The following is a 45,382-nucleotide window of genomic DNA, read 5'->3' on the forward strand; positions in this document are numbered from 1 at the left end:
GCGAGGAGGATGTGCTGGCAAGCTTCGAGGAGGCTCTGCGCTATGGCGGCCTTGGCGCCGTCGTCGCCGAACTGGTGCGCCTGCCGATGGTCGCTTCGCGCCGGCTGCAGCTCGCCGCCGAAAGCTCCGGCACGATCGGACTGGCGATCCGGCGATGGCGCCGGCAGGCGGAAGCATCGGATTTCGGGATGCCGACGGCGGCGGTGACGCGGTGGCGTGTCTCAGTCCTGCCGTCCGAGCCGCTTCCGGTTCCGGGCGTCGGCCGCGGACGCTGGCGCGCGGAGCTGATGCGGGTGAGAGCAGGGGAGCGCGCGGAATTTGTCATAGGTGCATGTGATGGCCAGGGTCGTATCTGTCTTTCTTCCGACACTGCCGACGGATCGGGTGAGGCGCGCCGATCCTTCGCTACCGGCTGACAAGCCGCTGGTGATCGTCGCCAAAAGCGGCTCCAAGCGGTGGATTTCTGCCGCCGACACCGCGGCTCTGAAACTTGGTCTGCATGTCGGCATGCCGGCAGCCAAGGCGCAGGCGCTGGTCCAGGGTCTGATGATCTTCGATGCAGATCCGCATGCCGATGGTGAGACTTTGGAACGCCTGTCGCTCTGGGCGCTGACGCAATATTCGCCGGTCGTCGCCATGGACCCGCCGGACGGGATCGTCATGGACACGGAGGGCGCCGATCATCTGCAGGGCGGCGAGGAACGGATGCTGTTCGGTCTCGTCAATCGCTTCCGTGCCAAGGGACTGGCCGCCCGCGCAGCGATTGCAGATACTTGGGGCGCCGCGCATGCGCTGGCGCGGGCGACCCGTCGCGAGACAATCATCGTGCCTCCCGGAAAGATCGCCGAGGCTGTGGAGCGCTTGCCGGTTTCATCCCTGCGCCTGCCCGCGGAAATCGTCGCCAGCCTGCGCACCCTGGGCTTCGCCACTGTCGGCGAGCTGGCCGCCACGCCGCGCGCGCCGCTGGTGCTGCGCTTTGGCCCGGAAATCACCCGCCGCCTCGATCAGATGTATGGCCGTCTGGCTGAGCCGATCGATCCGATCCGGCCTGCCGAACTCGTCGAAGTCCATCGCTCCTTCGCCGAGCCGATCGGCGCCGCTGAAACCATCGAAAAATACATCACCCGTCTGGTCCGGCTGCTTTGCCTGGAGCTTCAGAAGCGCGGGCTCGGCGTCCGGCGTGTCGATCTCATCGTCCATCGCGTCGACAATACCATTCAGGCCCTGAGGGCAGGGACGGCAAAGCCGGTCCGTGACGCGGCTTGGCTGACGAAGCTGTTCAACGACCGCATCGAAAACATCGAACCCGGTTTCGGTATCGAGAAGCTGACGCTCGCCGCCATCATGGTCGAGCCGCTGGCGGAAAAGCAGAATGCCTCCTCGCTCATCGAGGAGGAAGTCAAGGATGTCACGCCGCTGATCGATATCCTCGGCAATCGCGGCGGCCAGCGGATCTACCGAGCCGCGCCGGTGGCAAGCGATGTGCCGGAACGCAGCGTCCGGCGGGTTGATCCTACAGCCGAAGAGAAGGGAGAGACCTGGCCGTCGCAATGGCAGCGGCCGCCGCGACTGCTCGCCCGGCCGCAGCTGATCGAGGTGATCGCATTGCTGCCGGACCATCCGCCGGTCTCGATCACCTGGCGGGGCAGGCGTCACCGGGTGGCGCGCGCTGACGGGCCGGAGCGGATCTTTGGAGAATGGTGGCTGAGACGATCGGAGTTTCGGGCGGTCAGGGACTATTTCATCGTTGAAAGCGAGAGCGGTGAGCGCTTCTGGATCTTTCGTTTGGGCGACGGCGTCGATGCCGGAACCGGGTCGCACAAGTGGTACCTACATGGGCTTTTCGCATGAGATACGCGGAGTTGCAGGTCACGACGCATTTTTCGTTTCTCCGGGGCGCCTCGTCGGCCGAGGAACTGTTCGCCACCGCCAAGCTCATGGGCATCGAAGCGCTCGGCATCGTCGATCGCAACAGCCTGGCCGGGATCGTCCGGGCGCTGGAAGCGTCACGGGCGACAGGCCTGAGGCTGGTCGTCGGCTGCCGGCTCGATCTGGCGGACGGCATGTCGATCCTGGTCTACCCGACCGACCGCGCCGCCTATTCGCGTTTGACGCGGTTGCTGACTTTGGGAAAGGGCAGGGGCGGCAAAGCGAACTGCATCCTGCATCTCGACGATGTCGCCCATTATGCCGAGGGCCTGATCGGCATCCTCGTGCCGGACATGCCGGACGAGACCTGCGCCATGCAGCTCAGGAAGATGGCAGAGATTTTTGGGGATCGCGCCTATCTGTCGCTGAGCCTGCGCCGGCGGCCGAACGACCAACTGCGGCTTCACACGCTTTCCAACATGGCGGCGCGCTACCGGGTCAGGACAGTCGTTACGAATGACGTGCTGTTCCATGAGCCGCCGCGCCGGCAGCTTCAGGATATCGTCACCTGTGTTCGCGAGAAGACGACCATCGATTCCGTCGGCTTCGATCGCGAACGTTTCGCCGATCGCCATCTGAAGCCGCCGGAGGAGATGGCCCGCCTCTTCCCCCGCTATCCCGAGGCATTGGCGCGCACGATGGAGATCGTAAGGCGCTGTACGTTTTCGCTCGAGGAACTGGTCTACCAGTATCCCGAGGAAGCCCTGATCCCCGGCATGACGGCGCAGCAGTCACTGGAGCATTATACCTGGGAGGGTGTGAAGACCCGCTATCCGGAAGGCCTGCCGGCCCATGTCGAACAGACCATCCGCCATGAGCTCTGCCTGATCGAGACGATGAAATACGCCCCCTATTTCCTGACCGTCTTCTCGATCGTCCGATACGCCCGCTCCCAGAACATTCTCTGCCAGGGCCGCGGTTCTGCCGCCAATTCCGCCGTTTGCTACGTCCTCGGCATCACCTCCATCGATCCGGAAACCAACGACCTGCTGTTCGAACGGTTCGTCAGTCAGGAGCGCGACGAGCCGCCGGATATCGATGTGGATTTTGAACACGAACGGCGCGAGGAGGTCATCCAGTGGATCTACAAGACCTACGGCCATGACAAGGCGGCTCTCTGCTCGACCGTCACCCGCTATCGCACCAAGGGTGCGATCCGCGACGTCGGCAAGGCCTTCGGCTTGTCGGAGGACCTGATCAAGGCGCTGTCCTCCGGCGTCTGGTCCTGGTCGGAAGAGGTCGGCGAAAAGCAGGTCCGCGACCTCGGGCTCAACCCGGAGGATTATCGGCTGGCGCTGACGTTGCAGCTGGCGCAACAACTGATGGGCACGCCTCGGCACCTCGGCCAGCATCCTGGCGGCTTTGTCCTGACCCACGATCGATTGGACCACCTGGCGCCGATCGAGCCTGCAAGCATGCCCGACCGATACGTCATCGAATGGGACAAGGATGACGTCGAAGCCTTGAAGATGATGAAGGTCGACGTGCTGGCGCTCGGCATGCTGACCTGCATGGCGAAGGCCTTCGCGCTGCTGAAGCAGGAGAAGAATATCCCGCTCGACCTGGCGTCCATCCCTCAGGAGGATCCTGCGACCTACGCGATGATCCGCAAGGCCGATACCCTCGGTACCTTCCAGATCGAGAGCCGGGCGCAGATGGCGATGTTGCCGCGCATGAAGCCCGAGACATTTTACGATCTCGTCATCCAGGTGGCGATCGTCCGGCCAGGGCCGATCCAGGGCGACATGGTCCACCCGTATCTGCGCCGACGCGAGGGCAGGGAGCCTGTCGACTATCCGACGCCGGAGCTGGAGGCGGTTTTGAGCAAGACGCTCGGTGTGCCCTTGTTCCAGGAGAGCGCCATGAAGGTGGCGATGGTCTGCGCCGGATTTTCGGCCGGAGAGGCCGATCAGCTGCGCCGGGCGATGGCGACGTTCAAGTTTACGGGCGGAGTGAGCCGGTTCAAGGACAAGCTCGTGTCCGGCATGATCCGCAATGGTTATTCGCCGGAATTCGCCGAGCGGACGTTTGGCCAACTGGAGGGTTTCGGGTCCTATGGTTTTCCCGAAAGCCACGCCGCCTCTTTCGCGCTGATTGCCTATGCTTCGAACTATGTGAAGTGCCATTATCCGGACGTGTTCTGCGCCGCACTTTTGAATGCGCAGCCGATGGGGTTCTACATGCCGGCGCAGATCGTCGCCGATGCCAAAAAGCATGGTGTCGAGGTCCGGCCGGTCTGCACCAACCGGTCCCGGTGGGACTGCACGCTGGAGCCGATCGGCCGTACCGGCAAGCATGCAGTCCGGCTCGGAATGCGGCTTGTGAAAGGTCTTCCGGTCGCCGATGCTGCCCGTATTGTTGCCGCACGGACCGATGAGCCGTTCGTTTCCATCGACGACATGTGGCGCCGCTGCGGTGTGCCGACCGCCTCGCTCGTCAAGATGGCAGAGGCGGATACCTTCCGCTCTTCCCTCGGCCTTGAACGGCGCGATGCGCTCTGGGCGATCGAAGCGCTGCGCGACGAGCCGCTTCCCCTGTTTGCCGCGGCCGCAGAGCGGGAAGCGCGCGCGATCGCCGAGCAGCAGGAGCCGGATGTAATACTCCGGCAGATGACCGAAGGGCACAATGTCGTGGAGGACTACAGCCACACCGGGCTGACCCTGCGTCATCACCCATTGAGTTTCCTGCGCCAGGATCTGGCCTGCAAGAGGATCGTGACCTGCTCGGAAGCGATGACGGCACGAGACGGCCAATGGCTGATGGCGGCCGGCCTGGTGCTGGTGCGGCAGATGCCGGGGTCAGCCAAGGGCGTCGTGTTCGTGACGATCGAGGACGAAACCGGCGTGGCGAATGTCGTGGTCTGGCCGAAACTCTTCGAGCGCTCACGCCGGATTCTGCTCGGATCCAGCATGCTGGCGATCAACAGCAGGATCCAGCGGGAAGGGGAGGTCGTCCACCTGGTCGCCCAGCAGCTGTTCGATCTCTCTGCGGATCTCTCCAGTCTGACGGAACGCGACGGCAACTTTCGGCCGCCGACGGGGCGCGGGGACGAATTTGTTCACGGCGCCCCGGGGATGCCCGATCCGCGTGGAAAACCTCCGGCATCCGTTCGCGCGAAGGACATTTTCGAGCCCGACCGGCACATCGACACATTGAAGATCAAGAGCCGGAATTTTCAATGACGGAAACGGCACTGGAGCCGGATCAAAGCACGCTGACGTTCTCAGCCTTCGATTTTCCGGTCTTCCGGTCCTGGCCCAGATCGTAGCTTACCTTCTGACCTTCCCGCAGAAGATCGCCATACTGCACGGCTGAGACATGCACGAAAACATCCGCTCCGCCGTTCTCAGGGGTGATGAACCCAAAGCCTTTGTCTGTATTGAAAAATTTCACGGTTCCGGTCGGCATGAAAGCTCCTGATCAATGCGCGGCGACTTTCCGCGATTGGAACCTATAGCTGATTTGGCGTCCCATCAATGGCTTGTATATTTGCCGCTAAACATCAATACGCACCTGATCCAGGCGCTGCTCGGCAACTGAGCAAGCTTCAGGCACTTGTCGTCCCTGACGATACCGGTGAGGTTTTTGCCGGTTTGCTGGACAGGCTTGAGCAAGCCGAATGCCGCCTCGCGACAGAACGTTCTATCTCCCGCGGCCACTCACCCAACACGGTTTCCGCCTGAGTTGCCGCTCAAACGATGCGTCGGCTTTGAAGGCAATAAAAAAGGCCGGGGCGAAATCGCACCGACCTTCCTCATCATCGCTTACTCACCAGTGCCAGTACATCCGTGGTCAAAAGTCTCGAAGCGACGGCGGCGATTGCGAGCGGCGAATTCATTTCAGCGCTCATCAGCAATGCCGATGTGCTGGATATAGACAGCCAATGTGTTGAAAAGAAGTTCACAGATACCAGCACGGCTGAATGACACCGGCGGCTTCGCCGTCCGCTCTTTACGACGTGGTCCGGTTCCTGGGTCTGTTGACGTTTCCGTAAGCACTGGCCACGCCTTTGCTTGCTGTCGTTGGCCCTTTTCCCATAGGTTTCCTGCGCCATGTAGTCCCGAGGTAACCAGGCGGGGTTCGATATGGACGAGATCGTCAAACAGCTTCTCCACCTTTCTGCGCGCACCGAAACCCTCATTGCGATCTATGATGGCGATGACCGGCTGCGGTATGCCAACAACGCATTCCGTTCCGCCTATTTCATCGAGCCCGATGAAACTCCTCTATGGCCGGATCTCATGCGACGGAATTTCGAGCTGGGGCGGGGGACGGCCATCCGAGCGAATTTCGAAGACTGGTTGCGATCGACGCAGTCGCGGCGCGGCAAGATCGGCTATCGGGCTTTCGAGACGGATCTGATCGACGGTCGCTGGTTCTGGATGACGGAGACGATCGAGAAGAACGGCTGGATGCTGTGCATCGCGAGCGACATTACCACCTTACGCGCCAAAGGCAGGAGCGTCCGGCAAGATCGCGATCAGGCGATCAAGGCCTCTCAGACGGACGAACTGACCGGCGTCGCCAACCGCCGCTTCGTGATGGCACGTATCGAGGACATGCTGGTAGCCGCGCAACATGGGAACGAAGGATGCCTGGCCGTGTTCGATATCGACAATTTCAAGTACATCAACGATCGGCTCGGCCACCACGCCGGAGATCTCGTCCTGCGCGACTTCGCTCACCGCATTCATCAAAACGTTCGCCGCACCGACTGTTTTGGGCGCGTTGGCGGAGAAGAGTTCATTCTGGTGATGCCGGAAACAGGATCCGAGGAATCTATCGCCATTGTGGAGCGCATGTTGAGCGTGATCCGGTTCTCCCGCCCGCTGCCTGAATCTCCCGACTTCAGCTACACGTGCTCGGCGGGCATCGCCGTCTGCCAGCCGGAAGACAACGTTTCGGATCTTTATCGGCGCGCCGATCAGGCGCTCTATTCAGCCAAAATGAGCGGTCGGGACAGGGTACGTGCGGCCTAAGGATGATCGCCGGTAGGGAAGGCCGCAATGCAGGCGAGAACAAGGACCGTCAACCGGATCAGGCGACCTGCTCGACGTGCAGCGTACCCAATGCCAGTGGCTTGATCAGGGTTTTTGCCGAAATCGACGGATTGAGCCAGTCCGCCCAGGCGCTGCGGTCCAGAATGACGATCTGCCGGTCGTGATAGGGCGAAATGTCGGGACCAGGAGGCATAGTCAGCATGGTGAAGGCCTCTCCGACTTCCGGCGTCTGCCGCCAGATGCCGGCGATGCAGAAGATCGGTTCATCCTTCTTGGTGAACAGCCATTTGTCCTTGCGCTTCTTCGACTTGTCTTCGGGATCCGTAAACTCATAAAAGCCGTCGGCGACAATCAGGCATCGGTTCGACCCGAACTCACGTCCCTCCGAGCGAAAATTATAGACCGGCCGCTTGTTGGGTCCGGGCCAGCTCCAGCGCCGCTGCACCATATCAGCCTCACCAGCGGCGCCGTCAATTGTCCGGATGATCGGCGCGGTATCGGTGATCTTGATGTCCTCCCGCGCCTGGACGTTGGGCACGCCTTCCGAGAACCGGATCTTGATCTTCAGGTCGGCGAAATCCTCGGCGATCGCGGCGGCATCCACCATCAATCTATAATCATTGCACATGTTTCCTCCGTCGCGCCGCGGGTTGCTTCAGTCACGTCACGCCGCTCCAGGTGCGGCAGATGCTCGCCTTGATCTCGCTCGAACCGAACGAGCAGTTCCTCGGCCTCGTTCTTTGGCAATCGCCACCCGGCCGAGCTTGTGACGTTCGGTCTCATCGGAGCGCATCCTGCCACGCTAACAGGTCCTGGCTTACTCCTCAAACCGTGACCATGTTTGCATCTCAATCATGTTCCTGATATGTTCTTCTCGTTATGGACGTGAAGCTATTCGATCCCGAAGCGTCACTTGAAGAACGCCGTCTTGTGATCAGACGTTCCGGTGACGAGATTGAGATGGTGGAATTGCCATGGGGCCTTCAGCCGTCCGAGACGAGCGGCAGCCCCTTCACGGTGGTTCGTGCCGAGGGCAGACGTTTTCCGACGCACCGATGTCTCATTCCCGCTTCCGAATTCCGGCACAGGAGCCGCGGCAAAGGCTATCGCTTCTCTCTCGCCAGCAGCGACTGGTTCTACTTCGCCGGCATCTGGCGGCCCAAGACGCGGGATTGGCCGGAAGCCTATGCGATCCTGACGATCGAATCGAACGCCGATATCGCGCCATTCCATGATCGCCAGATGGCGGTTCTGCCAAGAAAGGACCGCATGGACTGGATTGATCTGATGCGCCGGGAAGAGGAGCTGCTGCGTCCCTTGCCTCCCGGAGCCTTCAAGATCTCGGAGGATCGCGCCGAGCCCGAGGAGGCGAGATTCGCCTTCTGAAGTGGCCGGCACGAGGGATTGCAGACTCAGTCGATGAGGTCCTTGAAGGCGTTCCGCGCCCTTACAATATCTATTTCAGGACCATTGGTGGCACGAAAGGAGGAAGAAATGCCGCTGAACGATGTTCCATGGACTCGACCAGTGACGATCCGGCTGCAATGCGGCCTGGAGCGCACCTTCATCGGCGTCTATGACGCCCTCGACTTTCTCGAGAACGAGTGGCCGTTGCGGCACGGGGAACGCCATGACAGGGCGGTGAAGGCCTGCCAGCGCGCTCTTAACGGCATCGTCCCTGCCGTCATCGCCCGCGAAGCTTTCATGGCGGCTTGCCTGGAGGCCGGGATGCCGGCTGTCATGGCTGCCTGGAAGACGAAGCCAGAAACTCAAGCGGTTCGGACCGCTCGTATGGCGGCCGTGTGATCAGGTACCGGCGACCCCGCCCAAGGCGGGGTCCCTCCCGGGAAACCCGTCCTGATTGCTGTGGTTGCCCATGTCAGGAACGGTCGAAATCTCACCAGCTCGTTCCTCGTCGATCGCCGTTGCTAGATGGTCTGTCGTCCGAGAGCGCTCCTGCAGCAAAGCGATATAGCGCCGGCGCATCTCCTGGATGCTGATTTCTCCCATGACCCAGAGCTCGACGATCGCCATATATTCGGGATCACCGTCGATCGGCGTTGCACGAGCGCGCGCTCGCGCGATGACGCGATCTGCGATCGACCTGCGCGTTTGTTCTGTCGTCACCATTCCCTCCGCCTCTGGCGTTCATGAGTCCCGGCTGATTTAGCAATCCCTTGACACCCGCACCACTTGAAATCGCAAGCTTCGACCACATCTAAGGCTCACTTCCCGTATCGATGGCCTGCTGCTCGACGACCTTCGTCGGCGTTCGAGGCTGTCCGGGTTTGAAGAAAGGGCGCTCCCCAATTGGGTTGAGCGCCCTTTCTGTTTCAGACCGGCGATGTCGGGCATGGAACCGGAAGCTCCCGCGCCGCATTCCGCTTTCTGGACTTCTTTTCGAGAACAGCGATGGCCAGCGACAAGCTTTCGACCTACCGATCCAAACGCGATTTTAAGAAGACGGCCGAGCCGAGCGGCGAGAAACAGATCACCCGCAGCAACCGCCGGCGTTTCGTCATCCAGAAACATGACGCCACCCGGCTGCACTACGACCTGCGGCTCGAGCTTGACGGGGTCTTCAAGAGCTGGGCGGTCACCAAGGGACCGTCGCTCGACCCGCACGACAAGCGACTTGCCGTCGAGGTCGAGGATCATCCGCTCGACTACGGCGATTTCGAAGGCACGATTCCGAAAGGCCAATATGGTGGCGGAACGGTGATGCTCTGGGACCGGGGCTATTGGGAGCCTGAAGGCAAAAAGAGTCCGGAACAGGCTCTCGCGAAAGGCGATTTGAAGTTCACGCTGGACGGCGAGCTGCTCCATGGCAGTTTCGTGCTTGTGCGGATGCGCAATGATCGTGAGCGCGGCAAACGGACCAACTGGCTGCTGATCAAGCATCATGATGATTATTCCGTTGAGGACAACGGCGCGGCGATCCTGGAGGAGAATGCGAAGTCAGTCGCCTCCGGCCGCACGATGGAAATGATCGCTGCCGGCAAGGGGCGAAAGCCCAAGCCGTTCATGGTCGAAGGCGGTAATGTCCAGGCCGATGCGGTCTGGGACAGTAACCAGGGTCTTGCCGCTGCTGAGCGAAAGGCCGCGGCTCGCGATGACGATGAACGGGATACCGTCACGTCTGTCGACCTGCCCGATTTCATCCCGCCGCAGCTCTGCGAGACGCTGGAACGCCCGCCGGCCGGCGCCGGCTGGATCCATGAGATCAAATTCGACGGATACCGTATCCAGATGCGCGTTCTCGACGGCGAAGTCACGTTGAAAACCCGTAAGGGCCTCGACTGGACCGCCAAATATCCCGAGATCGCCGATGCTGCTTCGGGCCTTTCGGATTGCATCATCGATGGTGAGATCTGCGCGCTTGACGAAAACGGTGCGCCGGACTTCGCGGCCCTGCAGGCCGCGCTGTCGGAAGGCAAGACGGGCGATCTCGTCTACTTCGCCTTCGATCTCCTCTATGACGGTGGGGAAGACCTGCGCTCCCAGCCGCTCGTGGAGCGGAAAGCCCGGTTGCAGACGCTGCTTTCGGATGCCGGGAACGATCCCCGCATCCGCTATGTCGAGCACTTCGAGACCGGCGGCGACGCCGTGCTACGCTCGGCCTGTAAACTATCGCTGGAAGGCATCGTCTCGAAACAGGCGGATGCGCCCTATCAGTCGGGACGTACCGAAACCTGGGCGAAATCGAAATGCCGCGCCGGCCATGAAGTGGTGATCGGCGCCTATGCCACGACCAACGGCAAATTCCGCTCGCTGCTCGTGGGCGTCTTCCGCGGCGATCATTTCGTCTATGTCGGCCGCGTCGGCACTGGATATGGGGCGCAGAAGATAGCGAGCCTGCTGCCGAAGCTGAAGGCGTTGGAGACGACGAAGTCGCCATTCACCGGGATCGGCGCCCCGAAAAAGACTGCGGACGTCACCTGGCTGAAGCCGGAGCTGGTCGCGGAAATCGAGTTCGCCGGCTGGACGGCGGACGGCCTTGTTCGTCAGGCCGCCTTCAAGGGCCTGCGCGAGGACAAACCCGCCAAGGAAGTGGAAGCCGAACAGCCTGCGAGCGTCACGAAGGCCGAGGTCCCTGAGCCGGCGGCGCCTGAACCTCCCGAAAAACCCATCCGACGCAAAGGCTCAAAAGTGGATGTCATGGGTGTCTTGATATCGAGCCCGGACAAGCCGCTCTGGCCCGACGCTGATGATGGTCAGCCTGTCACCAAGGAGGAGCTTGCCCATTATTACGAGGCGGTCGGTCCCTGGATGATCGACCATATCAAGGGGCGCCCCTGCTCGATCATCCGGGCGCCGGATGGGATTGCCGGCGAACAGTTCTTCCAGCGGCATGCCATGCCGGGACAGTCGAACCTGCTCGAACTTGTGAAAGTGTTCGGTGACAAGAAAGCGTATCTGCAGATCGACCGCATCGAAGGGCTGGTGGCCGTTGCTCAGACCGCCGCCCTTGAGCTGCATCCCTGGAATTGCGAACCGGGACAGCCCGAGGTTCCCGGCCGCCTCGTCTTCGATCTCGATCCCGGTCCCGACGTGCCGTTCTCGACGGTCGTCGCCGCTGCGCGCGAGATGCGCGACCGTCTGGACGAACTCGGCCTTATCAGTTTCTGCAAGACGACCGGCGGCAAGGGGCTGCATGTGGTGACGCCGCTCGCCGTCAACAGGCGCAAGCCGCTCGCCTGGCCCGAGGCGAAGGGTTTCGCCCACGATGTCTGCCAGCAGATGGCGCGCGAGAACCCGGACCTTTATCTCATCAAGATGACGAAGAGCCTCAGGAACGGGCGCATCTTCCTCGACTACTTGCGCAATGACCGCATGGCAACGGCAGTGGCGCCGCTGTCGCCGCGCGCCAGACCAGGCGCGACCGTGTCCATGCCGCTGACCTGGGCGCAGGTGAAGTCCGATCTCGACCCAAAGCGTTTCACCATCCGCACCGTGCCGGTACTACTGGCGAAGACAAGCGCATGGCAGGACTATCACGATGGTCAACGGTCGCTAGAACAGGCGATCAAGCGGCTGGCGAAGGAGATGAAACACGCGGCCTGATCAGTGCACAGCCATGCTCACCAGCGGGTAAGGATGAACTGTCTTGAACTGCGCGATCATCGCTGTGGCTTGCTGCAGCACACGCTCTGCATTTTGCGCATCGTCGCGCGCCAACTCGTCAGCATTGATGCGAAGCGCCTGCGCCATATTGGCGGAAAGCGCGGCAAAATGCTTGTTACCTTCGACAAAAGCTTCACGCGCTGTGCGCTCGAGGACCCGGGCAACGTCTACAAATACCTCTTCCCGTTCCTCAATGCTGAGGTCATTGCCAATGTTGATTTTCTCTTCCATTCCCGATCTCACTCCGAATAGACGTGCGATAGCGACCGAGCTCATCAAGCCTCGGCCGCGAAAGAGCTAGGGAAGGAAAAATCCGGATTCAAGACCTCAATGGAGCTTGAACTCGCCTTCGACACGGCGCCATTCGTTTGGCCCGATCAGACGCTGATGGGTGTAACGGACGGAATGCAAAGGGCCATCGAGACTCTCCTGCCAAAAGTCCAGGAACTTGTGCATTTCGGGAAAATCGGGAGCCAGATCGTAGTCCTGCCAAACATAGGTCTGCAGCACGGATTCGAAATCAGGAATGCGGTAGAGGATGTGAGCGGTGGTAAGACCGTAGCCGTTGAGCTGACGTTCCAGATCCGATGAAAATCGCATGCTTCATCTCCGTTTCATGACACTCTGAAGGTGGCGCAAAATTTCGCGGCCATCAACGGATTTTCCAACGCTGGACGCCACTTTGTTGTTCCTTTCCAGCATGTTAGCAGCATGAGATCGTGAGTGCTAATTTTTTCGTTTCGCCCTCTTGAAATCGAAAAATCTCAAAACCAGATCATTTCGCGCAAAAAGCTCGAAGAGAGGTTTTGCACCCGCCCGGACTGGTCATCCGGTCCGGCCAGGGGGAACAACGTCATCATTGTTTGTCCATTGGAGGAAAACATGTCGTTCCGACCGCTTCATGATCGCATTCTCGTCCGCCGGGTCGAATCCGAAGAAAAGACCAAAGGCGGCATCATCATCCCCGACACCGCCAAGGAGAAGCCGCAGGAAGGCGAGGTCATCGCCGTGGGTCCCGGTGCCCGCAATGAGGCCGGCCAGATCCAGGCGCTGGACGTCAAGGTCGGCGATCGCATCCTGTTCGGCAAATGGTCCGGCACCGAGATCAAGATCAACGGCGAAGATCTGCTGATTATGAAGGAAAGCGACGTCATGGGCATTGTCGAAGCCCAGGCCGAGCAGAAAAAGGCCGCCTGAACCATTCATCCACGACCATCAGTCAGATAGCTGCCTATTGAGGAGTTAAAGAAATGGCTGCGAAAGAAGTCAAGTTTCACACCGATGCCCGTGAGCGCATGCTGCGTGGGGTCGATGTGCTCGCCAATGCGGTGAAGGTCACCCTCGGCCCGAAGGGCCGCAACGTCGTGATCGACAAGTCCTTCGGCGCGCCGCGCATCACCAAGGATGGCGTATCGGTCGCCAAGGAAATCGAGCTGGAAGACAAGTTCGAAAACATGGGCGCCCAGATGCTGCGCGAAGTGGCATCGAAGACCAACGACCTTGCCGGCGACGGTACGACGACCGCCACCGTTCTGGCCCAGGCGATCGTCAAGGAAGGCGCGAAAGCGGTTGCCTCCGGCATGAACCCGATGGACCTGAAGCGCGGCATTGATCTTGCCGTCGATGCCGTCGTCAAGGAACTGAAGAACAACGCCCGGAAGATCACCAGCAATTCCGAAATCGCCCAGGTCGGCACCATCTCGGCCAATGGCGATTCCGAGATCGGCCGCTATCTCGCCGAAGCCATGGAGAAGGTCGGCAACGAAGGCGTCATCACCGTCGAGGAAGCAAAGACCGCCGAAACCGAACTCGAAGTCGTCGAAGGCATGCAGTTCGACCGCGGCTATCTCAGCCCGTATTTCGTCACCAACCAGGACAAGATGCGGGTCGAGCTGGAAGATCCCTATATCCTGATCCACGAGAAGAAGCTCTCGAACCTGCAGGCGATGCTCCCGGTTCTCGAAGCCGTCGTCCAGTCCGGCAAGCCGCTGCTCATCATCGCCGAGGACGTCGAAGGCGAAGCCCTTGCTACGCTTGTCGTCAACAAGCTGCGCGGCGGCCTCAAGATTGCCGCCGTCAAGGCTCCGGGCTTCGGCGACCGCCGCAAGGCCATGCTGGAAGACATCGCCATCCTGACGGGCGGCACTGTCATTTCCGAAGACCTCGGCATCAAGCTTGAAAATGTCACACTGAACATGCTGGGCCGTGCCAAGAAGGTGGCAATCGAGAAGGAAAACACGACCATCATCGACGGCGTCGGCTCGAAAACGGAAATCAACGGTCGCGTAGCGCAAATCCGCGCGCAGATCGAGGAAACCACTTCCGACTACGACCGCGAAAAGCTGCAGGAACGCCTTGCCAAGCTTGCCGGCGGCGTTGCCGTGATCCGCGTCGGCGGCTCGACCGAAGTCGAAGTCAAGGAAAAGAAGGACCGCGTCGATGATGCCCTTCATGCCACCCGCGCGGCGGTGGAAGAAGGCGTCCTGCCGGGCGGTGGCGTTGCGCTGCTGCGGGCCGTCAAGGCTCTCGACAATCTCGCCACCGCCAACCAGGACCAGAAGGTCGGCGTCGAGATCGTCCGCCGGGCGATCGAAGCTCCCGTGCGCCAGATCGCCGAAAACGCCGGCGCTGAAGGTTCGGTGATCGTCGGCAAGCTGCGCGAGAAGACCGAGTTCTCCTACGGCTGGAACGCACAGAGCGGCGAGTATGGCGATCTTTATGCCCAGGGCGTCATCGACCCGGCCAAGGTCGTCCGTACCGCACTCCAGGATGCCGCTTCGGTCGCCGGCCTGCTGGTCACGACGGAAGCCATGATTGCCGAAAAGCCCAAGAAGGAAGCCGCTCCGGCCCTGCCGGCCGGCGCCGGCATGGACTTCTAAACTGATCGAGGAGGCCCGCAGCGTCCGTCAGGGGCGGGCCTCCCCACCCATTCAACCAAGTTCCATCGGTCAAGATCAATGGAGCCAAGCCATGAGAAAGGAAAACATCAGGAATTCGGTACCGGAGCAAGCCACAGCCGCGATCAGCGCCGCGCATCTGCTTCACCCGGCCAAACATTTCGATCATCCTCGTGACGTGCTTGCCGCCGACGACATCGGCGACGACGAGAAGCGGGCCATTCTTGCCTCGTGGGCATCCGATATCTTTGCCATCGAGTCCATTCCGGCCCTTCGCCTTTATCCCGGCACGGATAAAGCCGTCTCCTACGACGAGATCATCGAAGCACTGAAGACTTTGGATAAAGACGATCAACACTCCGGAGAGCAAGGCTCGCCCGGTTCCTTCAATGTCCACAGGACCCATAGACGGCGACCGCAAATTCGCCGATCTGGCGGCCTTGGCCTGTGCAGCTACCGGAAAGGAGAGCGTCGCCGACAGCCATTCGAGATTTAGACATTCCATCTGACGTGTCGCGTGCCTCTTCGAGGACGCCGACCTGATTTTTACCGACGACTCTTTGCTCGATTGAGGAGGTTTTGCCGATGAAGATCGCTCAGATCGCACCGCTCGCCGAAAGCGTTCCGCCCAAGCTCTATGGAGGAACCGAGCGGATTGTTTCCTATCTCACCGAAGAACTTGTCGCCCAAGGCCATGACGTCACACTTTTTGCCAGCGGCGATTCCGTCACCGATGCCAGACTGGTGCCATGCTCGGACGTTGCGCTGCGGCTCAACCCGGCCGTCAGGGACCAACTGCCGCATCATGTCGTGATGCTGGAGGAGATCCGGCGACGGGCGCACGAATTCGATGTGCTGCATTTCCATATTGATCTCCTGCATTTTCCGCTGATTCGGCATTTTGCCGACCGCACGGTCACGACGCTGCACGGCCGGCTCGACTTGCCGGACCTCGAGCCCTTCTACAAGGCTTTTCCCGACATTCCGTTGGTATCCATCTCCAACGATCAGCGCCGCCCGATGCCGCCGGTCAATTGGTCCGGGACGGTCTATCACGGCCTGCCGGTCGACTTGCTGCCGTTTACGGAAAAGCCCAAAGGCAATTACCTTGCCTTTCTTGGACGGATATCGCCGGAAAAGCGGCCGGACCGCGCCATACAGATCGCTACGAAGGTCGGCATGCCGCTCAAGATCGCAGCCAAGATCGACAATGCCGACAAGGCCTATTGGGAAACTGTGATCGAGCCGATGGTCAAGAGCCATCCGAATGTCGAATTCGTCAGTGAGATCAACGAGCATCAGAAGGCAGCCTTCCTGGGCAATGCCGGCGCGCTCCTTTTCCCGATCGACTGGCCGGAACCATTCGGACTGGTCATGATCGAAGCCATGGCCTGCGGCACGCCCGTTATCGCCTTCCGATGCGGCTCGGTTCCCGAGGTGATCGACGAGGGCGTTTCCGGCGTGCTGGTGGACAGCGTTCAGGAAGCTGTGGAAAACATCGAATGGGCGTTGCGGCTCGATCGTCGCAAGGTCCGGGCCACTTTCGAAAAACGTTTCACAGCCGAACGCATGGCACGGGACTATGTCGACATCTATCGGCAGCTGCCCGGCACCCGGACGAAGGCCGCGCCGCTTCGTCGCGCCAACGGCCAGTCCCTCGATCTCCAAGTGGTAGCTTAGGAAAGCGGAGGCCGTCATGCCGATCGCTTCTGCAGGCAGCAATTCAGTCCCCGAGCCGACAGGCCAGGGGACGCCGATAGCGCAGTTCTTCATTCCCGCTGCCGCATCGCTGCAGGAGCGACGGCCGCGTACCCTGAAGCACGGCGATACCTTCGCCGTCTTCGACCACAATGGCGATGCGCTTTCCAGGCCCGGCAGCCCGGAAGGCCTCTTTCACCGTGATACGCGTTACCTCTCGCATCTCTATCTGACGATCAACAGCAAGCGGCCGATGTTGTTGTCATCGACGCTACGCGACGACAACGCGACACTGACTTGCGATCTCACCAATCCCGATCTCTTCGATGACAAGGGAAAGCTCGTTCTGGAGCATGACCTGATCCATCTGCGCAGATCCCGCTTCCTCTGGAATGCACGGTGTTACGAGCGATTGAGCGCGAGGAACTATGACGAGCAGCCGCGCCACGTGCGCCTCGGGATCGAGTTCGCGTCGGATTTCGCAGATCTTTTCGAAGTGCGGGGAACCGCGAGAGCCAGGAGGGGGCGGCATCTTCCCGCCGTCGTAGAGCAGAACGGTGTCCTTCTCTCTTATATCGGTTTGGACGATCGAAAGCGAACCACCCGGCTTTCCTTCGACCCGCAGCCGAACGAGCTCGGGAGCGGCCATGTCATTTATGATCTCCATCTGGCGCCGCACGAAACCAGATCGCTGTTCATCGAGGTTGCTTGCGACCAGACCCCCGCGGGTCGACCGAGCCACCGTTCCTTTTTCCTGGCCTTGCGGGATGCCCGTCGCGCCTTGCGTGCCTCGTCCTCGCGGGCGGCAACGATCGTCACGTCCAACGAGATCTTCAACGAGGTCGCGCGGCGCAGCGTCTCGGACCTTTACATGCTGATGACCGACAAGCCGGAAGGGCCATATCCTTATGCCGGCATTCCCTGGTTCAGCACGGTCTTCGGCCGCGATGCGCTCATTACCGCGCTTCAGACGCTCTGGCTCGATCCGCAGATCGCCCGCGGCGTACTGGGGCATTTGGCGGCCAACCAGGCCACAGAGGTCGATCCGGCCGCTGACGCCGAGCCCGGAAAAATTTTGCATGAGGTGCGCTATGGCGAGATGGCCGAACTCGGCGAGGTCCCCTTCCGCCGTTATTACGGCAGTATCGACTCGACGCCACTCTTCGTAATGCTGGCTGGCGAATACCTCAGGCGGACCGGCGATCTCGCCACCATCTATCGTCTTCTGCCGCATATAGAGGCGGCGCTGACCTGGATCGACGAACACGGCGACCGCGACGGCGACGGTTTCGTCGAATATGGGCGGCTGACGGAAGAAGGGCTGGTCAACCAGGCCTGGAAAGACAGCCACGACTCCGTCTTCCATGCCGACGGCACATTGGCGAAGGGACCGATCGCGATCGCCGAGGTTCAGGCCTACGTCTACGGCGCCTGGCAGGCGGCGGCCGAGATTTTCCGCGTGCTTGACCGGCCGGAACGTGCCGCGAACCTGCTGGCAAGAGCGGAGGGATTCCGCCGCGCCTTCGACGTCGCTTTCTTCGACAATGAACTCGGCACCTACGTCCTTGCGCTCGACGGAGACAAACGGCCCTGCCGGGTGCGATCCTCCAATGCAGGCCACGCGCTCTTCACCGGCGTAGCCTATCCGGAACGGGCGAAACAGGTTGCCCACACGCTGATGAGAGCGTCGTCGTTCTGCGGCTGGGGCATCCGAACCGTGCCTTCCACGGAGGCGCGTTACAATCCCATGAGCTATCACAACGGCTCGATCTGGCCGCACGACAACGCTCTGATCGCAAGCGGTCTGGCCCGGTATGGCTATCGAGCAGAAGCTGCGCGGATATTCGAGGGCCTGTTTGCGGCCTCAACCTATATCGACTTGCGTCGGCTTCCCGAACTTTTCTGCGGACTGCCGCGCCAACGCGCACAGGGGCCGACTTTCTATCCGGTCGCATGCTCCCCTCAGGCATGGGCTGCTGCGGCTCCGCTTTCGCTGCTGCAATCATGCCTCGGTCTCGATTTCGATCCGCATGGCTTGCAGATCAGCTTCAACGAGCCGGAACTTCCCGCCTTTCTCGACGAGGTTACCTTGCGGCATCTGCAGATCGGCAATGGCTTGGCCGACATTGCTCTTCGCCGCTCCGGTCGCCATGTAATGGTTGACGTGATCGACCGCAGGGGCGATGTCCGGGTGCTCACGACGGCATGAACCGGCTCGGCGATTGCACCGGCTGGCAACCTTGCCGACCAAGCTAATCGGCTTGCTCCTCCTCATCGGCGGTCAGCAGATCGACGAGCGCGGCCACCCTGCCTGCCGGCAGATGCCGCCCTTCGCCTATCAAGGCTTCGTCGTTGTTGGCCCATGCGAATGCCTCGGCGAGTTCAGCCTGCGTCGCACCCGTTGCCACGACCTCAGCAACCAACGTTTCATCGACAGGCCCAAGGACGGCGATGACGTCTCCGGAAGTCATTGTCATATCCGTTGCTCCTTTCTCGACTTATCCATATCTGCTCTCACACGAATCTGGTGACGCAAACGCAAAAATCAATTTTTTACGTCGGATAATTCCGCTCCTCTTGAAATAGCAACCCACTGAATTATATCAATATTGTTCGATTGCCAATGGGGATCGACAAGTCCAGGAGACGCCATGTGCTCTTGGCGTCTCCTTGTATCCATGTTGCTTACAAGGAGGATATGGCTATGAGGACAAACCTCGATTTTTCTCCCCTGTTCCGGTCGAGCATCGGTTTCGACCGAATGTTGAACGCCCTCGAGGCTGCAAGCCGCATCGAGACGATCGACAACTGGCCTCCGTATGACATCGTCAAGTCCGGCGAGGACGACTATCGCATTGCCATGGCAGTGGCGGGCTTCTCGCAAGACGAATTGGCGATTACCCAGGAGCAGAACATGCTCGTGGTCTCGGGTCAGAAGGCGAATGCTGAAGACGTGCAGTATCTGCATCGCGGCATTGCCGGCCGATCGTTCCAGCGCCGGTTCGAGCTCGCCGACCATGTCAAGGTCGTAGGTGCCGGCCTCGTAAATGGTCTGCTGACCATCGATCTCAAGCGCGAAATCCCGGAAGAGATGAAGCCGCGCCAGATCGAGATTTCGACCGACATGGCTCTGCCGAAGGCCGAGATGAAGCAGATCGAGGCCGAGAAACAGGCGGCTTAAGCCTCCCATCAGCGCAACACGCGCGCGAGGCGCCGGGCGATGCTCGGCGCCGGTGGGAAAGCTTTGCCAACTGAACCAACGGAAAGGAGAAGAAACATGAGTGTTCGTGATTTGATTCCCTGGAACCGCAACAATGGCAACCAGGTTCCGAGCATCCTGCGCGATGACGATCGTGATCCCTTCCTGTCGCTTCATCGCGAGGTAAACCGTCTGTTCGATGACGTCTTCCGCGGCTTCGGCTCCAGCCTGCCGTCCTTCGCAAACGGCTCCGCGTTCACTGCCGGCTGGCCGAATGTCGAGATCTCCGACACCGACAAGGAGATCAAGGTGACCGCCGAAGTGCCCGGCCTTGAGGAGAAGGACATCGAGGTCCTGCTCAACGACGGCGTCCTGACGTTGAGGGGCGAAAAGCGTTCTGAGACGGAAGACAAGGATCGCCAGTTCTCCGAACGCTATTACGGCCGATTCGAGCGCCGCATCCCGCTCGGTATCGAGGTCAAGGACGATCAGGTCGATGCGCGCTTCAAGAATGGTGTGCTGACCGTGACCTTGCCGAAGAGCGAAAAGGCGCAGTCGCAGGTCAAGCGCATCGCCATCAAAAGCTGATCGGTCCGATCTACCTGGCGGCCGGCCCTTGGCGGTCGCCAGTGTCCTTCGCCAACAGGGAGGGATGAACGATGGAGACTTCAAGAGAGACACACCACGAAATCACAATGCCGACTTCCGCTTCCCGCGCTTCGAACGACAATCTCCGCGGCCGGCTCTCTTTTGGGCGGTCATTGTTTCCCGAGGATGCCGTTGCTCGCATCTTTAAGCCATCTCCCTCAGTGACGACGTCAGGAACCGCGCGAGCACAAGGATGGCGGCTCGTCTTCGAGCGTCGCAGCGCACCCTTCATCGAGTCTTTGATGGGGGATACGGGCGGCCACGATACGCTCACACAGGTCGAGCTGGAATTTCCCACCCTTCAATCTGCCATTCGCTACGCCGAGCGGCAGGGCCTGAGCTACGTCGTGCAGAGGCGGGGGACGAAGCCGGCCAGGCGGACCAGGCAACCGTTGGTCCTGCGACCGAAGCGGACGTCTCATGCCTTCTCCGACACGACGCTGGAGCGGCTCGGCCTTTCGGCACTTCAGGACAGCTATGACCAGGCGCTCGACGGCGCAGCAACCCGCAATGACCCGTCCGGACCAGAAAGCTGGTCCTCAGCGATGGATGTTGTCAGCGACAGGACGTTGTCGCTCCAGGCCAAACGCTCGATCCTGATGAACTGGGCCTGGACGGAGTACCTGATCGACCAGGCCACCAACGAAGGCATGCCGGAGAACGCGCGTCCCTCGCGCCTCGATGAAGTCGACCAGGCGCTGCTTGCGCTCAAGCGGGAAGTGGAAGCCAGCCAGTCCGTTCCCGTGACCGATCGAAAAGCTGCATGAGGTGCCCCATGGATCCGCATGTCGTTTTCGATTGCCAGAAGATCCTGCCGAACAGATTTGCCCTGGCGCTCGCCGCGGCCGCCCGCAGCCGTGCGCTGAACCGCGGCGTGGAGCCAAGACTTGACCGGCAGGGCGTAAGTGCGAGCGAGCTTGCGTTGCTGGAGATTGCCAGTGGGGCGTTTGTTGAGGATGAACTGGCGCCATACCTGCTCCCATCGCCGGCAGGCGCACCTCTCGCGGCTGCTCCGTCCACCACACCCGAGTTTCGCGGCGACGGGCGTTCAAGCGCTGCCGCCGCACCCGTCTCCTGCCCGCAGGAGGCGGTCCATTGATGATGCCAACCAACCGATGAGGAGAAATGAACGATGCTGAAGTCCCTGCCTTCGAACAATCGGACGGCTTTCGATATCGTCAATATCGTTGCCGGTCTTGGTCTTCTGATCTAACCCTGGCTGCTCGGCTTTACCGCCGAGACCTATGCCGCCTGGAATGGCTGGATCGTCGGCGCGGCCGTCGCCCTGGTCGCCGTCGCCGCGCTCTACGCCTTTTATGAGGTGGAGGAGTGGGTCAACCTCGTGCTCGGTATATGGGCTGTGGTCGCTCCATGGGTCCTCGGCTTCTCAACCGTGACCGCAGCCATGTGGGCGCATGTCATTGCCGGCATTGTCGTCGCAGCGTTGGCTGCCGGCAGCATCTGGTTCAGCCATAACAGTCCACTCTCGACCGCATAAGCTGACGAAGAACGGGTCCGGACCTTCGGACCCGTTCTTTTTATGCCTTTCGTGCCTCGCGCCGGAAAGAAGAAAACCATCAATTCAGGAGCAACCGATGTTCGATCTCGCCCCGAGGCTTCGCACGATTGCCGCGTCCGCAGCCATCGCCGCCGGAGCCGTCCTGTTAACCGTCACCCCCGCCGTCGCGCAGACAGCAGGGCCGGCACCTTCGTCCACCAGCCTTCCGACACTGGCGCCGATGCTTGAGCATGTCACGCCGGCCGTGGTCAATATTGCTGTCGTCTCGCGTTCGTCGGTCGAGAGCAATCCCCTTTACAGCGATCCCAACTTTCGCCGCTTCTTCAATCTGCCGGAGCAGCAACCGCGCGCCAGGATGAGCGCGGGCTCGGGCGTTATCGTCGACGCCGTGAAAGGCTATGTGCTGACCAATCATCATGTCGTCGATGGCGGAACCGAAATCTCCGTCACCCTGAAGGATGGACGTCAGCTGCCCGCAAAACTCATCGGCAGCGACAAGGAGACCGACATCGCGCTGCTGCAGATCAAAGCGAAAAACCTCACGGCGATCCAAATAGGGGATTCCGATGCCCTCAAGGTGGGCGACTATGTCGTCGCTATCGGCAACCCCTTCGGGCTCGGCCAGACGGTGACTTCGGGCATCGTCAGCGCGCTCGGACGGAGCGGCTTGAACATCGAGGGCTATGAGGACTTCATCCAGACCGACGCCTCGATCAATCCCGGCAATTCCGGCGGTGCACTGGTGACGCTCGACGGCAAGCTGGTCGGCGTCAATACAGCGATCCTCAGCCCCGCCGGCGCCAATGTCGGTATTGGCTTTGCAGTCCCCAGCAGCATGGCGGTAACCGTGATGAACCAGTTGATTGCCCACGGCGAGGTTCAGCGCGGTAAGCTGGGCATCGGTATCCAGGATCTCACACCGGATCTGGCAGAAGCCCTCAAGCTCGGTGACCTGCGGGGCGCCCTGATTGCCAATGTCGAACCCGGCTCGTCGGCCGAGCGTGCAGGATTGAAGACCGGCGACGTGGTGACGGCGATCGACGGGCGACCTGTCCACGGCGCCACCGATCTCAGGAACCGCATCGGGCTGACCCCGGCAGGCAGCAAGATCCGGCTGACCGTGAAGCGTGGGGATGACGAGCAGGTTGTTGCCGCCACGATCGCAGCCGAAGATAAGGCCTCAGCAGATCTTTCCGGCACGGCGCTCGATGGTGCTAGAATGCGAGACGCGTTGGATGCCGAATCCGCTGAGGTTGGCGACTCCGGCGTGGTGATCGAAAGCGTGGCCTCTGGCAGCCCCGCAGCCCGTACCGGGCTTCGCGCTGGCGATATGATCGTTGCGGTGAACAGGGTTCCCGTCGGTTCCGTTTCCGACCTGCGACGGGTGATCGACGAGAAGCCCGCTATAGCGGCCCTTGAACTGATCCGCGATGGCGGCCGCTTGCTGGTGGTCGTGCGATAATGGGAGCGGTCGCATGGTGATGGACAGGAAGACACGTTTCGATGTCGGCTAATCCAAACGAGATATTTTCCAAAATAGCGGGAGGTTTGCATGGTCGCGAAATGGAATTGTCAGGGTTTGGCGGCCATGTCGAAGACTGCGGCATTGTCCTGGATCTCACGCAGGCCCTTATAGGAAGCATGCCGCAGGCTTCCGTCCCGCGTCCAGCCGCGGAACTCGATCTCAGCGATCAAGGTCGGCTGGGCGAACACCAGACGCTTGCCTTTAAGCGGCACCACCGGCTTGGTCGTCTTCAGCCGATCGAGCGTCTTCTTCAGATCATCCGCTTGCCTGCCGTTGAAGCCGGTTCCGACGGAACCGACATAGACCCAGTCGTAACCGCGCCGTCCGGCAAGCAGCAAGCTACCCAGGCCGCCACGGGCAGACTCCGATTGCTCGTAGCCGACGATCATGAAGCTCTCCGACTGCACGCATTTGATCTTGAGCCAGTCGCCGGTGCGCCCGCTGCGGTAGGGCCGATCCCGGTGCTTGGCGATGATGCCTTCCAAACCGATCTGGCAGGCGTGTTCGAGCAAGCTGTCGGCATCCAGCGTCAGTTCCTCGGACAGCCGAACGGTGCCGGCTTCTTCCGCCGGCACGACATCCTCGAGCAGGTGACGTCGCACCGACAGCTCTGTCCGTGTTAAATCGTGCCCGTCCAGATAAAGCAGGTCAAAGGCGTAGAGGATGGACTCGGTCGAGATGCGTTTTCCGCCACGGCCACCCAGCGAACGTTGCAGCGCCCCAAAGTCGGAGCGGCCTTGGTCGTCAAGCACGACAGCCTCTCCGTCCAGGATGGCGGTAGTTAAACCAAGTTTTTCAGCCGCATCCGCGATCGCCGGAAATCGGTGCGTCCAGTCGTGGCCGCCGCGGGTGATGATCCGAACGCTTTTCGGCTCGATGTGGATCGCCAACCGATAGCCGTCCCATTTTACCTCGTAAAGCCAGTCAGGCCCGACCGGCACTGTCGGTTTCAGGAGAGCAAGGCAAGGCTCGATGCGCGCCGGCATTTCGTCGAAGGGCAGGCTCGGCTGGTTCGCATCGCGTTTGCGGATCGGACGGGATTGGACGGAGGACGTCGATTCATCGAGCAGAGGGAGGGGTGGTCGGCGGGCGCGCAACATTGCTAATGCCTGCCTGACCGGTTTTCGGCATCCACGGACTTCCGCAGGGCATCCATGATATTGATGACGTTGTTCGGCGCCGCCGGTTCCGCCTTGTCCTTGTTCTTGGGCTTCGCCTTTGACGGCTTCTTCATCTGCTTCTTCTTCGCCTCGATGATGTCGAGAAGTTTGTCCTGGACCGGGTCGGAGACCATCTTCGGGTTCCAGTGCTGCGTCTGCTTCTTGATCAACTGCTGGACAAGCGGCATCATGTCGCCGTCGGCCGGCTCTTCGTCGACCCTTTCGAAATAGGTCTCGGGGTCACGGACCTCGTCGCCGTACCGCAGCGTCCAGAGCACGATACCCCTGCCGCGTGGCTCCAGCATGACAGCTCGCTCGCGGCGCGATATCACCAGCCGCGATATGCCGATCATGTTCTCGGCCGCCATCGCGTCGCGGATAACCGAAAATGCTTCCATGCCGACCGGATCGTCGGGCGAGAGATAATAGGGCGTGTCGAGCCAGATCCATCCGACACTGTCGCGTGGAGAGAAGACCTCGATATCGATCGTCTTGGTGCTGTCGAGCGCGACGTTTTCCAGCTCTTCGTCTTCGAGGATCACATACTCGTCCTCGCCGCGCTGATAACCCTTCACCTCGTCTTCGTCCTTCACCTCCTTGCCGGTGACGGCATCAACATAATGGCTGACGACGCGGTTCCGGGTTTCGCGGTTGAGGGTGTGGAAGCGGACCTTCTCGTTTTCCGAGGTCGCCGGCATCATCTGCACCGGGCAGGTGACGAGAGAGAGCTTGAGATAGCCTTTCCAGTAGGGGGGCAAAGCCATCTTGTCCTCCCGTCAGCTCGCACGACGCTGCGGTTGGCCGCCGGCCGCGCGGGATTTTGGAGCAGAAGCTCGTGCCGCCTTCTGTCTGCCCTTCCCAGCCTTGGCGCCGGCGACGGCGCGCTTCGTCTTGGCGGGGGCAGTCAAACCGGCGCTTTCGCGTAGCGCCTGCAGTAGGTCGCTGGGTTTGGACGCGGCCAGCGCTTTCTTCTTCGGTAGCGTACGGCCTTCGATCTTCGCCTTCACCAGCTCCGCGACCGCCTCTTCATAGCGATCGTCGAACTGCTTCGGATCGAATTCGCCCTTCTTGGTGTTGATGATATGCTTGGCGAGTTCAAGCATCTCGCCTTCGATCTTCAGGTCCGGCATCTCGTCGAAGGCTTTTTCCGAAGACCGGACCTCATAGTCGTAATTGAGGGTGGAGGCGATCAGACCTTTATCATGCGGGCGGATGAGGACGGTGCGCAGGCGACGGAAGAGCACGGTCTTGGCGATCGCCGCGACCTTGGCTTTTCTCATGCCGTCCCGGAGAAGCTTGTAGGCGTCGCCGCCCATCTTGTCTGGTGCGAGATAGTAGGACTTGTCGAAATAGACATCGTCGACTTCGTCACAGGGAATGAAGGCCTCGACCCTCAACGTCTTGTCGCTTTGAGGAATGGCGGCCGCCACCTCTTCCGGCTCGAGCACGACATAGCGGCCGTCCTCGATCTCGAACCCTTTGACCTGCTCGTCGCGCTCGACCGCATCGCCGGTTTCGCTGTCGACGAACTCGCGGCGGACGCGGTTGCCAGTCGCTTTGTTAATGGTGTGAAATGCGATCCGCTCCGACGTCGAGGCTGCCGTGTAGAGTGCCACCGGAAAGGCGACCTCTCCGAACTTGATGAAGCCTTTCCAATTCGCTCTCGGGGCAACCATGGTACTCGCACTCGCACGCAACCAATGCGAGTCAACCGAATCAGTGGTCGATTGTTCCGAGTCGAAACGAATCTAAATTCAAAGACTTACGGCGGCCGTGGCTCGCGTTCTGCGAGTCACGAACATGCTTTTGATTCGACGCATCTTTTTTGGTCGACATGCGTTTCTGATTTGCATGACAACCAGAAAGGATTGCGGCATGACCAAGAGAGATCTCATCGATACCGGCACCGACAAACGTTATGTCCGCCGAGACGAGAAGGGACAGTTCAAGGAAAGTGCCGACGTCGGCCGTTCCCTCTCGGCGGATCGTCGCCACAAGGCGAAACATGAAGCCAAGCCAGGTGAAGGCGATCGCGGCGATCGCCATAGTAGGAACTGAGAGGCGGTCGACCGGCCACGTGAAATGCGATGCGGAACCTTTGACTTAGCTTTTCCATCTGGCTAGCGTTCATCGCAGCCCATATAACCGAACCATTAGAACGGGACATTGACTCTTTGCCTCCTCTGACAGAAAAGCAGGTATCCAGATGAGGAAGATCCATGGCCGATGATGAAACTCAGACACCGCCGGATATAACGCCAACGGCTGAAGCTGAGCCAACGACCATAGCCGCTGCCAAAAGGGCTTCACGCGCGAGAAAGACAGGCGCCGCTAAGCCCCGTGCGGCAACATCCGCAGCGGCAAAATCGAAGAGACGCGGACTGACTGCTGAAGAAAAACAGCAGAAGATCGACCAGATCGAGGCGCAGGTTTCCGGTGGAGCCACGCTGAAGGATGCTGTCAAGACTGCGGGGATTTCCGACCAAACTTACTATCAGTGGAAGAAGGCCCTCATGCAGCCGGCTGTCCAGGATCTCACTGGAACAGCAGCCTCGGATGACGAAGAATGGGCCGAGTTCGTTGCGCTCGAGGAAGAAAACCGGCGGCTGAGAAAGCTTCTTTCCGAGAAGCTTCGAACAGAAAATGCCGAGCTCCGCAGGCGGCTTGGTTTGAAATGACGGAAGCCCGCATCGGCTTTGAACTTACGGCCATCCCTTTGGCCCTATCGGAACGAAACTAGCCCGATCATTCCCCCGATTTATTTAGTTCGAGTGGTTATAGATGAGAACTCCACGACGCAACTTCGTGGTTGAATATAAGACGAACCGTCGGCCAAAGGCGGGTCCAGCTTCAATCTGGGGCAACCTCGATTTGCAGGCCGTCGCGCGAGCGGTTGAAATAGACGGAGCTTTGCCTGCGATCGCACAAGAGGATGCGATCGCGGCGGAGACCCAGTCCAACGTCATCGAAGACGTTGGGCACGACGTCCTTAGCGGATCGACAACGCTTGCCGAAAACGCGCAGTCGCCCACCGATGCCGAAAGGATTAACATCGCCGAAAGTAGTTTGACAGAAGGTGAGCCGTCCCTCGCGCCAGCGGAAGAACCCAGACCTCGGCGCAGAGCCCGGAGATGGTCAGAACCCGTGGTAAATGTTGCCGATCAGAGTGGCGGCAAAGATCTGGCAAACTCTGAGGACGAACTCGCAGCTTTGGAGGCCGAGAACCGGCATCTGAAACATCTCCTGGGCGTGAGGCTACGCGAGGAGAACAAAAGACTCCACGCTATGCTGCGTCGGTTCGGCGGAAGCTCTTAAGGTTTCTCACGAGCTTTCCACCTAGATCAGGTTGTTCTGTCCGTCATCCGCCAAGCAATACGCACCTTGCCCAAAGTTTTGGAGAGCGCTAGCATTGGGTGCGCGGCCGTTTGCCTTCTGATGTTCATCTCAATCCCGACGATCTGGCTCTGCTGGAACGTGTTTTCGCCCAAGTCATACCCGAGCACGACACGCATCCCGACGAGCTCGCCATGCTCCTCGTATGCTTGTTTCAGGACGGGGTCCGCTCCGAGGCGGAGCTTCTGACCGCCGCGGAAAAGTGGTTTCGCTGATTTAGCTGAAGTCACATATCCTGCCGGTCTGGTAGAGGATGATCGGTTCGCTTTCCTCGCCAACGGCGGGATCCCCCTCACGCTTACAGACGACGACGCCGGCATGGAAGAGTGAGAGGTCACGAGCTTCTTCGACGGCGGAGACCTCATTGACCGCGGGACGAGGATTGAACGCCCTGATCGGTTGATCCAGGGTGTCAAGATCGAAGGCGAGCACAAAAACGACGTGAAGGCTCCTGGCATCGGCTTGCCTCAGGGCGATCCTCTCTGAGTTCGGTCGATATCTTGCTCCAGACCCTTCTTCAGCTTGGAACGGGTGTCAGTTTCGAGCTTCTCTTTCACACGCGCGATCTCGTCGTCGGCTACGTCGATCGGCTTGCCGCTGTCGTCCGGCAAGCCCTCGCCCGATTGGGCAATCGTTTCATCCTTGGGGCGGTCGTTCAGACCGTTGGTGATCTTGGACATGGCGTTCTCCCTTCGGAAGGAGAACTGGCAGGTTGGCCATTTGTGCCCGCACGTGGGGAAAAGAACCTGCTCCGAGGAGATATGGAAGGCGTGCCGCTCTTCAGAAGCGGTTCGGGGGCGGTGGTGGATGTGAAGAGAGGAAGAGGAGGGAAGGGAGATTTCGTGACGGATTGAGAGGGTTGGAGAGAGGCTCCGGCCGGTCCGTCATGGAGAAACGACATGGCTCAGGCCACATCGAAAATCACCCTCAGTGCAGCCCGGGATATTCCCTTCAACAAGCTCGTGCTCAGCCAGTTGAACGTCCGCAAGATCAAGGCGGGCGTCTCGATCGAGGATCTGGCGGAAGACATCGCCCATCGCGGGCTGCTGACCAGCCTCAACGTCCGCCCCGAACTCGACGGCGATGGCAACGAGACGGGCATTTACCGCATCCCCGCTGGCGGTCGCCGCTATCGAGCCCTTGAGCGGCTGGTTGCGCAGAAGCGGCTGGCAAAAACCGCCGGCGTTCCCTGCATCGTCAGCAAGGGCGAAACGCTGGAAGTCGAGGACTCGCTCGCCGAAAACGTCCAGCGCGTGCCCTTGCATCCGCTCGATCAGTTCCGCGCTTTCCAGACCTTGCGCGAGCAGGGGCTCGGTGAGGAGGAGATCGCAGCACGCTTCTTCGTCTCGGTTGCGACAGTCAGGCAGCGGCTGCGGTTGGCGTCCGTGTCGCCCCGGCTTCTCGATCTTTATGCCGAGGACGAGATGACGCTCGAACAGATCATGGCGTTTTCGATCACCAACGACCATGTTCGCCAGGAGCAAGTCTGGGACACGATCTCGCGCTCGCATAGCCGCGAGCCCTATTACATCCGCCGGCTGCTGACCGAAACTGCAATCCGCGCCAGCGATCGGCGTGCCGTCTATGTCGGCATCGAGGCTTACGAAGCTGCGGGCGGTGTAACCATGCGCGACCTGTTCGACCAGGATCACGGTGGCTGGCTGCAGGATCCGGCGCTGCTTGAGCAGCTTGTGATGGAAAAGCTCAAGGCTGACGCCGAAGAAATCCAGACGACTGAAGGCTGGAAATGGGTCGAAGCGGCCTTCGATTTTCCCTACGGCCACACGTCCGGCCTGCGCCGCTTCTACGGCGAGCAGGCCGAAATGACGGAAGACGAACTGGCCCGCTATGACGCCACCCGCGCCGAATACGACAAGCTCGACGCGGAATATGCGGAGGCGAGCGAGTACTCGGAGGCGACCGAACAGAAGCTGGAGGAGCTCGGTGCCGAGCTCGACCGGCTCAACGACCGGCCATACATGTTCGATCCAGAGGAGATGGCCCGAGGTGGGGCCTTCATCTCGCTCGGCGTGGGTGGCGAGCTCAAGATCGAGCGAGGCTTCGTGCGGCCCGAGGATGAACCGAAGGATGAGACCGATCCCTCGGCTGATGCCGGCGATGGTGCCGATCATGGCAGTGATCTTCCGGCAACCGGGATCGCCAGCGGCGAGGACACCCAACCGGACGACGAGGACGAAACCATTAAACCGCTTCCCGACCGCCTGGTTCTCGACCTCACGGCGGCGCGCACGGTCGCTTTGCGCAATGCCTTGGCCAACGATCCCGTCATCGCCTTTGTCGCTGTCTTGCACGCCTTCGTCCTGAAGACCTTCTACGTCTACGGATCGGACTCGTGCCTGGAGGTGACGGTGCAGAGCGCTCGCTTCAGCCAGACGCCCGGGCTCGGCGATACGGTCTGGGCGAAGGAGATCGATCAGCGACATGAAGCCTGGGGCCAGGATCTCCCCAAAGATCCGAACGTTCTCTGGGATTTCCTGATCAAGCTCGACGGTGTCAGCCGGCAGGCGCTGTTTGCCCATTGCGCCTCGCTGTCGGTCAACGCGGTGATCGAGCCCTGGAACAAGCGGACCCGGGCGATCGCCCACGCCGATCAGCTTGCCCGCTCGATCGGCTTCGACATGGTGGAAGCCGGCTGGACGCCGACCGCCGACAACTATCTCGGCCGCGTCACCAAGACGCGCATCCTGCAGGCGGTCCGAGAAGCCAAGGGTGACCAGGCGGTGGAGCTGATCGGCCATCTCAAGAAGACCGACATGGCGCGCGAGGCCGAGCGGCTTATGACAGGCTGCGGCTGGTTGCCTGAACCGCTTCGGACGACGAGCGACGAGGGCGTCAACGAACGCGGCGCTGTCGCCGATGACGGCTCCGTCGGATCCGATGAGAGCGAGACCGCCTCGGAACTCTCCGACATGCCGGCCTTCCTGCGCGACGAGTCGGAAACGTCAGACGATGATGCCGGCGACACCGAAGGTGAAATCGACGGCGAGCATCTCGCCGCCGCCGAATAGGTTCACCAGCATCACATCAGCTTGACCCGATCGCTGTTGCGGTCGGGTCTTCTTGCAAACAGCCCGGCCACCGTGCCGGGTTTTTCCGTTTCAGGAGGTACCCATGCCTGACTTCACTATCGAGACCACCTACCATCTGCCGATCTTCCGGCGCCGCACTTACGCGGCCGATACATTGGACGCGGCCTGCCGTGCCGCCATCGAAGATGACAGTTGGGATATCGCCGAGAAGGACTTCGATTCCTCCGGTCCAGTTCATGTCACCGGTATCTGGGATGGTGCACATGCGGCCTATGCAGGTCCGCCGGTTCAGATCCCGCAGCAATTCGACGAACCTGTCCAGCGCCGGGCGCGTCATTTCGAGATCTTGCTCGGGTTGTTGAAGATCCTGTTCGATGACGTCCGTGCGGCCCGGCCACCATCGGACGATTGGCTCGCCCGATCTGCCTGGGCGATTGCCCGAGGAGAAGCCATTCTCGCCGGAGAACCGGATCCCGAAGACCCGGTCGATCTACCCAAGCCTTCGCACGTCCTGATCAGGCTACAGGAGGAAGGTGTGCGTGACGCAATCGCGGCAGTGCTCGAGGTGGACCCGAGTTTTCGGGATCTAACACCCGAGGCCGTGATCGACGACGAGGTCCATGCCGCGTGCGTTTCCATCGCCACCACGATGGATTTTACCGATGTGGTAGGACGCGCCGAATTCCAGGCCGCGCTCTCGGCGATTAGGTCCGCGCACCGCCGGCTAACGTCCGATTGATCCTTCTTCTTTCCCAGACATCCCTCAACCTCGCCCGGCCGCCGCGCCGGGTTCTCGTTGTCAAGGAGACATTCAATGAGCACTCCTGCTTCCACCACTCAAACCGTTGCTTCCGGTTTTAAGGTCGACATCTCGCGCGGCGAGCGGATCGGCCGCGTTTCGTCCGAATGGTTCTCGCGACCCGACGACGAACGCTTCCTGTCACTCACCGATCTCTATGATACCGTTCGATCCCGCGCTGAGCGCGCCCATGCTCGAACGATCGAAAGTGCTGCGATCCGTGTCGAAGCAACGCGCGACAATGCGGAGCGGCTTGAGCTTCTCGTTCCAGGTCAGCGTCAAGCGATCGCACCGACGCACTGGAGCTACGGCCAGCTTTGCAGCCTGGTTGGCGCACCGGCCACCTATATGCGGCAACTGCCGGCGCCGCTTGCAGCGATCAACCTGCAGCATGGCCTGCTCAATCACCGTGCCGAGCTGGTAAAAACGCTCGAGATGGACGATGGCCGACTGAAACTGCGCGCAGTGACGGGACCCGAATACGGCCGCATCTGGGACCATGAACTGGTCTCAGCGGTGATGAAGATCGCCGGCAATGGGACCGGTGACACGATGTGGAAAGTGCCGGGCGTCCTGGACTGGGCGACGATGACGCACAACCCGTTTGTCGACATCACAAAGGACACGACGACACTTTATGCCAGCGACCGTGATGTCTTCCTATTCCTGGTCGATGATACCCACCCGATCGAAGCAGGGCGACTGCCGAACGGCGAGCCCGACCTCTATTTCCGGGGCTTCTATGCCTGGAACTCGGAGGTAGGCTCGAAGACACTCGGCATCGCCTCCTTTTATCTCCGCGCGGTCTGCGCCAATCGAAATTTGTGGGGCACGGAAAACTTCGAGGAGATCACCATCCGCCATTCGAAGTTCGCCGCCCAGCGCTTTGCGCATGAGGCAGCACCCGCGCTGACCAGCTTTGCCAATTCGTCGCCCGCTCCGTTCATCGCCGGAATCAAGGCGGCGCGCGAGCGGATCGTCGCGCGCAAGGACGATGAGCGCGAAACCTTCCTGCGTCGGCGCGGCTTCTCGAAAGGCGAGACCGGCAAGGTGATCGAAATGGTTTTGTCGGAGGAGGGGAGGCCGCCGGAATCGATCTTCGATTTCGTACAGGGCGTCACCGCGCTGGCGCGCACCAAGACCAACCAGGACATGCGTCTCGAACTCGAAGGCAAGGCGAAGAAGCTGCTGGAGAGCGCCTCCTGACATGTTCATGCGCGCCTGGCTCAGACCCGGCCGCGCCCACAAACCCCATCGCAGTCATCCCAGAGCCCGGTCAAGCACCGGGCTTCCTTTTGTCTGGAGAACTCCAATGCCTATTCCCGATCATGCCCGCGCAAACTTCGACACGCTGCTGCGCGCCGCAGCCGATGCCAATCTTGTTCTCATGGAATGCCTCGATGCCGCTACACGCGAGCCGCGTTACGTGCTCTGCGCCGTCGGCCGCAGTGACGGCGAATACGTCTTCACGCCATTCGGCCATCTCGCCGACGGCAATCCTTACGACGCGTATCTGCCGCCCGATCCAAAGGATCCCGCTGGCTTCATCGTAGGCCCGACGATCTAGGCGCCGACGATCGCCGGCAGACTTCAATCTGCGATCACTTTCCACACCCTCACGCCGCAAGTTCTCCTCCTCCCGAAATTCGGAAGAGGGCACTTGGGCAGACCCATTCCCCCTTTCTTTCGGAGCCTCGACCGATGAATATCATCTCGCATTCTCAAACTGTTCCCACCTCTCCACGTCTTGAGACCAAAACCCGCGCTGAAGCACTTATAGATGCTGCCGGCCAGATCACGTTGCTTCTGGAGCAAGGTAAAGTCGTCACTACAACTGACCTGCGACAGATCATGATCGAGGCCTTCGGCGGCAGCGACGCCGAGGGCCTCTGGCTCTGGAAGGATGCCTACGAAGCGACCGAAATCGCCCAGGTCTTGTTTCTGCGCAAATTCCGCGCGGTCGTATCCCGAACCCAGTCTCCCCAATCGACGCTCGCGATGCTGACAAAAGTGGCAAACCTGGTGCCTATCCATGGCCGACGGTCCGAGGAGAGCCAGGCCCTGCAGCAATTCTCGACTCCGATCCCTCTTGCCTACGTCGCATCTCGTGCTGCCTGCATCACGGCTGCTGACACGGTTCTCGAACCGTCGGCTGGAACCGGCCTCCTGGCGATCTTTGCGCAACTCGCAGGCGCCCGGCTGGCGCTTAACGAATATGCGGCTGTCCGGCACTCGCTGCTGCAGCGGCTTTTCCCCGGCGTTCCGATATCGCAACACGATGCCGCGCATATCGACGATTACCTCGACCGTTCCATTCGACCGAGCGTGGTGCTCATGAACCCACCATTTTCTGCGGGCATTCATGTCGAAGGTCGCGTCGCCGACGCCGCTTGGCGGCATCTGTCCTCCGCATTCGCTCGTCTGGCCCCCGGCGGCCGGCTCGTCGCGATCACTGGCGCGAGCATTTCTCCCGACAATCCGGGATGGCGCGACGATTTCGTTCGGCTGCAGGGGCAGGGCACGGTGCTGTTCACCGCGGCGATCGACCGCAGCATCTACGCCAGACATGGAACGACGATGGAAACGCGTCTGATCGTGATCGACAAGATCCCGCCAGGTGATCCTTCGAAACTGGTGACCTCGACTGGCACAGCGCACGATCTGGAAACGCTGCTCACGTGGATCACTGGTCTTCCACCACGCTCGCACGCGACGGCGCCGGACTCCAACGGTATCCTGCGCGCGGTCACGATGCGTCCGGCAGCGGTTGCCACACCGTCGCATCGCCCCGCAGTCGGCGGACAGACACAGCCCGCAGCAATCGTCCGTTCGATACCTGTTGATGATGAGATCATTGAACTCTCCTACGAGTTGAGGGACGCTCAGCCGAAGGATGAGGCCAACGCTGCTGACGGCATCTACGAGCCCTACCGGCTGCAGTCGATCCACATCCCCGACGCGAAGCCGCATCCCGACAGGCTGGTCGAATCTGTTGCGATGGCATCTGTGGCTCCGCCAAAGCCATGCTATCGTCCACATCTGCCGAAGCGCATCGTCACCAGCGGCGATCTTTCTGACGCCCAGCTCGAAAGCGTCATCTATGCCGGCGAAGCTCATTCCGGCTATCTTGCCGGCCACTGGAGCATCGATGCCTCTTTCGACAATCTCAAGGCGGTCGCATCCGATGCAGAACATGCCGTTCGCTTCCGTCGTGGCTGGTTCCTAGGCGACGGAACAGGCGCCGGCAAGGGTCGCCAGGCCGCCGGGATCATTCTCGACAACTGGCTGAAGGGTCGCCGTCGGCATGTCTGGATATCAAAATCCGACAAGCTGATCGAGGACGCCCAGCGCGACTGGAGCGCGCTGGGTCAAGAGAAGCTCCTGGTCACACCTCTGTCCCGTTTTCGACAGGGAAAGCCGATCAAGCTGGAAGAAGGTATTCTCTTCACGACCTTTGCAACGCTGCGCAGCGATGAGCGCGAGGGCAAGCGGTCACGGGTCCAGCAGATTGTCGATTGGTTAGGTCAAGAGGCGGGAAGCGGCGAGGCCGCGACCAGGGATCCAAAGAGCTTCGATGGTGTCATCGTCTTCGATGAAGGCCATGCCATGGCCAATGCCGCCGGTGGCAAAACCGAGCGCGGCGACAAAGCGGCGTCACAGCAGGGCAGGGCCGGTCTTCGCCTGCAGCGCGCTCTGCCGGATGCTCGTGTCGTCTACGTCTCGGCGACCGGCGCATCGGAAGTCGAATCCCTTGCCTATGCCGAGCGCCTCGGTCTCTGGGGCAGCAGCGACTTTCCCTTTCCCACACGCTCCGAGTTCATTGCCGCGATCAAGGACGGCGGTGTTGCCGCGATGGAAGTGCTGGCCCGCGACTTGAAGGCAATGGGTCTCTACGCGTCGCGTTTGCTCTCCTTCGAAGGTGTCGAATACGAAATTCTCGAACACGAGCTCACCGAGGAACAGGTCCGGATCTACGACTCCTATGCCGAGGCGTTCCAGGTCATCCACAACCATCTCGACGCAGCGATGGAGGCTTCCGGTATAACCGGCAAGACCGGAACGTTGAACAAAAATGCCAAGGCCGCCGCCCGCTCGGCCTTCGAAAGCTCCAAGCAGCGCTTCTTCAATCATCTCCTGACCTCGATGAAGACGCCGGCTCTTCTCAAAGCGACTGCAGCAGACCTGGAGGACGGTCATGCCGCCATCGTCCAGCTCGTCTCGACGGGGGCAGCGCTGACCGAGCGCCGGCTAGCACAGATCCCGACCGAGGAATGGGGCGATCTGCAGGTCGACGTGACGCCGCGGGAATATGTCATCGATTACCTCATGCATTCCTTCCCGGCGCAGCTCTTCGAGGAATTTTCCGACGCCGACGGCAATCTCAGTTCCCGACCGGTTCATGACGCGAACGGCAACCCTGTCATCTGCCGGGAGGCAGAACGCCGACGTGACGAGCTGATCGAAACTTTGGGCAGCCTGCCGGCGATCCCGACGGCGCTCGACCAGATCGTCCAGCACTTCGGAACCGGGAAGGTGGCTGAGATCACCGGCCGCTTGCGTCGCGTCGTTCGCCGCGAGGATAGCACCTCTATCGCGCGCTATGCGGTACAGAACCGGCCGGGCAGCGCCAATCTCGACGAAGCCCGCGCCTTCATGGACGACGAGAAAGGCATTCTCGTCTTCAGTGACGCGGGCGGCACAGGACGATCCTATCATGCCGATCTCGCTGCCAAAAATCAGCGCCTGCGCTTGCATAACCTTCTGGAAGCCGGATGGCGCGCCGACGTGGCGATCCAGGGCCTCGGGCGCAGTCATCGCACCAACCAGAAGCAGCCGCCGCGCTTCCGGATGATCGCCACCAACGTCAAGGCGGAAAGGCGCTTCCTCTCGACCATCGCCCGGCGTCTCGACACGCTCGGCGCCATCACCCGTGGTCAACGCCAGACCGGCGGGCAGGGCATGTTCCGGTCCGAAGACAATCTCGAATCGCAATATGCCCGCGACGCGCTGCGGCAATTCTACGGACTGCTGCATGCCGGCAGGATCGAAGGCTGCTCGCTCGACAGATTCGAAAACATCACCGGCCTGTCGCTGACGTCGGAAGAGGGCGGATTGAAGGATGAGCTGCCGCCGATCCAGACCTTCCTCAATCGCATGCTGGCACTGACGATCGCCATGCAGAACGTGCTGTTCGAAGCCTTCGAGCAACTGCTCGCCGCCCGCATCGAGGGTGCGATCGCCGCCGGGATCTATGACAAGGGCCTGGAGACGATCACCGCCGACAGCATGACGGTCACCGAGCGCCGGCTGATTTACACCCATCCCGTCACCGGCGCGCAGTCGCACTTGCTGACGATCGAACGCCGGGATCGCAATGCACCGATGCGGTTCGAGGAGGTTCAAAGCCTCGTCGGGCAGGATCCACGCGCCAGGCTGATGATCAACGGCAAGTCGGGCCGGCCGGCGGTGATGGTCCCGACGCGCTCGATCATGCTGGACGACGGCTCTATTCAGCCGCGCGTGTCGCTGATCCGGCCGATGGACGAGCTGCGCTTCGAAGTCCGGCAGCTCGAAGAGACCAACTGGGAGGAGACTGACGAACAAGCATTCGGCCTCGCGTGGAATACCGAGGTCACGGCGGTGCCGGAATTTTCGACATCGACGATGCACATCGTCAGCGGGTTGTTGCTGCCGATCTGGAAATTGCTGCCGCAGGATTTCTGCCGGGTGCGGCGGCTGCAGACCGATGACGGCGAGCGGATCGTCGGCCGGGTCATCGCGCCGGATCGGCTCGCCGGTCTTTGCCGCAACTTCGGGATCGATCAGAGGCAAGTGCTGAGCGCCGACCAGGCTTGGGCATCGTTGGTCGACGGATCCTCTATCGTCGGCCTCGTCGGCGACATGACGCTGCGCCGCGTGCGCGTCATGAACGAATACCGCGTCGAACTGACCGGCTTCACGGATGGCATGCGCGACTGGTTGCGCTCGATGGGATTGTTCTCCGAGATGATCAATTGGAAGCTGCGCTTTTTCATGCCTGTCACAGATGAGGGTGCGGCGATCCTGTCGAAGCTCATTGAGCGTCATCGCCTCGTCGATGTCGCGCGCAGGTCATGAGGGAGGTCTGCCATGCTTTCCGCCTCTGATCTGGCGGACCGTCTCGCGCAGGACGCGGAGGCGGTCTGCCGCCACTATCTTCCCGCCGGCCGTCGGGCCGGCAATTACTGGTTGGTCGGCGATGTCGACAACAACAAGGGCCAGTCTCTTTACGTGCATCTGACCGGCCCGCGCGCCGGCCGATGGACCGACGCGGCGACCGGTCAGTTTGGGGACCTGCTCGATCTCGTCCGCGAGACCTGTGGCCTCGTGGACTTCCGGGACGTTGCCGACGAGGCGCGTCATTTCCTGAGCCTGCCCCAACCCGAACCGGTGTCGGACCTCAGGGGCGACGTAAGTGACGCCTCTCCGGTCGAGCGGCCGGCGACAGAGCGGGCACGACGGCTGTTTCGAATAACGCAGCCGTTGGCGGGTACGCTCGCCGACATCTATCTGCGCGAACGCGGCATTCTGCGGGCGTCCGCCCATGGGGCGATCCGTTTCCACCCGTCGTGCTACTATCGCGATCGCGTCACCGGCCGGACGAGCAGCTATCCGGCGCTTATTGCCGCTGTCACCAACGACGCCGGAGCGATCACCGGCGTCCACCGCACGTATTTGTCCTCGGGGCTCGACCCGAACGGAGTCGGCAAGGCCAAGCTGGACGATCCCCGCCGTGCGCTCGGCGGACTGCTCGGCAATGGCGTTCGCTTCCGCTTTCCGGTGGATGCACCTATCCCGGTGATCGCAGCAGGCGAGGGTCTCGAAACCATGCTGTCCCTCTCACACGTGATGCCCGGCATGCCGATAGTGGCCGCTCTGACGGCCAATCACCTTGCGGCCTTCCGATTCCCGTCCGGATGCCAGCGCCTCTACATCGCCGCCGACGCGGATGCGGCTGGCCGGCATGGGATCGAGGGATTGAGCCGCAGGGCACAGGAGGAGGGAATCCTGCCGCTGGTGCTGTCGCCCGAGCTTGGCGACTTCAACGAGGATCTGCGTTGGCTGGGTCCGGACCGGCTGACCGCAAGCCTCAAGGCTCAACTCACTCCGGAAGACGCGATGGCCTTCTTGCCCGCCTGAAGCTGGGCGCAAAGGCTGGGGGAGGGCTGGCTGCGGCACTGGCGAAGGGCGGTCCATTGGTCTCATTCCGGATTGGCGCGCGCCCGCGGGCCTGCCGAGAGGCGACCCTTACCACGCGGGCCTCCGGGCCTTCAGCGGGTCGGGCGGGTTTCTTCCCCTACCGGGCCATCGCATCGGCTCCTCCGAAAACCGGTTCCCACTTTTCGGGCCGATGCGATGGCCCGTCATTCCTCGCGAACCAAGAAACCCTCCCTCAGCCGCCCGGCGCTTCGCTGGGCCGCTGCGCTTCGCTTGCGGTTCCGGCCTCGGCCCGCGTGACCGGGTTCGCCGTCAGGCCGCGAGAGGCGCGGCCCACGAAACGGAGACCATCATGGACCTTATCCTTCCCCCCGACGACGGCTTGGAGCCCAACCACGCGTCCTCCCCGACCGACCGCTTCATCTACGAAATGCAGGTCTTCGGCTATCGTCCCTTCCAGGACGAGCCCGACCCGCGGCCATTGCCGGAGGAACCGCAAGTCCAATCTGGCATCACCGCGATCTTCGACGCCTTCGCGGAAATGCTCGGCGACACTCGGCTGGAACCCGATCTCGAAGACCTGTTCTGGTCGATTCCTAATCTCTTCCATCGCGCCGGCGAGCGCATCCAGCGCGAACTCGATCGCAACGAGGAAGCGCAGCGCACCGGCCAGCGCGAACAGGACGGCTCGGAGGTGAAGAGCGTCGAACTCGAACGCCTCATCGCCGAGGGCATCACGCTCCTGGAGCGCAGAAATAGCTTCGAGTTCATGCGCGACTACGCGGCCGACCTGTTCGAGGCGCAGACCGGTTCATTCTGGCGGCCACGCACCGGCTCCAAAGTCAACCATGCCAACATGACGGCGGCGATGATCGACAGCCGTGACTTCCTCTCCGCTCGCCGCCGCACCGAGACCGAGGTGATGATCCCTGCCGGCACGAAGATCGCGTTCGCCGGCGGCATGGACTACAACGATCACGAGCGGATCTGGGCGAAGCTCGATCAGGCGCATGCGAAGCATCCTGACATGGTGCTGCTGCACGGCGGCTCGCCGAAGGGCGCCGAACGGATTGCTGCATGCTGGGCGGAAGCCCGCAAGGTGACGCAGATCATCTTCAAGCCCAACTGGACCAGGCATGCCAAGGCCGCCCCCTTCCGGCGCAACGACGAGATGCTGTCGGTCATGCCCGTCGGATTGATCGTTTTTCCCGGAAACGGCATCACCGGTAATCTTGCCGACAAGGCGCGTCGCCTCGGCATCCCGGTCTGGCAGGCTTCAGGAGAGGGCGCATGAGCGCCGTCTTCCCGGATACATGGAAAAGATGGAAAACATGGGAAAAATGGATTATATGGGAATCGAAGTGGAGATCTTTGCGATGAAGCAGTTCACGACAGGCGACTTGAACAAGCAGATCGGCGATATTACCGACGCGGCAAGCCGCGAACCGGTCATGCTCACCCGCCACAAGAAACCCCGCTTTGTGCTGATGAGTTACGAGCACTACGAGCGCATGCGCACGGGCGGCGACCCCCGCCGCGCCTATCATGTCTCCGATATGCCCGCCGAGCATGCGGAACTGTTCGACGAGGCGATCGATCGGCTGGCGCGCGGCGAAGGCTACGACGATGAGCCATGAATTCCGGCCCGGCGAAGTCATCTCCTATCCATATCTCTGGGCCTGGCAGCAGCAGCGCGGCGAGACCGAAGGCCGAAAACAGCGCCCGGTCTGCGTCGTCATCGCCATCCGAAGTGCCTCCGACGGGAACACGCACCTTGCCCTTCTCGGCGTCACCACGCAGCCGCCGCAGACGGGCCGGGCCGCTCTGGAGATCCCGGAGATCGAGCGCAAGCGCGCGGGCTTAAGCGATCTGAAGCAGTGCTGGATCATGGCCGACGAATACAATTACGACATCGTCGAACGCTCCTGGTACCTCGAGCCGGACCAGGACATTCTTGGCCGCTTCAGCAAATCCTTCATGGTGAAGATCGCCAGACTGTTTGCAGAGGCGCGCGGCCGAACAGGCCGGGTCAACCGCCTCGATTGAGCGGCGATCGAAACGGTTGTCATCCGGCACATCTCCGGCGACTGCATCGTCGAAGGCCGCCCTCACGAGGCAACTCTCCGACTGCCAGGTGTTTTCGGCTGGTCTCATTTTTCTGACCATCGCCGAGGCGGGAGCGACGCCCGGCAATCAAACCGGTGTTGTGACCTCACTTCAACCGAGCTGTAGTCGCGCCACAGCGTACGGCAATTCGAGCGCCACACCGACCGAAGCCATTTCTGCCAATGACGATGGGAGCAGGACGGTGCTGATCCCTTGCATCGCGTCCGATGTTTGGCGGCCAGCGTCCGCTGACCCGAACACTACCGACGCAAGTGACGAGCGCGGCACTCGGCCGGTCCGCAAAGGGCAACCACGGCGAGGTCTCCTGCTGACGTCGCGATCAAGGACCATTCCCGTTCTTTATGTCGCCTTTCTAATGGACCGGCCGCGATCAGCGTCAACCCGCAAGGGGTTCCCCTTCGCTACGCTGCGGTGACGCCTGCGGCGCGGCCCCTTCTTCGGGCGCCATCGGGAATGGTCCCGATGCAACGAAGGAGACAATCCCATGGCTACCACGATCGCAACCCTCACCGAAAAAACCGACGGCACTCTCGAAGGGGTCTTCGCCACCATCCGGGTCAACGCCCCGATCGCCCTCATCCCCAACGCCAGCAAGGCGAGCGAAGAAGCCCCGGACTACCGCATCATCCATCGCAAGACCGGCTTTGAGATCGGCGCGGGCTGGAACCGCATCTCCCGCCAGACCGGCGAAGAATACATCTCCACGAAGCTCGAAGCGCCCGAAATCGGCGTGATCTTCGGCAACGTCGCCCCAGCACCCGGCGGCGAGCCCGGCAAGAAGGTCATCCTCTGGAACAGCCCGGCCTGAACCGGACCGCCGGCTCCTAACTCGGGGCCGGCGTCTCTTTGATGCCGTTATTACCAGAACACGAAGCCCGGCCTCTCTCGGTGAGAGCCGGGCTTTCTTTTTTGCTGCTAGTGTCGCCTTACTTGTTCAACGCATCTTTGAGCGCTTTGGCCGGCGTGAATGCCAGTTTTTTCGCGGCGGCGACCTTGATCGTTGCCCCAGTTGCCGGGTTGCGCGCTTCGCGCGCCGGCGTTTCCTTCACCTTGAACTTGCCGAAGCCGGGCAAGCTAGTCTCGTTGCCGGCGACCGCGGTTTCGGTGATCGAGGCGATGACGGCCTCGACGATGGCCTTTCCCTGCGCCTTCGTCAGGCTGTGCTCGGTGGCGATCTTGTCGGCGATTTCGTTGGTAGTGGTCATTGGAAGTCTCCCGCATGGTGAGTGATCTGGATTCCCTGCCACCGGTGAATTCCGTTGTCATCGACGTGTCCGGCAAAAACTGTCTCCCCGCCTGGATTTCCACAGCTACCAGGCTTTGCGGCTCATCCTTTCCGATGAAATCCGGAGCCGAAAGCTGCGCTGAGCATGCTGCTGCGTCTGGGTGCCATACGGAGAGGGAATGTCTGCTCAGTCCGTCCGATCCTGCCATGACGGCATGGAGGTCTCAAGGACGAGCGGTGCCCCCAATTTTGTCTCCGCTCCGGTTCCCTCCGCTCCAACAAATCGGCTCCCCCACTCGCCGCCTCCGGCGGTCGCCTTCAGCGATCCTTGACCCCTCCATCCCGTCATGACCGGGCGCGTCGTCTTTCACAAACGTCAAGGAGATAACGACGATGCTGCTCGAACAACACATTGAAGAACTTCGGCTGGAACTGTGCGACGCAATCGGTCCGGTCGAGCGTCGTGAGATCGAAGTCGAACTGGAAATGGCATGCGCCGAGCTTGCCGTGATCATCGCTGAACAGGAGGGTGCGGTCGACGCCGAGCCGCCTTTCTGAGGCGGCTTTTCGTCTTCGCTATCGTCGCTCGCATCACGCCTCAAGGGCTGTCGCTGGCCTCCGTGCCGCGATAACCGCGTCGCCTCTTGGTTTTCTCCAGACGCGCCATCGCATCTTCGGCTGCTCGGCTCTCGTCGAACGTTTCCATTTTCTCCTGGCCATTTGTGCCGATCCGCCCCCAATGCCGGATCAGCGAGGCGCCGCCGAACAGCGTCGGCTGAACCGACAGGCAATAATAGCGCCGCATGTTCTGCGATGGATTGATGCGGCGGAGATGGAGGGGTTTCTTGTCAGATGTCGTCGTCATGTGCGGATTTTCACCGCTCCGGCAAGCATCGTCCAACGACTTATCTGAATCGGTCGGCTACGACCGATTCACACGGTTGATGCTTCAGCCACAGCAGGGATGGCGTACCGTCGCGCTAATCTCTCGGCGATGAGCGTTTCCCCATCGACGTGCCGTTGTGCTTCACGGTTTGCGATTACTTTGTTCACCAAAGGAGATCGGGCGGGCCGCCTGTGGCGGACAGCTCTATGCGTGCGCTCACCGAATCCCTGAAGGGCTTCGGCCTTGGGTGACGATCCTCCCGCAGTCCTTGGTACCGGGCGAGAATCTTTGGCCGCTTTTACGTGAGGTGATGCCGGCAAGGCCGGCTGGCCGCCGGAAGCGGACACGGCGCCTGGCGGCGCCGTGGTTTGCTTCTTCTCTGACTGTCGGATTGTGCACCCGCCACTCCGGCGTCAAGGACGAGCGGTTCCCCCATGTGTGGACGGCCCGTGGAATGCAAGACTTTTGTATCGATGGGATCGGTCAGGTTCAGTCATGTGTCCGGCCTTCTATCGTGGCATTGTAGCCACTGGCCCTGATGAAGTCCGCGGATGGAGAGCCAATCAATTTGTCGAGCTCAAGGCTCTGGGGGAACCTAGGCTTTGCTCCATCCCCGGTCCAACCGGTTCGCCATCATTACTCAGTCCTTCATTCCTCCGGTCGACGATTGCCGAGCCGGATTCCTCAAACGGCTGCGTGCCGGTAAGTCTCCTCTCTTCTCAGAAGAGCCCACGCGACGCGGGCGGTCTTGTTTGCGATCGCTACCGACACCATGCGTGCCGGTTTGCGCTGCAAGAGCTTCGCGATCCATGGGAATGATGGGGCATCAATGCGCGCCCTTCGTATGACGGCAGTGGCGCCGACTACCAGCAAGCGTCGGATTGTCCGATCGCCCTGCTTGCTGATCCGCCCTAGCCTCTCCTTTCCGCCACTACTATTTTGTCGCGGCGTTAAGCCAAGCCAAGCCGCGAACTGTCGCGCTGATTTGAATTCCTCAGCATTTCCAACCGAAGCCGCGATTGCTGCCGCGGTGAGAAAGCCGACGCCTGGGATGGTCATCAGCCTCCGAGCGGCACCTTGGTCCCGGCACCACTGCATTATGGTGCGATCAAGCTCGGCGATCTTATTGCTCAGCTCTTCTAGCTGCATCTGAATGTGCTTGAAGGGTTGCCACGACGGTTCAGGAAGATGGTCTTTCGCGACGTGTAAGGCTTCGAGAGCAGCTTTCAGCCCGAACTTTCCTTGAGGCGTGATGATACCGAATTCGGCCAAATGGCCTCGGAGTGCGTTGATCAGAGCCGTTCTCTGCCGCACAAAAAGATCTCGGGTCTTGTGCTGCATAAGAAGAGCCTGACGCTCGCAATTTTTCACCGGTACGAAGCGCATGGTGGGACGGGTGACTGCCTCGCAAATCGCTTCGGCATCTGCTGCATCGTTTTTCCCACGCTTCACATACGGCTTTACATATACCGGAGGCATAAGCTTCACATCGAAGCCTAAGGCACCGAGTTCCCTCGCCCAGTAATGTGAAGTCGAACAAGCTTCCATGCCGACCAGGCAGGGTGGCAACTGCTCGAAGAAATGCAGGAGCTGGTTTCGGCGAAGCTGCCGCCGGACAATAACATTGCCGACGTCATCGATAGCATGAACTTGAAACACGTTCTTGGCCAGATCCAGGCCGACGACAGTGATCTTCTCGAAAGTCATGACACGGTTCCTTCTCTGAGTTGCGCAGAATGATCTTAGCATCTCGCGCGACGGGTTCGGAGGGCCGTCCACATCATCAATTTTCAGCCGGCGCCCAAGGGACGGCGCCAGAAAATCGGCTCCCCCGCTCGCCGCGGAGCGGCCGCGTGCCGCGGTCCCTGACCCCTCGCGTCTACGGTGCGGCCCTCCTTTCGTCAGATACGAAAGGAGATGGCATGAAAGAGGCCGCGGCCGTTGAGAGAACGGATCACTGACATGCAGGTGAAGATCGAGGGACAGTCACACTTCCGGCCTTTGGG

General features: G+C 61.0%; 45 protein-coding genes and 1 pseudogene (1 of these 46 running past the window's edge). 33 read left to right on the top strand and 13 right to left on the bottom strand.

From position 1 onward, the window contains the following. The 3 genes in view from J2046_RS27685 to J2046_RS27695 are tightly spaced (each overlapping or abutting the next) and all read left to right on the top strand, a layout consistent with a single transcriptional unit that may run on beyond the window. A protein-coding gene (locus J2046_RS27685) for an ImuA family protein (RefSeq protein WP_210057279.1) crosses the window boundary here: on the top strand, positions 1-416 show its 3' portion. Its footprint begins 340 nt before the window's first position; the window shows 416 of its 756 coding nt (coding positions 341-756); its start codon lies beyond the left edge, outside the window; its stop codon occupies positions 414-416. Continuing rightward, a complete protein-coding gene (locus tag J2046_RS27690) occupies positions 337-1,851 on the top strand; it encodes a Y-family DNA polymerase (RefSeq protein ID WP_210057281.1) in 1,515 nt (504 codons plus the stop codon). The genes J2046_RS27685 and J2046_RS27690 overlap by 80 nt, the downstream gene beginning before the upstream one ends. Continuing rightward, positions 1,848-5,111, top strand: coding sequence for an error-prone DNA polymerase (locus tag J2046_RS27695; RefSeq protein WP_210057283.1), 3,264 nt, complete (start codon positions 1,848-1,850; stop codon positions 5,109-5,111). The genes J2046_RS27690 and J2046_RS27695 overlap by 4 nt, the downstream gene beginning before the upstream one ends. Before the next feature lie 22 nt (positions 5,112-5,133). Here the strand turns inward: J2046_RS27695 and J2046_RS27700 are convergent, their stop codons facing one another. Continuing rightward, positions 5,134-5,337 carry a cold-shock protein gene (locus J2046_RS27700; protein ID WP_113501754.1) on the bottom strand — a complete coding sequence of 68 codons (204 nt, stop codon included), beginning with the start codon at positions 5,335-5,337 and terminating at the stop codon, positions 5,134-5,136. A gap of 380 nt (positions 5,338-5,717) precedes the next feature. Between J2046_RS27700 and J2046_RS27705 the strand changes: the two genes are divergently transcribed. Together J2046_RS27705 and J2046_RS27710 are read left to right on the top strand one after the other, a co-directional pair. Continuing rightward, the gene (locus tag J2046_RS27705; protein ID WP_210057286.1) at positions 5,718-5,855 is read left to right on the top strand and encodes a hypothetical protein; all 138 of its coding nucleotides are present in this window, start codon (positions 5,718-5,720) and stop codon (positions 5,853-5,855) included. Positions 5,856-6,014: 159 nt separating this feature from the next. After that, on the top strand, positions 6,015-6,908 hold the full coding sequence (locus J2046_RS27710) for a GGDEF domain-containing protein (RefSeq protein ID WP_210057305.1): 894 nt from the start codon (positions 6,015-6,017) through the stop codon (positions 6,906-6,908). Between the two features lie 58 nt (positions 6,909-6,966). Here the strand turns inward: J2046_RS27710 and J2046_RS27715 are convergent, their stop codons facing one another. Further along, positions 6,967-7,557: an SOS response-associated peptidase gene (locus J2046_RS27715; RefSeq protein ID WP_210057307.1), complete on the bottom strand. Its 591-nt coding sequence runs from the start codon at positions 7,555-7,557 to the stop codon at positions 6,967-6,969. 251 nt (positions 7,558-7,808) lie between these two features. Here J2046_RS27715 and J2046_RS27720 point away from each other — a divergent pair, with 251 nt between their 5' ends. Together J2046_RS27720 and J2046_RS27725 are read left to right on the top strand one after the other, a co-directional pair. Further along, on the top strand, positions 7,809-8,315 hold the full coding sequence (locus J2046_RS27720) for an SOS response-associated peptidase family protein (RefSeq protein ID WP_210057309.1): 507 nt from the start codon (positions 7,809-7,811) through the stop codon (positions 8,313-8,315). 108 nt (positions 8,316-8,423) lie between these two features. Further along, positions 8,424-8,735, top strand: coding sequence for a DUF982 domain-containing protein (locus J2046_RS27725; protein WP_210057311.1), 312 nt, complete (start codon positions 8,424-8,426; stop codon positions 8,733-8,735). Here J2046_RS27725 and J2046_RS27730 read toward each other — a convergent pair whose 3' ends face one another. Then, on the bottom strand, positions 8,736-9,056 hold the full coding sequence (locus J2046_RS27730; protein WP_210057313.1) for a hypothetical protein: 321 nt from the start codon (positions 9,054-9,056) through the stop codon (positions 8,736-8,738). Between the two features lie 285 nt (positions 9,057-9,341). On the opposite strand from J2046_RS27730, the gene ligD (J2046_RS27735) reads away from it, so the two are divergent. After that, entirely contained in the window at positions 9,342-11,993 is a 2,652-nt protein-coding gene (gene ligD, locus J2046_RS27735) for a DNA ligase D (protein WP_210057315.1), read from the top strand. Here ligD (J2046_RS27735) and J2046_RS27740 read toward each other — a convergent pair whose 3' ends face one another. Then, the gene (locus tag J2046_RS27740) at positions 11,994-12,284 is read right to left on the bottom strand and encodes a hypothetical protein (RefSeq protein WP_210057318.1); all 291 of its coding nucleotides are present in this window, start codon (positions 12,282-12,284) and stop codon (positions 11,994-11,996) included. A 96-nt stretch (positions 12,285-12,380) separates the two neighbouring features. After that, on the bottom strand, positions 12,381-12,653 hold the full coding sequence (locus J2046_RS27745; RefSeq protein ID WP_113501746.1) for an usg protein: 273 nt from the start codon (positions 12,651-12,653) through the stop codon (positions 12,381-12,383). Between the two features lie 282 nt (positions 12,654-12,935). Between J2046_RS27745 and groES the strand changes: the two genes are divergently transcribed. From groES to J2046_RS27770, 5 genes are all read left to right on the top strand, one after another. Next, on the top strand, positions 12,936-13,250 hold the full coding sequence (groES, locus tag J2046_RS27750; RefSeq protein WP_112706434.1) for a co-chaperone GroES: 315 nt from the start codon (positions 12,936-12,938) through the stop codon (positions 13,248-13,250). Positions 13,251-13,303: 53 nt separating this feature from the next. Then, on the top strand, positions 13,304-14,932 hold the full coding sequence (groL, locus tag J2046_RS27755; RefSeq protein ID WP_112706433.1) for a chaperonin GroEL: 1,629 nt from the start codon (positions 13,304-13,306) through the stop codon (positions 14,930-14,932). Between the two features lie 91 nt (positions 14,933-15,023). After that, complete coding sequence (locus tag J2046_RS27760) at positions 15,024-15,446, top strand: hypothetical protein (RefSeq protein ID WP_112706432.1); 423 nt, start codon at positions 15,024-15,026, stop codon at positions 15,444-15,446. Between the two features lie 89 nt (positions 15,447-15,535). Next, positions 15,536-16,630 (top strand): glycosyltransferase family 4 protein, encoded by a 1,095-nt coding sequence (locus J2046_RS27765; protein WP_112706431.1) that lies wholly within the window; start codon positions 15,536-15,538, stop codon positions 16,628-16,630. A gap of 16 nt (positions 16,631-16,646) precedes the next feature. Next, complete coding sequence (locus J2046_RS27770) at positions 16,647-18,857, top strand: amylo-alpha-1,6-glucosidase (protein WP_210057320.1); 2,211 nt, start codon at positions 16,647-16,649, stop codon at positions 18,855-18,857. Positions 18,858-18,900: 43 nt separating this feature from the next. On the opposite strand, the gene J2046_RS27775 is transcribed toward J2046_RS27770, so the two are convergent. Next, a complete protein-coding gene (locus J2046_RS27775) occupies positions 18,901-19,125 on the bottom strand; it encodes a hypothetical protein (RefSeq protein ID WP_112706429.1) in 225 nt (74 codons plus the stop codon). 227 nt (positions 19,126-19,352) lie between these two features. Here J2046_RS27775 and J2046_RS27780 point away from each other — a divergent pair, with 227 nt between their 5' ends. The 6 genes and pseudogenes from J2046_RS27780 (at position 19,353) to J2046_RS27805 (ending at position 23,476) form a co-directional block, all read left to right on the top strand. After that, a complete protein-coding gene (locus J2046_RS27780; protein ID WP_112706428.1) occupies positions 19,353-19,829 on the top strand; it encodes an Hsp20 family protein in 477 nt (158 codons plus the stop codon). 96 nt (positions 19,830-19,925) lie between these two features. Next, positions 19,926-20,435 (top strand): Hsp20/alpha crystallin family protein, encoded by a 510-nt coding sequence (locus J2046_RS27785; RefSeq protein ID WP_112706427.1) that lies wholly within the window; start codon positions 19,926-19,928, stop codon positions 20,433-20,435. A gap of 71 nt (positions 20,436-20,506) precedes the next feature. Continuing rightward, a complete protein-coding gene (locus J2046_RS27790) occupies positions 20,507-21,262 on the top strand; it encodes an NADH dehydrogenase ubiquinone Fe-S protein 4 (protein ID WP_112706426.1) in 756 nt (251 codons plus the stop codon). Between the two features lie 8 nt (positions 21,263-21,270). Further along, on the top strand, positions 21,271-21,594 hold the full coding sequence (locus tag J2046_RS27795; RefSeq protein ID WP_112706437.1) for a DNA-directed RNA polymerase subunit omega: 324 nt from the start codon (positions 21,271-21,273) through the stop codon (positions 21,592-21,594). Between the two features lie 33 nt (positions 21,595-21,627). Continuing rightward, positions 21,628-21,993: pseudogene (locus tag J2046_RS27800) on the top strand (SPW repeat protein). Between the two features lie 97 nt (positions 21,994-22,090). Then, a complete protein-coding gene (locus J2046_RS27805; protein WP_112706424.1) occupies positions 22,091-23,476 on the top strand; it encodes a DegQ family serine endoprotease in 1,386 nt (461 codons plus the stop codon). Between the two features lie 110 nt (positions 23,477-23,586). Here the strand turns inward: J2046_RS27805 and ligD (J2046_RS27810) are convergent, their stop codons facing one another. Genes ligD (J2046_RS27810) through ku (J2046_RS27820) form a run of 3 tightly spaced genes read right to left on the bottom strand, consistent with a single transcriptional unit; the run spans position 23,587 to position 26,375 of the window. Then, the gene (gene ligD, locus J2046_RS27810; protein WP_112706423.1) at positions 23,587-24,639 is read right to left on the bottom strand and encodes a non-homologous end-joining DNA ligase; all 1,053 of its coding nucleotides are present in this window, start codon (positions 24,637-24,639) and stop codon (positions 23,587-23,589) included. Between the two features lie 2 nt (positions 24,640-24,641). After that, a complete protein-coding gene (ku, locus tag J2046_RS27815; protein ID WP_210057323.1) occupies positions 24,642-25,463 on the bottom strand; it encodes a non-homologous end joining protein Ku in 822 nt (273 codons plus the stop codon). A 12-nt stretch (positions 25,464-25,475) separates the two neighbouring features. Next, positions 25,476-26,375: a non-homologous end joining protein Ku gene (gene ku, locus J2046_RS27820; RefSeq protein WP_210057325.1), complete on the bottom strand. Its 900-nt coding sequence runs from the start codon at positions 26,373-26,375 to the stop codon at positions 25,476-25,478. A 199-nt stretch (positions 26,376-26,574) separates the two neighbouring features. Here ku (J2046_RS27820) and J2046_RS27825 point away from each other — a divergent pair, with 199 nt between their 5' ends. The 3 genes from J2046_RS27825 (at position 26,575) to J2046_RS27835 (ending at position 28,307) form a co-directional block, all read left to right on the top strand. Further along, positions 26,575-26,757 (top strand): hypothetical protein, encoded by a 183-nt coding sequence (locus J2046_RS27825; protein ID WP_210057327.1) that lies wholly within the window; start codon positions 26,575-26,577, stop codon positions 26,755-26,757. A 161-nt stretch (positions 26,758-26,918) separates the two neighbouring features. Further along, a complete protein-coding gene (locus J2046_RS27830) occupies positions 26,919-27,377 on the top strand; it encodes a transposase (protein WP_210057329.1) in 459 nt (152 codons plus the stop codon). Positions 27,378-28,112: 735 nt separating this feature from the next. Then, on the top strand, positions 28,113-28,307 hold the full coding sequence (locus tag J2046_RS27835; RefSeq protein ID WP_210057331.1) for a hypothetical protein: 195 nt from the start codon (positions 28,113-28,115) through the stop codon (positions 28,305-28,307). A gap of 252 nt (positions 28,308-28,559) precedes the next feature. Here J2046_RS27835 and J2046_RS27840 read toward each other — a convergent pair whose 3' ends face one another. Then, positions 28,560-28,772: a hypothetical protein gene (locus tag J2046_RS27840; protein ID WP_210057333.1), complete on the bottom strand. Its 213-nt coding sequence runs from the start codon at positions 28,770-28,772 to the stop codon at positions 28,560-28,562. Positions 28,773-28,991: 219 nt separating this feature from the next. Here J2046_RS27840 and J2046_RS27845 point away from each other — a divergent pair, with 219 nt between their 5' ends. The 10 genes from J2046_RS27845 (at position 28,992) to J2046_RS27890 (ending at position 42,073) form a co-directional block, all read left to right on the top strand. Then, positions 28,992-31,121, top strand: a complete 2,130-nt coding sequence (locus J2046_RS27845) for a ParB/RepB/Spo0J family partition protein (protein ID WP_210057335.1) — start codon at positions 28,992-28,994, stop codon at positions 31,119-31,121. Between the two features lie 103 nt (positions 31,122-31,224). Then, positions 31,225-31,881, top strand: a complete 657-nt coding sequence (locus tag J2046_RS27850) for a hypothetical protein (RefSeq protein ID WP_210057336.1) — start codon at positions 31,225-31,227, stop codon at positions 31,879-31,881. A gap of 75 nt (positions 31,882-31,956) precedes the next feature. Continuing rightward, positions 31,957-33,147 (top strand): DUF932 domain-containing protein, encoded by a 1,191-nt coding sequence (locus J2046_RS27855; protein ID WP_210057338.1) that lies wholly within the window; start codon positions 31,957-31,959, stop codon positions 33,145-33,147. Positions 33,148-33,253: 106 nt separating this feature from the next. Then, positions 33,254-33,508 (top strand): DUF6117 family protein, encoded by a 255-nt coding sequence (locus tag J2046_RS27860; RefSeq protein WP_210057340.1) that lies wholly within the window; start codon positions 33,254-33,256, stop codon positions 33,506-33,508. A gap of 134 nt (positions 33,509-33,642) precedes the next feature. Beyond that, positions 33,643-38,058, top strand: a complete 4,416-nt coding sequence (locus J2046_RS27865; RefSeq protein WP_210057342.1) for a bifunctional class I SAM-dependent methyltransferase/DEAD/DEAH box helicase — start codon at positions 33,643-33,645, stop codon at positions 38,056-38,058. Between the two features lie 12 nt (positions 38,059-38,070). Next, positions 38,071-39,120 carry a DUF7146 domain-containing protein gene (locus J2046_RS27870; protein WP_210057344.1) on the top strand — a complete coding sequence of 350 codons (1,050 nt, stop codon included), beginning with the start codon at positions 38,071-38,073 and terminating at the stop codon, positions 39,118-39,120. A 370-nt stretch (positions 39,121-39,490) separates the two neighbouring features. After that, entirely contained in the window at positions 39,491-40,432 is a 942-nt protein-coding gene (locus J2046_RS27875; protein WP_210057346.1) for a DUF2493 domain-containing protein, read from the top strand. Between the two features lie 82 nt (positions 40,433-40,514). Further along, the gene (locus J2046_RS27880; protein ID WP_210057363.1) at positions 40,515-40,775 is read left to right on the top strand and encodes a type II toxin-antitoxin system Phd/YefM family antitoxin; all 261 of its coding nucleotides are present in this window, start codon (positions 40,515-40,517) and stop codon (positions 40,773-40,775) included. Next, positions 40,765-41,184, top strand: coding sequence for a hypothetical protein (locus tag J2046_RS27885; protein ID WP_210057347.1), 420 nt, complete (start codon positions 40,765-40,767; stop codon positions 41,182-41,184). The genes J2046_RS27880 and J2046_RS27885 overlap by 11 nt, the downstream gene beginning before the upstream one ends. Positions 41,185-41,749: 565 nt before the next feature. Next, a complete protein-coding gene (locus tag J2046_RS27890) occupies positions 41,750-42,073 on the top strand; it encodes a DUF736 domain-containing protein (RefSeq protein WP_037115718.1) in 324 nt (107 codons plus the stop codon). A gap of 118 nt (positions 42,074-42,191) precedes the next feature. Here the strand turns inward: J2046_RS27890 and J2046_RS27895 are convergent, their stop codons facing one another. After that, positions 42,192-42,470 carry an HU family DNA-binding protein gene (locus tag J2046_RS27895; protein WP_210057350.1) on the bottom strand — a complete coding sequence of 93 codons (279 nt, stop codon included), beginning with the start codon at positions 42,468-42,470 and terminating at the stop codon, positions 42,192-42,194. Positions 42,471-42,883: 413 nt separating this feature from the next. Between J2046_RS27895 and J2046_RS27900 the strand changes: the two genes are divergently transcribed. Further along, complete coding sequence (locus tag J2046_RS27900) at positions 42,884-43,048, top strand: hypothetical protein (protein ID WP_210057352.1); 165 nt, start codon at positions 42,884-42,886, stop codon at positions 43,046-43,048. Between the two features lie 40 nt (positions 43,049-43,088). On the opposite strand, the gene J2046_RS27905 is transcribed toward J2046_RS27900, so the two are convergent. Together J2046_RS27905 and J2046_RS27910 are read right to left on the bottom strand one after the other, a co-directional pair. Further along, positions 43,089-43,355, bottom strand: coding sequence for a WGR domain-containing protein (locus J2046_RS27905; protein WP_210057354.1), 267 nt, complete (start codon positions 43,353-43,355; stop codon positions 43,089-43,091). 705 nt (positions 43,356-44,060) lie between these two features. Next, complete coding sequence (locus J2046_RS27910) at positions 44,061-45,083, bottom strand: IS110 family RNA-guided transposase (protein WP_113465218.1); 1,023 nt, start codon at positions 45,081-45,083, stop codon at positions 44,061-44,063. Positions 45,084-45,382 lie beyond the last annotated feature (299 nt).

The organism is Neorhizobium petrolearium (assembly GCF_017873175.1).
GTDB classification, from domain to species: Bacteria; Pseudomonadota; Alphaproteobacteria; order Rhizobiales; family Rhizobiaceae; genus Neorhizobium; species Neorhizobium petrolearium.

What these genes read in the sequence shown, in the direction of transcription:
- J2046_RS27900 (WP_210057352.1), top strand. Translation starts at nt 42,884, where the DNA reads ATGCTGCTCGAACAACACATTGAAGAACTTCGGCTGGAACTGTGCGAC.
- J2046_RS27830 (WP_210057329.1), top strand. Translation starts at nt 26,919, where the DNA reads ATGGCCGATGATGAAACTCAGACACCGCCGGATATAACGCCAACGGCT.
- J2046_RS27715 (WP_210057307.1), bottom strand. Translation starts at nt 7,557, where the DNA reads ATGTGCAATGATTATAGATTGATGGTGGATGCCGCCGCGATCGCCGAG.
- J2046_RS27700 (WP_113501754.1), bottom strand. Translation starts at nt 5,337, where the DNA reads ATGCCGACCGGAACCGTGAAATTTTTCAATACAGACAAAGGCTTTGGG.
- J2046_RS27745 (WP_113501746.1), bottom strand. Translation starts at nt 12,653, where the DNA reads ATGCGATTTTCATCGGATCTGGAACGTCAGCTCAACGGCTACGGTCTT.
- J2046_RS27785 (WP_112706427.1), top strand. Translation starts at nt 19,926, where the DNA reads ATGAGTGTTCGTGATTTGATTCCCTGGAACCGCAACAATGGCAACCAG.
- J2046_RS27870 (WP_210057344.1), top strand. Translation starts at nt 38,071, where the DNA reads ATGCTTTCCGCCTCTGATCTGGCGGACCGTCTCGCGCAGGACGCGGAG.
- ku (WP_210057325.1), bottom strand. Translation starts at nt 26,375, where the DNA reads ATGGTTGCCCCGAGAGCGAATTGGAAAGGCTTCATCAAGTTCGGAGAG.
- J2046_RS27740 (WP_210057318.1), bottom strand. Translation starts at nt 12,284, where the DNA reads ATGGAAGAGAAAATCAACATTGGCAATGACCTCAGCATTGAGGAACGG.
- J2046_RS27860 (WP_210057340.1), top strand. Translation starts at nt 33,254, where the DNA reads ATGCCTATTCCCGATCATGCCCGCGCAAACTTCGACACGCTGCTGCGC.
- J2046_RS27880 (WP_210057363.1), top strand. Translation starts at nt 40,515, where the DNA reads ATGAAGCAGTTCACGACAGGCGACTTGAACAAGCAGATCGGCGATATT.
- J2046_RS27770 (WP_210057320.1), top strand. Translation starts at nt 16,647, where the DNA reads ATGCCGATCGCTTCTGCAGGCAGCAATTCAGTCCCCGAGCCGACAGGC.
- J2046_RS27690 (WP_210057281.1), top strand. Translation starts at nt 337, where the DNA reads ATGGCCAGGGTCGTATCTGTCTTTCTTCCGACACTGCCGACGGATCGG.
- groES (WP_112706434.1), top strand. Translation starts at nt 12,936, where the DNA reads ATGTCGTTCCGACCGCTTCATGATCGCATTCTCGTCCGCCGGGTCGAA.
- J2046_RS27865 (WP_210057342.1), top strand. Translation starts at nt 33,643, where the DNA reads ATGAATATCATCTCGCATTCTCAAACTGTTCCCACCTCTCCACGTCTT.
- J2046_RS27805 (WP_112706424.1), top strand. Translation starts at nt 22,091, where the DNA reads ATGTTCGATCTCGCCCCGAGGCTTCGCACGATTGCCGCGTCCGCAGCC.
- J2046_RS27905 (WP_210057354.1), bottom strand. Translation starts at nt 43,355, where the DNA reads ATGACGACGACATCTGACAAGAAACCCCTCCATCTCCGCCGCATCAAT.
- J2046_RS27790 (WP_112706426.1), top strand. Translation starts at nt 20,507, where the DNA reads ATGGAGACTTCAAGAGAGACACACCACGAAATCACAATGCCGACTTCC.
- J2046_RS27850 (WP_210057336.1), top strand. Translation starts at nt 31,225, where the DNA reads ATGCCTGACTTCACTATCGAGACCACCTACCATCTGCCGATCTTCCGG.
- J2046_RS27845 (WP_210057335.1), top strand. Translation starts at nt 28,992, where the DNA reads ATGGCTCAGGCCACATCGAAAATCACCCTCAGTGCAGCCCGGGATATT.
- ku (WP_210057323.1), bottom strand. Translation starts at nt 25,463, where the DNA reads ATGGCTTTGCCCCCCTACTGGAAAGGCTATCTCAAGCTCTCTCTCGTC.
- J2046_RS27725 (WP_210057311.1), top strand. Translation starts at nt 8,424, where the DNA reads ATGCCGCTGAACGATGTTCCATGGACTCGACCAGTGACGATCCGGCTG.
- J2046_RS27840 (WP_210057333.1), bottom strand. Translation starts at nt 28,772, where the DNA reads ATGTCCAAGATCACCAACGGTCTGAACGACCGCCCCAAGGATGAAACG.
- J2046_RS27760 (WP_112706432.1), top strand. Translation starts at nt 15,024, where the DNA reads ATGAGAAAGGAAAACATCAGGAATTCGGTACCGGAGCAAGCCACAGCC.
- J2046_RS27855 (WP_210057338.1), top strand. Translation starts at nt 31,957, where the DNA reads ATGAGCACTCCTGCTTCCACCACTCAAACCGTTGCTTCCGGTTTTAAG.
- ligD (WP_210057315.1), top strand. Translation starts at nt 9,342, where the DNA reads ATGGCCAGCGACAAGCTTTCGACCTACCGATCCAAACGCGATTTTAAG.
- J2046_RS27795 (WP_112706437.1), top strand. Translation starts at nt 21,271, where the DNA reads ATGGATCCGCATGTCGTTTTCGATTGCCAGAAGATCCTGCCGAACAGA.
- J2046_RS27720 (WP_210057309.1), top strand. Translation starts at nt 7,809, where the DNA reads ATGGACGTGAAGCTATTCGATCCCGAAGCGTCACTTGAAGAACGCCGT.
- J2046_RS27885 (WP_210057347.1), top strand. Translation starts at nt 40,765, where the DNA reads ATGAGCCATGAATTCCGGCCCGGCGAAGTCATCTCCTATCCATATCTC.
- J2046_RS27825 (WP_210057327.1), top strand. Translation starts at nt 26,575, where the DNA reads ATGACCAAGAGAGATCTCATCGATACCGGCACCGACAAACGTTATGTC.
- J2046_RS27780 (WP_112706428.1), top strand. Translation starts at nt 19,353, where the DNA reads ATGAGGACAAACCTCGATTTTTCTCCCCTGTTCCGGTCGAGCATCGGT.
- groL (WP_112706433.1), top strand. Translation starts at nt 13,304, where the DNA reads ATGGCTGCGAAAGAAGTCAAGTTTCACACCGATGCCCGTGAGCGCATG.
- J2046_RS27765 (WP_112706431.1), top strand. Translation starts at nt 15,536, where the DNA reads ATGAAGATCGCTCAGATCGCACCGCTCGCCGAAAGCGTTCCGCCCAAG.
- J2046_RS27890 (WP_037115718.1), top strand. Translation starts at nt 41,750, where the DNA reads ATGGCTACCACGATCGCAACCCTCACCGAAAAAACCGACGGCACTCTC.
- ligD (WP_112706423.1), bottom strand. Translation starts at nt 24,639, where the DNA reads ATGTTGCGCGCCCGCCGACCACCCCTCCCTCTGCTCGATGAATCGACG.
- J2046_RS27895 (WP_210057350.1), bottom strand. Translation starts at nt 42,470, where the DNA reads ATGACCACTACCAACGAAATCGCCGACAAGATCGCCACCGAGCACAGC.
- J2046_RS27875 (WP_210057346.1), top strand. Translation starts at nt 39,491, where the DNA reads ATGGACCTTATCCTTCCCCCCGACGACGGCTTGGAGCCCAACCACGCG.
- J2046_RS27775 (WP_112706429.1), bottom strand. Translation starts at nt 19,125, where the DNA reads ATGACAATGACTTCCGGAGACGTCATCGCCGTCCTTGGGCCTGTCGAT.
- J2046_RS27695 (WP_210057283.1), top strand. Translation starts at nt 1,848, where the DNA reads ATGAGATACGCGGAGTTGCAGGTCACGACGCATTTTTCGTTTCTCCGG.
- J2046_RS27910 (WP_113465218.1), bottom strand. Translation starts at nt 45,083, where the DNA reads ATGACTTTCGAGAAGATCACTGTCGTCGGCCTGGATCTGGCCAAGAAC.
- J2046_RS27710 (WP_210057305.1), top strand. Translation starts at nt 6,015, where the DNA reads ATGGACGAGATCGTCAAACAGCTTCTCCACCTTTCTGCGCGCACCGAA.